The sequence below is a fragment of the Myxococcus sp. AB056 genome, assembly GCF_006547365.1.
GTDB lineage: Bacteria > Myxococcota > Myxococcia > Myxococcales > Myxococcaceae > Myxococcus > Myxococcus virescens.
In genome coordinates this window covers 1-56636 of sequence record NZ_VHLB01000014.1, presented here as the reverse complement: position 1 = coordinate 56636, position 56636 = coordinate 1, and the positions used below count along the sequence as shown (strand labels likewise).

Annotated in this window: 49 protein-coding genes (1 of these 49 running past the window's edge); 24 read left to right on the top strand and 25 right to left on the bottom strand. The window is 69.2% G+C overall.

Features of this window, described 5'->3' with window-relative positions:
• The 7 genes from FMP39_RS09195 to pcnB all read left to right on the top strand — a co-directional run.
• Positions 1 to 36: the 3' end of an outer membrane beta-barrel domain-containing protein gene (locus FMP39_RS09195; protein WP_090489337.1), read on the top strand. 792 nt of this gene lie to the left of the window's left edge; the window shows 36 of its 828 coding nt (coding positions 793-828); its start codon lies off the left edge, out of view; the stop codon is at positions 34 to 36.
• Entirely contained in the window at positions 33 to 803 is a 771-nt protein-coding gene (locus FMP39_RS09190) for an outer membrane beta-barrel domain-containing protein (protein WP_141589580.1), read from the top strand. The genes FMP39_RS09195 and FMP39_RS09190 overlap by 4 nt, the downstream gene beginning before the upstream one ends.
• Positions 803 to 2824: an adventurous gliding motility protein GltC gene (gene gltC / locus FMP39_RS09185; RefSeq protein ID WP_194858315.1), complete on the top strand. Its 2022-nt coding sequence runs from the start codon at positions 803 to 805 to the stop codon at positions 2822 to 2824. Before FMP39_RS09190 ends, gltC begins: the two co-directional genes overlap by 1 nt.
• A gap of 93 nt (positions 2825 to 2917) precedes the next feature.
• Positions 2918 to 4204 (top strand): MFS transporter, encoded by a 1287-nt coding sequence (locus tag FMP39_RS09180; protein WP_141589578.1) that lies wholly within the window; start codon positions 2918 to 2920, stop codon positions 4202 to 4204.
• A gap of 10 nt (positions 4205 to 4214) precedes the next feature.
• Positions 4215 to 5252: a phosphate acyltransferase PlsX gene (gene plsX, locus FMP39_RS09175; protein WP_090489927.1), complete on the top strand. Its 1038-nt coding sequence runs from the start codon at positions 4215 to 4217 to the stop codon at positions 5250 to 5252.
• Entirely contained in the window at positions 5249 to 6289 is a 1041-nt protein-coding gene (locus FMP39_RS09170) for a phosphatase domain-containing protein (protein ID WP_011552614.1), read from the top strand. The genes plsX and FMP39_RS09170 overlap by 4 nt, the downstream gene beginning before the upstream one ends.
• Before the next feature lie 404 nt (positions 6290 to 6693).
• Positions 6694 to 8391, top strand: a complete 1698-nt coding sequence (gene pcnB, locus FMP39_RS09165) for a polynucleotide adenylyltransferase PcnB (protein ID WP_141589577.1) — start codon at positions 6694 to 6696, stop codon at positions 8389 to 8391.
• Positions 8392 to 8524: 133 nt separating this feature from the next.
• Here the strand turns inward: pcnB and dinB are convergent, their stop codons facing one another.
• Positions 8525 to 9733 carry a DNA polymerase IV gene (gene dinB / locus FMP39_RS09160; protein WP_141589576.1) on the bottom strand — a complete coding sequence of 403 codons (1209 nt, stop codon included), beginning with the start codon at positions 9731 to 9733 and terminating at the stop codon, positions 8525 to 8527.
• A gap of 48 nt (positions 9734 to 9781) precedes the next feature.
• Here dinB and FMP39_RS09155 point away from each other — a divergent pair, with 48 nt between their 5' ends.
• Positions 9782 to 10195 (top strand): secondary thiamine-phosphate synthase enzyme YjbQ, encoded by a 414-nt coding sequence (locus FMP39_RS09155; protein WP_011552617.1) that lies wholly within the window; start codon positions 9782 to 9784, stop codon positions 10193 to 10195.
• A 10-nt stretch (positions 10196 to 10205) separates the two neighbouring features.
• Here FMP39_RS09155 and FMP39_RS09150 read toward each other — a convergent pair whose 3' ends face one another.
• Together FMP39_RS09150 and FMP39_RS09145 are read right to left on the bottom strand one after the other, a co-directional pair.
• A complete protein-coding gene (locus FMP39_RS09150; protein WP_141589575.1) occupies positions 10206 to 11156 on the bottom strand; it encodes an RluA family pseudouridine synthase in 951 nt (316 codons plus the stop codon).
• Positions 11153 to 12295 carry a serine/threonine-protein kinase gene (locus tag FMP39_RS09145; RefSeq protein ID WP_141589574.1) on the bottom strand — a complete coding sequence of 381 codons (1143 nt, stop codon included), beginning with the start codon at positions 12293 to 12295 and terminating at the stop codon, positions 11153 to 11155. The genes FMP39_RS09150 and FMP39_RS09145 overlap by 4 nt, the downstream gene beginning before the upstream one ends.
• A 128-nt stretch (positions 12296 to 12423) precedes the next feature.
• Between FMP39_RS09145 and FMP39_RS09140 the strand changes: the two genes are divergently transcribed.
• Positions 12424 to 14556 (top strand): serine/threonine-protein kinase, encoded by a 2133-nt coding sequence (locus FMP39_RS09140; protein WP_141589573.1) that lies wholly within the window; start codon positions 12424 to 12426, stop codon positions 14554 to 14556.
• Between the two features lie 51 nt (positions 14557 to 14607).
• Here the strand turns inward: FMP39_RS09140 and FMP39_RS09135 are convergent, their stop codons facing one another.
• The 3 genes from FMP39_RS09135 to FMP39_RS09125 all read right to left on the bottom strand — a co-directional run bounded on the left by FMP39_RS09135 (position 14608) and on the right by FMP39_RS09125 (position 18689).
• Positions 14608 to 16743 carry a MopE-related protein gene (locus FMP39_RS09135; protein WP_141589572.1) on the bottom strand — a complete coding sequence of 712 codons (2136 nt, stop codon included), beginning with the start codon at positions 16741 to 16743 and terminating at the stop codon, positions 14608 to 14610.
• Complete coding sequence (locus FMP39_RS09130; protein ID WP_228557827.1) at positions 16740 to 17597, bottom strand: tetratricopeptide repeat protein; 858 nt, start codon at positions 17595 to 17597, stop codon at positions 16740 to 16742. The genes FMP39_RS09135 and FMP39_RS09130 overlap by 4 nt, the downstream gene beginning before the upstream one ends.
• Before the next feature lie 114 nt (positions 17598 to 17711).
• The gene (locus FMP39_RS09125; protein WP_141589570.1) at positions 17712 to 18689 is read right to left on the bottom strand and encodes a YafY family protein; all 978 of its coding nucleotides are present in this window, start codon (positions 18687 to 18689) and stop codon (positions 17712 to 17714) included.
• A 125-nt stretch (positions 18690 to 18814) separates the two neighbouring features.
• Here FMP39_RS09125 and FMP39_RS09120 point away from each other — a divergent pair, with 125 nt between their 5' ends.
• The 11 genes from FMP39_RS09120 to moaD all read left to right on the top strand — a co-directional run bounded on the left by FMP39_RS09120 (position 18815) and on the right by moaD (position 29894).
• Positions 18815 to 19768 carry an SDR family oxidoreductase gene (locus FMP39_RS09120; protein ID WP_194858308.1) on the top strand — a complete coding sequence of 318 codons (954 nt, stop codon included), beginning with the start codon at positions 18815 to 18817 and terminating at the stop codon, positions 19766 to 19768.
• A gap of 165 nt (positions 19769 to 19933) precedes the next feature.
• The gene (locus tag FMP39_RS09115; protein WP_011552625.1) at positions 19934 to 20725 is read left to right on the top strand and encodes an isoprenyl transferase; all 792 of its coding nucleotides are present in this window, start codon (positions 19934 to 19936) and stop codon (positions 20723 to 20725) included.
• On the top strand, positions 20722 to 21552 hold the full coding sequence (locus FMP39_RS09110; RefSeq protein ID WP_011552626.1) for a phosphatidate cytidylyltransferase: 831 nt from the start codon (positions 20722 to 20724) through the stop codon (positions 21550 to 21552). The genes FMP39_RS09115 and FMP39_RS09110 overlap by 4 nt, the downstream gene beginning before the upstream one ends.
• Before the next feature lie 84 nt (positions 21553 to 21636).
• A complete protein-coding gene (gene rseP, locus FMP39_RS09105) occupies positions 21637 to 23268 on the top strand; it encodes an RIP metalloprotease RseP (protein WP_167371071.1) in 1632 nt (543 codons plus the stop codon).
• 7 nt (positions 23269 to 23275) lie between these two features.
• On the top strand, positions 23276 to 23779 hold the full coding sequence (locus FMP39_RS09100) for a septal ring lytic transglycosylase RlpA family protein (RefSeq protein WP_141589567.1): 504 nt from the start codon (positions 23276 to 23278) through the stop codon (positions 23777 to 23779).
• 11 nt (positions 23780 to 23790) lie between these two features.
• Positions 23791 to 24528, top strand: a complete 738-nt coding sequence (gene tsaB / locus FMP39_RS09095) for a tRNA (adenosine(37)-N6)-threonylcarbamoyltransferase complex dimerization subunit type 1 TsaB (RefSeq protein WP_026113974.1) — start codon at positions 23791 to 23793, stop codon at positions 24526 to 24528.
• Positions 24529 to 24580: 52 nt separating this feature from the next.
• Positions 24581 to 25615 carry an aspartate-semialdehyde dehydrogenase gene (locus tag FMP39_RS09090; protein ID WP_141589566.1) on the top strand — a complete coding sequence of 345 codons (1035 nt, stop codon included), beginning with the start codon at positions 24581 to 24583 and terminating at the stop codon, positions 25613 to 25615.
• A gap of 125 nt (positions 25616 to 25740) precedes the next feature.
• Positions 25741 to 26640: an MXAN_2561 family MXYO-CTERM-anchored protein gene (locus FMP39_RS09085; protein WP_228557826.1), complete on the top strand. Its 900-nt coding sequence runs from the start codon at positions 25741 to 25743 to the stop codon at positions 26638 to 26640.
• Positions 26637 to 27365, top strand: a complete 729-nt coding sequence (locus FMP39_RS09080; RefSeq protein ID WP_141589564.1) for an MXAN_2562 family outer membrane beta-barrel protein — start codon at positions 26637 to 26639, stop codon at positions 27363 to 27365. Before FMP39_RS09085 ends, FMP39_RS09080 begins: the two co-directional genes overlap by 4 nt.
• Positions 27366 to 27372: 7 nt before the next feature.
• A complete protein-coding gene (locus FMP39_RS09075; RefSeq protein WP_141589563.1) occupies positions 27373 to 29205 on the top strand; it encodes a PKD domain-containing protein in 1833 nt (610 codons plus the stop codon).
• Positions 29206 to 29213: 8 nt separating this feature from the next.
• Positions 29214 to 29894 carry a molybdopterin converting factor subunit 1 gene (moaD, locus tag FMP39_RS38550; protein ID WP_141589627.1) on the top strand — a complete coding sequence of 227 codons (681 nt, stop codon included), beginning with the start codon at positions 29214 to 29216 and terminating at the stop codon, positions 29892 to 29894.
• 9 nt (positions 29895 to 29903) lie between these two features.
• Here the strand turns inward: moaD and FMP39_RS09065 are convergent, their stop codons facing one another.
• From FMP39_RS09065 to FMP39_RS09050, 4 genes are all read right to left on the bottom strand, one after another.
• Positions 29904 to 30707, bottom strand: a complete 804-nt coding sequence (locus FMP39_RS09065) for a hypothetical protein (protein WP_141589562.1) — start codon at positions 30705 to 30707, stop codon at positions 29904 to 29906.
• Between the two features lie 48 nt (positions 30708 to 30755).
• Positions 30756 to 32018, bottom strand: a complete 1263-nt coding sequence (gene cml, locus FMP39_RS09060) for a CmlA/FloR family chloramphenicol efflux MFS transporter (RefSeq protein ID WP_141589561.1) — start codon at positions 32016 to 32018, stop codon at positions 30756 to 30758.
• Positions 32019 to 32359: 341 nt separating this feature from the next.
• Positions 32360 to 33670, bottom strand: a complete 1311-nt coding sequence (locus FMP39_RS09055) for an RIP metalloprotease (RefSeq protein ID WP_228557825.1) — start codon at positions 33668 to 33670, stop codon at positions 32360 to 32362.
• Between the two features lie 15 nt (positions 33671 to 33685).
• Positions 33686 to 34108 carry an NUDIX hydrolase gene (locus tag FMP39_RS09050; RefSeq protein ID WP_140861898.1) on the bottom strand — a complete coding sequence of 141 codons (423 nt, stop codon included), beginning with the start codon at positions 34106 to 34108 and terminating at the stop codon, positions 33686 to 33688.
• Positions 34109 to 34169: 61 nt separating this feature from the next.
• On the opposite strand from FMP39_RS09050, the gene FMP39_RS09045 reads away from it, so the two are divergent.
• The 3 genes from FMP39_RS09045 to FMP39_RS09035 all read left to right on the top strand — a co-directional run bounded on the left by FMP39_RS09045 (position 34170) and on the right by FMP39_RS09035 (position 38326).
• A complete protein-coding gene (locus tag FMP39_RS09045; protein WP_141589626.1) occupies positions 34170 to 34664 on the top strand; it encodes a hypothetical protein in 495 nt (164 codons plus the stop codon).
• 55 nt (positions 34665 to 34719) lie between these two features.
• Positions 34720 to 36675, top strand: a complete 1956-nt coding sequence (gene acs / locus FMP39_RS09040) for an acetate--CoA ligase (RefSeq protein ID WP_194858306.1) — start codon at positions 34720 to 34722, stop codon at positions 36673 to 36675.
• A 295-nt stretch (positions 36676 to 36970) separates the two neighbouring features.
• Positions 36971 to 38326, top strand: a complete 1356-nt coding sequence (locus FMP39_RS09035) for an aminotransferase class I/II-fold pyridoxal phosphate-dependent enzyme (RefSeq protein WP_141589560.1) — start codon at positions 36971 to 36973, stop codon at positions 38324 to 38326.
• A 25-nt stretch (positions 38327 to 38351) separates the two neighbouring features.
• On the opposite strand, the gene FMP39_RS09030 is transcribed toward FMP39_RS09035, so the two are convergent.
• From FMP39_RS09030 to FMP39_RS08965, 14 genes are all read right to left on the bottom strand, one after another.
• Positions 38352 to 38981 carry a histidine phosphatase family protein gene (locus FMP39_RS09030; RefSeq protein WP_141589559.1) on the bottom strand — a complete coding sequence of 210 codons (630 nt, stop codon included), beginning with the start codon at positions 38979 to 38981 and terminating at the stop codon, positions 38352 to 38354.
• A gap of 41 nt (positions 38982 to 39022) precedes the next feature.
• Positions 39023 to 39658 (bottom strand): hypothetical protein, encoded by a 636-nt coding sequence (locus FMP39_RS09025; RefSeq protein WP_141589558.1) that lies wholly within the window; start codon positions 39656 to 39658, stop codon positions 39023 to 39025.
• Entirely contained in the window at positions 39655 to 40536 is an 882-nt protein-coding gene (locus FMP39_RS09020) for a ribonuclease HII (RefSeq protein WP_141589557.1), read from the bottom strand. The genes FMP39_RS09025 and FMP39_RS09020 overlap by 4 nt, the downstream gene beginning before the upstream one ends.
• A gap of 275 nt (positions 40537 to 40811) precedes the next feature.
• Complete coding sequence (locus FMP39_RS09015) at positions 40812 to 41195, bottom strand: carboxypeptidase-like regulatory domain-containing protein (protein WP_228557824.1); 384 nt, start codon at positions 41193 to 41195, stop codon at positions 40812 to 40814.
• Between the two features lie 44 nt (positions 41196 to 41239).
• Positions 41240 to 42706 carry a tetratricopeptide repeat protein gene (locus FMP39_RS09010; RefSeq protein ID WP_141589555.1) on the bottom strand — a complete coding sequence of 489 codons (1467 nt, stop codon included), beginning with the start codon at positions 42704 to 42706 and terminating at the stop codon, positions 41240 to 41242.
• An 11-nt stretch (positions 42707 to 42717) separates the two neighbouring features.
• Positions 42718 to 44493 carry a M61 family metallopeptidase gene (locus FMP39_RS09005; protein ID WP_141589554.1) on the bottom strand — a complete coding sequence of 592 codons (1776 nt, stop codon included), beginning with the start codon at positions 44491 to 44493 and terminating at the stop codon, positions 42718 to 42720.
• A 30-nt stretch (positions 44494 to 44523) separates the two neighbouring features.
• On the bottom strand, positions 44524 to 45942 hold the full coding sequence (locus FMP39_RS09000) for an RsmB/NOP family class I SAM-dependent RNA methyltransferase (protein ID WP_141589553.1): 1419 nt from the start codon (positions 45940 to 45942) through the stop codon (positions 44524 to 44526).
• Between the two features lie 133 nt (positions 45943 to 46075).
• Positions 46076 to 47707 (bottom strand): metallophosphoesterase, encoded by a 1632-nt coding sequence (locus FMP39_RS08995; protein WP_141589552.1) that lies wholly within the window; start codon positions 47705 to 47707, stop codon positions 46076 to 46078.
• A 129-nt stretch (positions 47708 to 47836) separates the two neighbouring features.
• Positions 47837 to 48622: a hypothetical protein gene (locus tag FMP39_RS08990; protein ID WP_141589551.1), complete on the bottom strand. Its 786-nt coding sequence runs from the start codon at positions 48620 to 48622 to the stop codon at positions 47837 to 47839.
• Positions 48619 to 49326 carry a DUF4956 domain-containing protein gene (locus FMP39_RS08985; RefSeq protein ID WP_140789996.1) on the bottom strand — a complete coding sequence of 236 codons (708 nt, stop codon included), beginning with the start codon at positions 49324 to 49326 and terminating at the stop codon, positions 48619 to 48621. Before FMP39_RS08985 ends, FMP39_RS08990 begins: the two co-directional genes overlap by 4 nt.
• A 9-nt stretch (positions 49327 to 49335) precedes the next feature.
• Positions 49336 to 51036 carry a dTMP kinase gene (gene tmk, locus FMP39_RS08980; RefSeq protein WP_141589550.1) on the bottom strand — a complete coding sequence of 567 codons (1701 nt, stop codon included), beginning with the start codon at positions 51034 to 51036 and terminating at the stop codon, positions 49336 to 49338.
• 6 nt (positions 51037 to 51042) lie between these two features.
• Positions 51043 to 51756, bottom strand: a complete 714-nt coding sequence (locus tag FMP39_RS08975; RefSeq protein WP_141589549.1) for a VTC domain-containing protein — start codon at positions 51754 to 51756, stop codon at positions 51043 to 51045.
• Between the two features lie 17 nt (positions 51757 to 51773).
• On the bottom strand, positions 51774 to 53132 hold the full coding sequence (locus FMP39_RS08970) for a hypothetical protein (RefSeq protein WP_141589548.1): 1359 nt from the start codon (positions 53130 to 53132) through the stop codon (positions 51774 to 51776).
• Positions 53133 to 53308: 176 nt separating this feature from the next.
• Complete coding sequence (locus FMP39_RS08965; RefSeq protein ID WP_141589547.1) at positions 53309 to 53770, bottom strand: hypothetical protein; 462 nt, start codon at positions 53768 to 53770, stop codon at positions 53309 to 53311.
• A 254-nt stretch (positions 53771 to 54024) separates the two neighbouring features.
• Here FMP39_RS08965 and FMP39_RS08960 point away from each other — a divergent pair, with 254 nt between their 5' ends.
• Positions 54025 to 56319 carry a serine/threonine-protein kinase gene (locus tag FMP39_RS08960; protein ID WP_141589546.1) on the top strand — a complete coding sequence of 765 codons (2295 nt, stop codon included), beginning with the start codon at positions 54025 to 54027 and terminating at the stop codon, positions 56317 to 56319.
• Positions 56320 to 56334: 15 nt separating this feature from the next.
• Here the strand turns inward: FMP39_RS08960 and FMP39_RS08955 are convergent.
• Positions 56335 to 56636 (bottom strand): rhodanese-like domain-containing protein (locus tag FMP39_RS08955; RefSeq protein WP_228557823.1); only part of this gene is annotated, 302 nt, incomplete at its 5' end.

Genomic DNA, 56636 nt, shown 5'->3' with positions numbered 1-56636 from the left:
CTGCCGTTCAAGTCGACGGGGAGGGACTCGGAATGAAGCGCTTCTTCCGTGTGCTCCTCGCCCTCTGTCTGACGGCGCCCGTGCTGGGCTTCGCCCAGACCACCGAAGAGGCGGAAGCCGGCGACGTGTCGGAGGTCGACAAGGACCGGCTCGGGCCCTTGCGCGAGCGCGTCCGGCCGGTCTCCGGCCACGTCTTCCTCAAGAAGGGCCGCTTCGAGTTCAGCCCGTCCGCGACGCTGTCGCTGCGCGACGCGTTCTACAGCAAGTACATCTTCGGCGGCACGCTGACGTACCACCCCATGGAGACGTTGGGCGTCAGCCTGCGCGTGGGCTACGCCATCAACACGGTGGCCGGCGCGGCGCAGAAGTGCACGTTCGGGGACGGAGGCGAGGGCTCCACGCGCGGCTGCGTGCCGCCCACGCTCGACGAGCTGGACGGGAACGCGCCGGGGCAGATCAAGCTGCTGGGTGGCGCGGACGTCCAGTGGGCGCCCATCTACGGCAAGGTGTCGCTGCTGGCGGAGACCTTCGTCCACTTCGACCTGTACGGCATCGCGGGCGCCTCGGTGGTTCAGTACCGCGGCCCCGGTGACTCGCCGGGCGCGGAGGCGCAGAACTACCTCACGCCGGGTGCCAACCTGGGCGTCGGCGCGCGCTTCTTCCTCAACCGGTGGATCACGCTGCGCACGGAGCTGCGTGACCTCATCTACGTGGAGAAGGGCACCGAGGTCTCCGGCAACTACCTGCGCAACCAGCTCCTGTTCGAGCTGGGTGTCTCCTTCTTCTTCGGGTCCGAGTCATGATGCGCTCCTTCCGGCTCATCCGTGTCGCCGTCCTCGGGCTGTCGCTCGCGTGGACGGCTCCCTCCTACGCGCAGAACTTCGAGGGCCTGGACCTCGCCGGCCAGTCCAAGAAGAAGAAGCGCACCACTTCCAAGAAGAAGCCCACTCGCAAGAGCCGCGCCGACAAGGCGAAGCCCGTGCCGGTGCAGGAGGAGGGCGCTGACGACGATGCCGCCGCTGCTTCCTCCAGCGAGGCGCCCGCGAGCGTGTCTCCCGCGGAGTCGGCACCCGCGGCGGCCCCTTCCACGCCCGCGCCCACCCCGGCTTCGCCTCCCGCGAACACCGGGAGCATGGGCATGGGCCTGGACCTGACGCAGGAGGCGCCCAAGCCGGCCGCGCCCACCATGTCCTTCGACGCGGTGGACGTCTCCGGCAAGACGGCGGACCGCCAGCGCCTGGACGTGGCCGTCAGCCTCTTCAAGAACGACGAGTACGAGAAGGCCTCCATGGCGGCGCACGAGCTGCTGGAGGACCCGAAGCTGGCGGGCCTGCACACCGAGGCGCGCTACGTGCTGGCCAAGTCGCTCTACCGCATGGGCATGTACCACTCGTCCCTGGGCGAGTTCTCCAAGATCCTCTCCCTGGGCCCGTCCACCAAGTTCTTCAAGACGAGCCTGGAGTGGCTCTTCTTCATCAGCCGCAAGACGAAGAACGAGACGGTCATCCTCGACGAGATTGCCCGTCACGCGAACCAGGAGTTCCCTGAGAAGTACCGTAACGAGTTCCGCTACCTGCTGGCGCGCTACCACTTCGTGCGTGGCCGCGCGCTGGACCAGGTGGGGCAGCCCGAGGAGGCCGACAAGAGCTTCTCGGAGGTGAAGCGGCTGGCGCTGACCATTCCGCGCACCGACCCGTTCTTCCCTCGCGCCAAGTACCTGGAGGGCCTGTCCTCCTTCCGCAACGGCAGCCGTCAGAAGGACGCGGCGGCCAAGCGCGCCAACGGGGAGATGCTGGCCGCCATCGAGGCGATGAAGGAAGTCGTCCGCCTCACGCGCCCGGTGCCGGGCAAGACGGTGGACCAGGCGAAGCTGGACAAGTCGCTGCGTGAGCTGGCCTTCATGCAGCTGGCCCGCACGCACTACGGCATGCAGCAGAACCGCTTCGCGCTCTTCTACCTGGGCAAGGTGGAGCGCGGGAACACCCAGTGGCTGGAGGCCCTCTTCGAGTCCAGCTGGGCCAACTACCGCGTGGGCCAGTACGAGCAGGCGCTGGGCAGCCTCATCACCCTGTCGTCGCCCTTCTTCCGCGAGGAGTACTTCCCGGAGGCGCTCATCCTGAAGGCGGTCATCTATTACGAGAACTGCCGCTACCGGGAGTCCAACATCATCCTCCAGGACTTCGAGCGCACCTACCTGCCCGTGCACGACCAGTTGGAGGCGCTGGTGAAGAAGAACATGGAGGCCAGCGAGTACTACTCGGTGCTGTCCGACGTGCAGAAGAAGAACAAGGACGGCCTGGAGAAGAACGAGACGGACATCATCCTGGAGCGCATCCTCCGGCTGGCCCTGACGGACCAGGACCTGCGCAAGACGAACGACTCCATCCTCGAACTGGAGGCGGAGATGGACGCCTTCGCGAGCCGGGCGGACACCTTCAAGTACTCCGAGCTGAGCAAGGCCCTGCTGGAGGGGCTCAAGGTGCAGCGCACGGCGCTCATCTCCAAGGCCGGCATCATGGCCAAGGGCAAGCTGGAGACGGAGTTGGTGGCGCTCAAGCAACTGCTGGCCAACGGCCTGCGCATCAAGTTCGAGACGACCACCAAGGAGAAGGAGTTCCTGGAGGAGCAGCTCAAGGCGGGCGGCCGCACGGCCATCGTCAAGAAGTACAAGTACTCCGTCGCCGTGCAGGACGACCAGCTCTACTGGCCGTACGAGGGCGAGTACTGGCGTGACGAGCTGGGCACCTACCAGTACACGATGACCAAGGGCTGCATCGAGCGCGACACCGCGAACCGGAACGTCCAGTCCGCCGAGGCGATGTAAAGCCCTTCGGACCCGGGACTTCTCCCCCATTCGAGCCGCCGGGGCGCTATCTTCGCGCTCCGGCGGTTTTCTTTTTCAGCAAAGGGGCAACTGGTGGTGCGGCGGGCGGCGTCACTCCGTGTCGTCTTCGGAATCGTGGCGCTGGACCTCATCGGGTTCGGCATCCTGATTCCCCAGTTGGGGGTGTACGGCGTGCGGTTCGGTGCCTCGCCCTTCACGGTGGGGCTGCTCATCTCCGTCTTCTCGCTGATGCAGCTGGTGTCGGCCCCGATACTGGGCCGGCTCAGCGACCGGTACGGCCGCCGGCCGGTGCTGCTGGTGAGCCAGGTGGGCTCGCTGCTGGCGTACCTACTGTTCGCCTTCGCGCAGTCGCTGCCGCTGCTCTTCCTGGCGCGTGTCATCGACGGCATCTCCGGTGGCAACATCTCCACCGCACAGGCCGTGGTGGCGGACATCACCACGCCGAAGGACAGGGCGCGGGGTATGGGAGTCATTGGCGCGGCCTTCGGGCTGGGCTTCGTGCTGGGACCGGCGCTGGGCGGCTTCCTGGGCGCCTGGGGTGGCAACCTCGCCATCGGTCTGTTCGCGGCGGGGCTGGTGGCCATCAACCTGACGGGCACGTACTTCTACCTGCCGGAGACGCGGGTGGAGGGGCGCCCGGGGGGAGGGCACGCGCGCACGCTGAAGGGCGCCACGCTGGCCATGAGCCTGCCTGTGGTGGGGCGCTGCCTGGTGCTGATGCTGGTGTTCACCACCGCCTTCGCGCAGATGGAAGGCACCTTCTCCGTCTACCTGCTGACGCGCTTCCTGTCGTCCGGGCCCGTGCCACTCCAGGAAGGTGGGCTGTTCCTCCGGGCGGCGGTGACGGACCTGGACGTGCTGCGCGAGGCCAGCCTGCGCTCCGGTTGGCTCTTCGCGGCGATTGGGGTGATTTCCGCGGCGGTGCAGGGCGGGCTGGTGCGCCGGCTGACGGGTGGGCCCGGGAGCGCGCCGGGGCGCGAGGCGCTGCTGGCCACGGTGGGCTTCGGACTGACGGCGGCGGGGCTGGCCCTGTTGCCCGTAGCGCCGGATTATGCGTGGCTGTTCCCGGTGATGGGGTTGTTGGCGGTGGGGTCGGCGCTCGTGACACCGTGTCTGTCCGCCCTGGTATCTCTGCATGCCCCGCCGGAGCGGCTGGGGGCGGTGCTGGGGGCGTACCAGGCCTTCGGCTCGCTGGGGCGGATTCTGGGGCCGGCGCTGGGGGGCTGGCTCTTCACCCGGCTGGGGCCCGCGGCCCCGTACGGGACGGCGGCGGGCATGGTGGCGATGGCGGGGCTCCTGGGATTGTCCCTGGTGGCTCAGACGAGAATGGCAGGCGCGGGGGCCGAGCAAAGGTCCTAAGATGGAGGACATGGTGGGGACGCAGCCGCAGCCAGTGACGATTGCCTTCGATGTCATGGGAACGGACCACGGCCCGGCCGAGGTGGTCCGGGGAGCGGCGATGCTGTCGCTCGAGTCCCCCCACATCCACACGCTCCTGGTGGGGGACCGCACCCTCATCGACGACGCGCTGGCGGAGACGAAGCACAACGGCGAGCGCATCTCCGTGCAGCACGCGGCGGACTTCATCGGCATGGACGAGAAGCCAGGCGAGGCGCTGGCGCGCAAGCCGAACGCGTCCGTGGCGGTGGCCGCGCGGCTGGTGGCGGAGGGCGAGGCGCAGGCGCTGGTGTCCGCGGGCAATACGGGCGCGGGCGTGCTGGCGTGTGCCCGGCACTTCCAGCTCATCCCCGGCGTGCGGCGCGCGGCGCTGGCCACGGTGTACCCGACGCGCTCGGTGCGCGGCGCGAAGGGGGACCCGTTCTCCCTCATCCTGGACGTGGGCGCCACGGTGGAGGCCACCGCGGATGACCTGGTGACGTTCGCGGTGATGGGCTCCGCCTACGCGCGCATCATCTCCCAGAACGAGCGCCCCAAGGTGGCGCTCCTGTCCAACGGCATCGAGCCGCAGAAGGGCCCGCCCCGCGTGGTGGAGGCCCATGCCCGCCTGTCGGAGATGAAGGACATCCACTTCATCGGCAACGTGGAGGGCATCGACATCCCGAAGGGCACCGCGGACGTCATCGTCACCGACGGCTTCGTGGGCAACGTCTGCCTGAAGATGCTGGAGGGCGTCCACGACACGGTGGTGGAGCTGGCCCAGTACGCCTACAAGGAGAGCCTGCGGTGGCGCGCGGGGCTCGCGATGTTGTCCAGCGGCATCCAGCGCATCAAGGACATCACCGACTGGAACCAGTACGGCGGGGCCCCCATCCTGGGGTTCGATAAAATCTTCATCAAGGCACACGGGCGTTCGAAGTCGCGGGCCATCGCCAACGCGGGGAAGGTCGCGGCGAAGGTGGTGTCGAACAACCTGGGCGCCGCCATCCGGGAAGGCCTGAAGAAGTGAGCTTGCCGGACCGCATCGACCCGCGTCCGCCCCGGCGCATCTACCGCTGGGACTTGGACAAGACGTACCTCCAGACGGAGTTCGACTCGCTCCGTGACCTGGTGCGGACGGCGTTCCAGAAGGCCCACCAGAAGGTGGCCGTGCCGGGCGCCAGCGCGCTCATCCGCGAGCTGTCGGAGAACGGGGACTCGCGGCTGTGCATCGTCTCCGGCAGCCCGAAGCAGATGCGGGCCGTGCTGGAGGAGAAGCTCAAGCTGGACGGCGTGCGGTGGGACGAGTTCGTCCTCAAGGACAACGTGGGCAACCTGCTGCGCGGCCGCTTCCGGGCCCTGCGCGGGCAGGTGGGCTACAAGCTGCCCGCGATTCTTGAGAGCCGGGTGCACGCGCCGGTGGAGGCGGAGGAAGTCCTCTTCGGTGACGACGCGGAGGCGGACGCGTTCATCTATTCGCTCTTCGCGGACCTGGTGGCGGGCCGCGTGGACGAGCGCGTGCTGTCGCAGGTGCTGGAGGCGGGCGGGGTGTACCCGGACGACGCGCTGCGGGTGCGCGAGGCGTGGAAGAAGATTCCCGTGGGCGACCCGGTGCGCCGCATCTTCATCCACCTGGACAGGCTGACGCCCCCCGCGCACTTCACGCCCTACGGACCGCGCGTGGTGCCCATCTTCAACTACTTCCAGGCCGCGCTGGTGCTGCTGGCGGACGGCCACCTGACGGCGCCGCAGGTGCTGAAAATCGCAGTGGAGATGGTGCAGACGGCGGGCCACAACATCATCACCCTGTCCAACTCGTTCCAGGACCTGCTGCGGCGCGGGCTGCCGCTCCAGCAGGCGGCGGTGGCGCTGTCCCAGGCGCTGGAGGGGCCCAACAAGCTGCTCGCGGCGATGCGGCCCATGCCGGACATCCTGGCCGCCTTCAGCAAGCGCCTGGCCGCGCTGGGCACGCCGCCGCCCCCCCCGCCGGTGCAGGCGGTGGACTACGTCTCCCTCATCCACCACGCGCTGCCCCGGAACCACAAGGGGCGCACCAAGCCGCAGTAGGGGCAGGCCGCTCGGCTGCCCCCCGGGTGGGCCTGCATTCCCCTCGCGGGCCGGCCCCAGAACGTTTCCGGCGGACGCCGTGTTGATACAGGACACAGGCCCGCGGCCCCCACGCTTCGCGCGTGCCCTGTCCCCTGGTTGGGAGCAGGAAAGCGGGCGGGGGAGCCCGCTGCCCGGTGACATCCGACAACAATGTCGTCCATCGCTACTCCCTACCCGGAGGATGCGGTATAGACGGCAGGCCTACAAGCGCCCCGATGGGGTGTCCCTGGCTGATGACACGAGATTTGACTGAGACGCCGCCTGCCGGCGGTCTGCTGCCACCTGCGCCCGAGAATGACGCGCGCGAGGTTGCCTCTCCCGAGGCGGCAGGGACTTCCGAGCGCGGCGAACAAGAGGTTCCCATGAACTCCCAACTGGAGCTGTCGGCGCACCCTGAAGAGGACAGCGCCTCCAAGCCCGTGGCCGCCGACGAGCAGGCCTCCACTGAAATCCCCTCGATACAAGTCGCCACCCCCGCCGAGCCGCCTCCGGCCCCCGTCTACGCGGATGCCGAGGACGAGGACGACGAGGAAGATGACGACGAGGTAGACCCGGCTGAGTCGGGCCTGGACGACGCCGTCCTGGGCGCCGAGGCCGCGTTGGCCGCCGCAGAGGCCGAGGACGCCGCCGAGGCCCGGGGCGAGGACGTCGAGGAAGTCCCCATCGTCCTGGAGCCCGAACCGGAGCCGACGCCCGATGAGCGCGCGCTGCACGCGCCCCATGTCCGGCCCAGCGGCGAGCCGGCGGAAATCGACCCCGACGAGCTGGACCCGGACGCCCTCAAGGTGGTGCTCCGCCTGCATCAGCACGGCCATCAGGCGTACATGGTGGGCGGCTGCGTGCGTGACCTGCTGCTGGGGCGCAAGCCGAAGGACTTCGACATCGCCACCAGCGCGACGCCGAACGAGGTGCGCGGCATCTTCCGCAACTGCCGCCTGATTGGCCGGCGCTTCCGGCTGGCGCACGTTTACTTCAAAGGCGGGAAGATCATCGAGGTCTCCACCTTCCGTGCGAATCCGACGGAGCTGGAGCACGCGGCCAACGGCGGTGAGGATGAGGGGGACGGTGAGGACCTGCTCATCACCCACGACAACGTCTTCGGCACCGCGCAGCAGGACGCGCGCCGCCGTGACTTCACCATCAACGGCCTGTTCTACGACGTGGCCGAAGGGCGGGTCATCGATTACGTCCGGGGCCGCCGTGACCTGGATGAGCGCTTCATCCGCACCATTGGCGACCCGGAAGTGCGCATGCGCGAGGACCCGGTGCGCATCCTGCGCGCGGTGCGCTTCGCGGCGAAGCTGGGCCTGGACATCGAGTCGCGGACGTACGCGGCCATGGAAGGCGCGGTGGAGGACCTGCCCCGCTGCGCGCCCGCGCGCCTGCTGGAGGAGACGTTCCGCCTCATCCGCGGCGGTGTGTCCGCGCCGGCGCTGAAGCTGCTGGACGCGCTGGACGCGCTCAAAATCCTCCTGCCGCCCGTCAACGCGTACCTCAAGCAGCACGGCAAGGAAGGCGAGAAGACGTTCTACGCCTTCGCGGAGTCGCTGGACCGGCGCGTGTCCTCGGGCGAGGCGCTGGACGACGCCATCCTCCTGGCGATGTTGCTGATTCCCATCAGCCGCTCGACGGGGCCCGAGGAGTCGCAGGAGGGCCGCCCGTCCGTGTCGCAGGTGGTGGAAGACCTGCTCGCGGGCTTCGTCCAGTCCGCGCGTCTTCCGCGCCGCATCGCCGAGCGCTGCCGCATGTTGCTGCTGGCCCAGCGCACCCTGTCCGGTGAGCGCCGTCGCCGCAGCGCCGCCTTCAAGCGGCACCCCCTCTTCAGCGAGGCCCTCACCGTGTTCGAGATGACGGTGGAGGCCACGGGCGAGAATCGCGAGCAGCTGGAGGCCTGGAAGGCCGGCGAGGTGCCGCAGCCGCGTGCCGCCGCAGCGGACGGCGAGGAGTCCGACGCGGGAGGCCAGCGCAAGCGCCGTCGCCGTCGCCGCCGCCGCCGTCCCTCGGCGAACGGCTCGTCCGGTGAGAGCGCCGGTTCATCCTCCGAGTCGGGCGACGCCTGACTCGAGGTCGCGTCCGTGATGTGAGGGCACCGGCTCGGCTTCCGGGCCGGGTGCTGCCTGAGTCGAAGTCCCTACCGTGAGGTGTGTGGGGCTGCTCCGCGAACAGGCGTGAGGCCCCACCCGTACCGGGCCCTCAGTCCTTGGGCCCGCCCTTGTCCACCGGGCGCTCGGAGCGGTGTTCGGCGCTGTCGGTGGCCTCACTGCCGGCGATGTCCGCGGTGGTGATGGCCTTGCTGCCAAACCGCTCGGCAATCTTGTCCAGCGCCGCGTTCAGCTTCGCGGTGCGTGGCGCGGCGGCGGGGAAGAGGCCCAACTGGGGCGGCTCCTCGTCCAACTGCACGCTGACGCCGGTGAGCCGCAGCGGCTTGCCCTGGTGCGACTTGTCCAGCAGCTCCAGCGCCGCGCGGTAGAGCGTCTGCCCGTCATCCGTGGCCTCGCGCAGCGTGGTTCGCCGGGTGATGAGCGTGAAGTCCGCGAACTTCAATTTGAGCTGCACCACGCGGCCCTTCAGCGCCGCCCGCCGCAGCCGCCGGGCCACGCGCAGGGCCTGGGCGTGGACGTGCGGCTTGAGCGCGTCCACCCCCACGAGGTCTTCGTCGAAGGTGTCCTCCGCGCCCACGCTCTTGGCGGCCCGGTCCGGCACCACCTCGCGCGTGTCGATGCCCTGGGACAGCTCCCACAGGTGCCGTCCGCTGGAGCCCAGCCTGTCTTCCAGCCAGTCCAAATCCCGGGCCGCCACGTCGCCAATCGTCTTCAGCCCGGCGAGCCGGAGCGCCTCCTCCGTCTTCGGCCCCACGCCCCACAGGCGCGACACCGGCAGGCCCGCGAGGAAGGCCACCGTCTCCTCGGCGCGCACCTCCCGCTGCCCATTCGGCTTGGCGAGGTCGGAGGCAATCTTCGCCACGAACTTCGCCGTGGCCACGCCCGCGGAGGCGGGGAGGTTCAACTCGTCGGCAATCTCCTTGCGGATGCGCCGGGCGATGTCCGCGGGCGTGCCGAAGAGGCCCACCGACGCCGTCACGTCCAGGAAGGCCTCGTCGAGCGACAGCGGCTCGATGAGCGGCGTGTAGCGTTCGAAGATGGCGAACACCTGCTCGCTGGCCTCGGCATAGGCGGCGAAGCGGGGCTTCACGACGAGCGCATGGGGCGCGGCCTTCGTCGCACGGGCCATGGGCATGGCGCTGCGCACGCCGAAGGGGCGCACCTCGTAGGAGGCGGCGACCACGACACCGCGCTGGGCATGCCCGCCCACGATGAGCGGCTTGCCCCGCAGGGCCGGGTTGTCCCGCTGCTCCACGGATGCATAGAAGGCATCCATGTCCACGTGGATGATGGCTCGCATGGTGTGAGTCACTTTAACGGGGCACTCTGACGCCTGGCGGATACGGATATGAAGAGCCTGACGGAGTACCTGTGGTTCGAGACACCGCGGCGGCGGGAGCTGGTCCGTCTCACCGACACCGTGACGGCCCTGGTGCGCAAGAGTGGCATCCAGGAGGGAATGGTCCTCGTCTCCGCCATGCACATCACCGCGGGCGTCTTCGTCAATGACGACGAGCCCGGTCTCCATGAAGACATCTGGGAGTGGCTCCAGCACCTGGCGCCCGCCGGTCCCGACTACCGCCACCACCGCACGGGCGAGGACAACGGCGACGCCCACCTCAAGTCACTGCTGGTCCACCACCAGGTCATCATCCCCGTCACGGGCGGGAAGCTGGACCTGGGGCCCTGGCAGCAGGTGTTCTACGCCGAGTTCGACGGCCAGCGCCGAAAGCGCGTCATCGTCAAGGTGATGGGCGAATAGTGGAAAGCCCTCAGTCCCGCTGCTCACCGCGGGGCAAGGGCAGGCCGCGCCGCTCCAGCTCCGCGCGCAGCTCCGGGGGCAGGGGGCTGTGGACCGTCACGTTCCGCCGCGTCCGCGGGTGCGTCAGGCCCAGCGAGCGAGCGTGCAGGAAGAAGCGGCCCAGCTCCGGGGCCTCGCGCCCGCCGTAGAGGCTGTCGCCGACGATGGGGGCGCCAATGCCCGCGAGGTGCGCGCGCACCTGGTGCAGCACGCCGGTGAGAATCTTCACCTCCACCACGCTGAACTCACCCGCGCGCGACAGCACGGTGAACTTCGACACCGCGTCCCGGGCGTCCTCGGCCCCGTAGGGCGCGGGCTCCACGCGGTCCGGATGCCGGGGGTGGTGACGCAGGGGCAGGTCGATGTCGCCCTCGTCCGTCAGTGGTCCTGTCACCAGCGCCAGGTAGCGCTTGTCCACGGCGCGGCTGCCAAAGGCCTCGCGCACGGCGTTCCACGCGTCCCGCGTCCGCGCGGCCACGACGACGCCAGAGGTCTCCACGTCCAGCCGGTGGCACAGGCCGCCCTCTCGCGCGTCCAGCGAGGCCTGGGCGCATTCGGGATAGCGGGCCACCAGCGCGTTGGCCACCGTGCCCGTCTCTCCGGACTGCAGGGGGTGGGAGGGCCGGCCCGCGGGCTTGTCCACGAACACGAGCGAGTCGTCCTCGTGCAGCACGGTGAGCGGGAAGTCCGCGTCGGGCACGGCCTCACGGGACTCTTCTTCCACCTCGACGGCGATGTGCTGCCCGGCGGTGAGCGTGAGGCCCTTCTTCGCGGGGCGGCCATTCACCTTCACCGCGCCCGCCTCGAAGAGGCGCTTGAGGCGCGCGCGAGACAGACCCAGCGCTTCACCAATGAAGAGGTCCACCCGCTGGCCCGCCTTGTCGGCGTCCACGGTGAGGGTGTGCAGCTTGGAGGGATTCACTCGGACAGGGCCTCGTAGACTTCCTCGGCCGTCTGGAACCGGTCGTCCGGCTCCTTGCGGATGAGGCGGTGGGCGACGCGCGCGAGCTGCGGGTCCCCGTGAAGGTTCAGCGCCAGCACGGGGGGCGGCTCCGTCTCCAGCACCTGGCGCCAGAGCTCGTGCGGCGTCTTCGCGTCGAAGGGGGGCCGCCCGCTGAGCAGCTCATAGAGGATGACCCCCAGGCTGTACAGGTCGGAGCGTCCATCCAGGGGCTCGCCCAGAATCTGCTCCGGCGCCATGTACCGGTAGGTGCCCACCAGCTTGCCGGCCTCGGTGATGGCCGCGTCGTCCGCCAGGAACTTGGCGAGCCCGAAGTCCATCAGCCGCACCTGCCGGTCGTCGTCCACCATGATGTTGGACGGCTTGAGGTCGCGGTGAACCAGGCCGTGGCCGTGGATGTAGGCCAGGGCCTCGCAAATCTGGAGCATGGCGTCCTTGAGACGTCCCATGCGTTCGGGCCGGTTGAGGTCCTCTTCGCGGACCACGCGCCCCGGCTCCTCCTCGGGCTCCGCGGGGCGCGGCATGGGGGGCGGCAGGTCGAAGCCCTCCAGCGAATCATCCGAGCCGATGCCCACGTGCGGGCTGCCACTGGAGGCGAAGCTCTCCAGGTCCTCGCTGGGGGCCTCCTCCGCGAAGGCCTCCAGGCCGAAGGTGCCGTCAAACGGGCTGTCCTCCGAGTCATCCATCGAATCGGAGAAGCTCCGGCTCAAGGGGCCGAAGTCGTCGTCCGCGGTCCGGAGGACGGACAAGGGGCTGCGCGGCGTGTGGCTGCCCGGAGGGGCTTGCCGGTCGCCGCTGCTCAGGTCGAGGTAGTGGCGGAGGGTGAGGCCCTCGATGAGCTCCATGGCCAGGTACGGCACGCCCTGGTGCACGCCGGACTCGAACACCTTCACGACGTTGGGGTGAGACAGGTCTACGAGTGTGTCGAACTCGCGGGCGAGTCTGCGCGCGGCACGAGCATCCCGCGCGGGGCCGGCTGAAAGCAGCTTCAGCGCGACCTCGTCGGTGGTGCGGCGGTCCAGGGCCCGATAAACGGTTCCTGCCCCGCCACTGCCAAGCGTCTCCAGAACGCGGTAGGGACCGATGACCTTCGGGGGCATGGGGTGCCGAAATCCTACGGACCACGTCACGTCAGGGTCAACGTTGGCATCGCCTGATTGCTCGGCGCACGGCAGAACTGGCGGCAAGTGGTTTTACTTTTCCGACAAACCTGGGAGAACCCGAGTCAATGCAAATCGGGAAGTACCAGCTGGTGCGAAAGCTTGCGTCAGGCGGCATGGCGGAGGTCTTCCTGGCGAAGGCCGCGGGGCCACGCGGCTTCGAGAAGACGCTTGTGCTCAAGCGCATCCTTCCGCACCTGGCGGAGGACGCGGCCTTCGTCGAGATGTTCCTGGGCGAGGCGCGGCTGGCGGCGCAGCTCGAGCACCCGAACATCGTGCAGATTTTCGACTTCGGTGAGGCCGAGGGCAGCTTCTTCCTGGCCATGGAGTTCATCGACGGCCCGAACCTGCGCAAGCTGGTGAAGCGGGCCGCGGAGGAAGCGCTGCCTCCCGCCTTCTGCGCGAAGGTGGTGGCGGCCGCGGCGGAGGGGCTGGCGTACGCGCACGAGTTCCGTGACGTGGAGACGGGCGAGCCGCTGGGCTTGATTCACCGTGACGTGAGTCCGGACAACATCCTGGTGTCGCGGCAGGGCGCGGTGAAGGTGGTGGACTTCGGCATCGCGAAGGTGGCGGGGCAGGGGCACCGGACGCTGACGGGCGTGGTGAAGGGCAAGGTGGCGTACATGCCTCCCGAGCAGCTCCAGGCGAAGGCCATGGACCGGCGGGTGGATGTCTACGCGCTCGGGGTGGTGCTGTACGAACTGCTCACGGGGAAGCGGCCGTTCGATGCGACGACGGACGTGAGCGTGATGCAGGCGATTCTGTTCGAGCCGTTCATTCCGGTGTCGGCGCGGCGGCCGGATGTGCCCGTGGTGTTGCAGCAGGTGCTCGACAAGGCGCTGGCGAAGGACCGGGAGCGGCGGTACGCGGACTGCCGGGCGTTGCAGGACGACCTGGAGCGGTTCGTGTTGTCGACGGGCGAGCCGGTGGGCGCGTATCAGATTGCCCAGCGCATCGCGCAGTGGGTGCCGGAGGTGGCCGCGGCTCCGGCGATGACGCCGTCGCAGGGAGGCAGCAAGGGAGCGGTGGCGTCGCAGGCGAAGTCGGATGCCCGGAGCGTGTCCATGGTGTCGCCGCCGGTGGATTCGACCTCGCCGACGACGCCGATGCCCCGGTCGCTTGTGGCACCCGAGGAGGTGCCAGCGGATTCGACGTCGCCGACGACGCCCATGCCGGTTGCCATCGGTGGCGTGGTTCGGGCGTTGGAGCCGCGCTCCTCCCCGCAGCAGGACACACTTCAGTCGTACCCGGTGGTCGTGAAGACGCCCGCGCTCCGGGCGGATGCGTCACCGCGTGGAACGTCCCGGCCAAGGGCGCAGGCCCGGGCCTCGGGGGTGAAGGTACAGGCGCCGCATGCGCGTGACGAAGACGCGGTGGCGATGGCGGCTGCGTCGCCGCCGCCGCCGGGAGGGGCTTCATCGGCGCCTGATGCTCCCGAGGATGCGGACGACGCTGTGCATACGCGGAGCACGGAGTACGCCGCGACGGTGCCATCAGGGCGGCCAGGAGGGCGGATTGCCGTCATCGTCGGGGCTGTGGTCGCGCTGTTGGTGGGCGGCGCTGTCACCGTGATGCGCGGCGATGATTCAGAGGTCTCGCCGGTTCGTGTGAATCCACCGCCGCTCACGCAGTTGCCGAGCGAGCCTGTTGCTCCGAGCCAAAGCGGCAGGAATGTGCCGCAGGCGAAACCAGCCGTGGACGTGAAGGCGAGCGCTCAGGATTCGAGTGACAGGGCACTGGCGAAACCGCAGGTCTCGGCGGATGTCCCCGTGGTGCCGCAGGAGCCGCGCGTCGCACGGGATGCCACCACGCCCGAAGCAGGGCCTCCCACTGTGAAGGATGCTCCGCCTGAGAACGGCGGAGCGGCTTCGAAGGAGGGGAGCGCTGTCGTGGCGGAGCGTGAGCCCGCGAAGGCGTCTGGGGAGCCAGTGCCGAAACCATCGCGGGCTCGTGAAAGGGCGCCGACTCAGAAGGTGGCGGCTGTTGCAAAGGGGCGCCTGGAGTTCCGCATCCGTCCGTATGCCGTGGTGTCGTTGGACGGGAAGGTCCTGGGGCAGACGCCGTTCGCCGCGGTTGAGGTGCCCGAGGGGCGACACACCATCCGGCTCGTCAACAAGGAACTGGGCAAGGACGTGACCCGGACCGTTGATGTGAAGGCGGGCCAGCCCAATGTGTTCAAGCTCAATCTCGAAGCGGAGTGAGCCGCGCCCGCACCGAGGCCACCTGATGTGTGGCCTCGGTGGTGAGGCTTGCTATTGAGGCCAGTGGAGAATCTGTCCGTTGCTTCCCGCGACCCAGAGGTCTGCGGGGCTGGTGCCTGCGATGTCGTTGAATCGGAGGTTCGTGTTCTCGAAGATGATCTGCCACTGCGTGCCGTCGTACCGGTAGATGCGCCCGTTGTAGGAGGTGACGTAGATGGATTTGGCGCCGAATGCGACGACGGAGGTCAGTAGCTCGCTGTGCGTGTTGGGGAAGGGCATCCTGCTCCACGTGCTGCCGTCCCAGCGGAGGACAGAGTTCTGACCGCCCAGGGCGTCGCCCACTGCAAAGGCGAGCTTGTCGTTCACCACCCAGACTCCACGAAGTCGGCCCAGGCCTGAGATTGTGGTCTCCACCTGCTCCGACTGCCACTGACTGGTGTTGGTGTTGAAACGGTAGATTCGAGGTCTGCTGGACCCGCCATCGAAGCCGCCGACCGCGAACAGCAAGGACCGGGAACGCCCGTGGAGGTCGAAGAGCGGCCCGACAGTGGTGGTTCCGAATTTCAGCTCATTCGGCCCGGATTCTCCGGTCCACGTGAACGTCAGTCCCTGGCCCACTGTGCCGGAGTTCTCGGTGACTCCATGAAGCTCCAGAGTTCCTTCGTGTCGGAAGCCGACGAGCCCTCGGACCCATCGGACCATGTCATGCGTCTGGGTGCAGGCATTTTGTGACCTGTCCAAAAAGGAAAGAGAGCCTCCTGATGAGCCGATATAGATACGTCCTTGGTTTGCCATGTCGGCCCAAACAGCGCTCCACCCCCTGTTGGAGTCGCCGCAGTTGGTCGCGTTGGTCTGGAACGTGGATGAGGACGGCGTGAGTATCGCGGTCCCGCCCTGGTTCCCTGAGACAGTCACGTCGCCTGGAAATTCCGTGAAGATGGCGCGCCATTCCTGGTCAGCCACGCCAACGGTCCGTGCTACCCAGCTTGCACCTCTGTCCGGGCAGACATCAGGGCCTTCGACATTCCCGTCGCAGTTGTTGTCCAGTCCGTCACACAGTTCCGGCGCGCCTGGGTAGGTGAACGGGTTGCCGTCGTTGCAGTCACCACCAGCCTCGACGTAGCCCGCGCCAGGCGAGGCGCAGGACGACACGGCCGTGCCAACACCAAAGCCATCCCCGTCGCCATCCAGGTACCAGTTGTTGGGGATCGTCGTGGGCTGGCAGGTGGAGGCGATGCCGGAGGTGTCGCAGACGTAGACGCCGGCGCACTGGGCGGCAGCGGTGCACGCCGTGCCGAGGTCGGTGAACGTCTCGTCAATCTGGTCGTTGCAGTTGTCGTCGACGCCGTTGCAGAGCTCCGGCGAGCTAGGCCGGATGCTGGCGTTGTTGTCGTTGCAGTCGTCCGCGGGGCCCGTGACATAGCCCTGCGGCACGCCGGTGCAGAAGGCGACGGGCGTTGCGAGCCTGTCTCCGTCTCCGTCCTGGTCCACGTCAGGGTAGGCATACACGGCCAACGGCATGTTGCAGATGACGGCACCATTTTCGCCGCACGCCCGAGCGCCTTCGCACCCCTCTGCCTCAGAGCAGTCCTGGCCCAGGCGTAACTCCACCGTGTCCGACTGTCCGTTGCAGTTGTCGTCGACGTCGTTGCAAAGCTCGGTTGCAGCCGGGTGGATGCTCGCGTTGTTGTCGTTGCAGTCCGTTCCGCCGGTGAGCACGGAGACGTAGCCGTCGCCGTCCGCGTCCGTTGCTTGGAGCGACAGCGTCACTGGCTCGGTCTTCCCCGTTTTGGGGCTCACGCGTATCGAACGCGTCATCACGGGTGTCGCTTCGCAGCTCTTCTCAAATGCACGTGCCTCCACTTGGACGGAGTCGCCCCAACTGCTCGGCGCAAATACACTGACGAGGAGGGACCCTCCTGAGCGGCCGCCCTTGCCGGCAAGCTCGACGGTGGACGCTTTCCCACTGGCTTCGTCCCGGGCACTGACGAGCACGCAGCCAGGAAGGAACCCCGAGTAGTCGATCGACACTTTGAGGGCTCTGCACGTCGGCTTGTCACCCAGGAATGCGTCGACGGAGTCGCCCATGAGGTCGTTGATGTCACATGGGTGGAGTTCGTCGAGGCTGGGCACGGTGCAGGCCATGCCGGACAGGAGAACAAGGCACGCCAGAAAAATGCGGTTCATCGCGCCTCCCGCTGCGCCGTGGCTTCGTTATCCAGGAAGTAGGTGATGACCGCTCCCGCCGCCGCTGTCGCCGCGACACCGAACAAGATGTTGGCGCCGAGCGCCTTGCCGCGCGCCGCGTCCAGATGTCCCATCTGTTCATTGACACTGAAGGTGTCTCGCGCGCTCTGGATGTCGCTCCGGGAGCGCAGTCCGAGGTAGCTCCCGATGCCACCCGCGAGCACCCCTGCACCAAGCAAGGCCACGGGGAGGGGACGGATGCGGAGGCCCGTTGACTCATGTGCCACGAGTTCGGGCTCGGCGCTGGTGAGGAGTGAAGGGGTTGGCGCAGCAGGTGATGGTGTAGCGACGGCCGACGCAGCTCCCTCGGGTTCGAGGACGGGGCGGTCCTGCGAAGGGGCCGGCGGCGGTGGCTCGACGGGGGCCGAAGCCACGCGTTCGCTCTGGAGCTTCTTGCGTACGTCGTCGAAGTCCCGAGCCACCTTGGGAGAGACCCTGACGGGGAGCTGGGAGTCTGGTTGAAGTGACAGGGCTTCGCGGAAGGCTCTCAGGGACTGTGAGCGTCTCCCGAGATCGGCGAGGACAATGGCCTCGTACATCGCGGCCTCTGCCCGTTCGTCGTCCGTCGTGGCCAGTGCCTTGGCCTGGGTGAGCGTCTTCAGCGCCTGCTCGTACTCAAGTTCCTCATAGAGCTGCGCTGCCGCCTTCAGCCGTGCGCGAAACGAGGAGTCGCGCGAACTGGCTTGCGCGGCCTTGGCCGTCACGGTTTGCCCGAAAGCCAGTCCAGGTAGCAGCAGCGTGAAGCTCAGCACCCATACCTGGAGCGGTGCTTTCTTGAGAATGGAGCTTTCCATGAATGGCAAAGCTACCACGCTCGTTCTTTTGTCTAAGAAAGGGTGTGCGAATTGCTGTGCCCGCGTAGTCCCCGCGAGGCTTGCCCAACAGCGCAAGCTTCGCCTGGCCGTGCGTCAAGGCGTGGCACTTCGATGCATGTCGAGGATGCCCGTCGCCAGTTTCAGGAGCTTTGTTCGCAGTGCTTCCGGGGCGAGCACTTCGAAGCCCGAGCCGACGTCGCAGAGCTGGCTGAAGGCAATCGCTTCGCGCTCGAAGTCCACGACCACTGTCTTGCGTCCATCCGCTGCGAGCGGCGCGGCATCCAGCCGTGCACCCTCCGCTCGCGGCCGAATCTTTCGCAGCGCCTCCAGCGCCTCCGACGTCAATCGCAGCGTGACTTCGTACTGCGCGCGCTTCTCCGCGAAGCGTGAGCACCACGCCTTCCAGAACGCGGGCAGGTCGAAGCGCGCCGGCCGGATGAAGGTCTCCGGGCGTATCCGTGCACCGTCCACACGCGAGCCTCGATACACACGCGGTTCATCCTCGCCCGTGCTCGCGACGAGGTACCAACGGTCCGCCTTGATGACGAGCGCGTACGGGTCCACCACCTTGCGGCTCGGCTTGCCTTCGAAGTCCCGGTACGTCAGCGACACGCGGCGGTCCTGCCAGACAGCGTCGCGCAGCGTCGCCAGATGAGGCACGGCCTCGCGTTCTGGAAACCACGAGGACGCATCCACGTGAAGCCGCTGGCGTGCGTACTCCAGCGCGGGTTGCTGGAGTGCGGGCAGGGAGGCCGCCATCTTCACCAGGCCCGAACGCAGCGCCGACGTCAGGCCCAGGTCATCCAGGGCCCCCGGTGCCGCCACGGCCGCCAGTGCATGCAGCTCCGCCCGGGTGAAGCCCGTGAGTTGGGTGCGCCAGCCTTCCATCAACGCCACGCCGCCCGAGGCGCCTCGGGTGGCGTACACGGGCACGCCCGCGCCGGAGAGCGCGTCGAGGTCCCGGTGGATGGTCCGTTCGGAGACCTCGAGCTCCCTTGCCAGCTCGCCCGCCGTCATCTTCGGGCGTGTCTGGAGGAGCAGCGTCAAACTGACGAGTCGGTCGGCGCGCATGGGCAGGTTCCAAAGCGAAGTCTAGGCGGGGAATCATGACAGGGGCTGTCAGGATTCCCTGCCTAGGGTGCGAACACGAACCACTGCGGTCCACGGTCGTCCGTGGGCTTGGAGGAGTGCCCGCCATGAAGCCACTCGGAGGACGCGTCGCCCTGGTCGCTGGAGCCACACGAGGCGCGGGGCGCGGCATCGCCACCATGTTGGGAGAAGCCGGCGCCACCGTGTACTGCACCGGGCGCAGCGTGCGCGGACGGCCCGCGACGGGCTCGCGGCCGGAGACCATCGAGGAGACCGCCGAAATCGTCGACGCCAAGGGCGGCCGGGGCATCGCCGTCCGCGTGGACCATTCCGTCGAATCGGAGGTCGAAGCCCTGTGCGCGCGCATTCAGCGGGAGCAAGGACGGCTCGACATCCTGGTGAACGACATCTGGGGCGGCGACGGACTCACCGAGTTCGGCCCGGCGTTCTGGAAACAGTCCGCCGCGAAGGGGCAGCAGATGTTCGAACGGGCCGTCTTCACGCATCTGCTCACCAGCCGCCACGCCGTGCCGCTCATGCTGGACGGTGAGCGGGGGCTCATCGTCGAAATCACGGATGGGGACTCGTTCGGCTACCGCGGCAACCTCTGGTACGACCTGGTGAAGATGTCCGTCATCCGGCTCGCCTTCGGGATGTCCCGGGAGCTGCGCCGCACGAAGGTCACCGCGCTGGCGCTGACGCCCGGCTTCCTCCGCTCCGAGGAGATGCTGGAGAACTTCGGCGTCACGGAAGCGAACTGGCGCGATGGCGCGGCGAAGGACCCGCACTTCATCGCCTCGGAGAGTCCCTGCTTCGTGGGCCGGGCGGTGGCGGCGCTCGCGGCGGATCCGAACGTGGGCGCCAAGGCCGGCGGTGTCTTCAGCTCCTGGGCCCTGGCACGCGAATACGGCTTCACGGACGCCGACGGCTCCCAGCCGCATTGGGGCGACTACTTCGCGCGCGCCTTCGGCAGGCCGTACCAGGTCGCGGACGAGGACGCCTACATGTCCTGGCGCGACGGCCCCATGGAGATTGCCAGCCCGGATTGGCCCCGGGGCTGAGAGGCCTCCGAGTGAATGGTTGCCTACTTACGCCTACATGGCGCCTGCGCTCTGACGGGGGACGGCCACCCACCGCCACCGGGCGACCAGTCAGGGGCCGACCGTGACGGTTGGGGCACGCGCCCGTGGACGGCGCGCGGCGGCATCGCTAGGGTGCGCGGCTTCATGGAACGCCCTTCAGTGATTTCCACCCTGGAACAAGCCGTCAAGGCCCGGCCGATGCCGCGCCACGTGGGCATCATCATGGACGGCAACGGGCGATGGGCGGAGTCCCGAGGGCTGCCCCGGCTGGAGGGGCACCGGGAGGCGACGTCGAGTGTGCGCGAAGTGACGCGCACCGCGCGCCGCCTGGGCATCCAGGCGCTGACGCTCTACGCGTTCTCGTCGCAGAACTGGGCGCGTCCGGCGGAAGAGGTCGCCGGATTGATGGACCTGCTCCGGGAGTATCTGGAGCGAGAGCGCTCCGAAATCCTGGACAACGGCATTCGCCTCAACGCCATTGGAGACGTGGACCGGCTGCCGCGCTACGTGCGTGATCCGCTGGACCGGCTCCGGGCCGACTCCGCGCACAACACCGGCATGGTGCTGTCGCTGGCGTTGTCCTACGGCGGGCGTGAGGAGATCCTCCACGCGGCGCGGCGGCTGGCCGAGGCCGTGGAGCGTGGGGAGCTGGCGGCGGGACGGTTGGAGGAGAGCGACTTCGAGCAGTTCCTCTGGACGCAGGGACTGCCCCCGTTGGACCTGATGGTGAGGACCAGTGGGGAGCTGCGCGTGTCCAACTTCCTGCTCTGGCAGATGGCGTACGCGGAGATGTGCTTCACCGACGCCTTGTGGCCGGACTTCCGTACTGACGAGTTCCTCCGCTGCGTGTCGCAGTACCAGCAGCGTGAGCGCCGCTTCGGCCTCACGTCCGCACAGGTGCAGCGGGAGGACGCTCCTCAGCAGGCCAAGGCGTGAACGACAAGAACCGAAACCTCGTCATCCGCGTCGTCTCCGCGGTGACACTGCTGCCGCTGGTCCTCCTGCTGCTGTTCCTCGGTGGTTACTGGAGCGCGGCCCTGCTGGGCGCCGCCGCCGCCGCGTGCGTGGGTGAGTACTACCTCATCGTCCAGAAGCGCCTGACGGTGGCCTCCTGGGTCGGCATGGCCTTCGCCGCGGTGCTGCCCTTCCTGCCCATGCGGGACGCGGCGCGCACGGGCGAGACGGCCTTCTGGCTCACCATCGTCTTCGCGTTCTTCGCGTGGATCTACCACCTCTTCAAGGGGCCGCTGGCGGAGGCGCCCACCCGCACGGCGCACCTGGTCAACGGCTTCCTCTACGGCGCGGTGGGCCTCACGGCCGTGTCCGCGCTGCGCCTGTTGCCCGACCACGGCTTGGCCTGGGTCATCTGCGCGCTGGTCATCACCTGGGCCAATGACACCGCCGCCTACTTCTTCGGGCGGTTCCTGGGGAAGCACAAGCTCTACCCGGAGGTGAGCCCCAACAAGACGTGGGAGGGCTTCTTCGGGGGCATGTTGGGCTCGGTGGGCGGTATGTTCATTGCCCGGCAGTTCTTCTTCCCCGTGTTCACGGTGTGGGACTGCGTGCTGCTGGGCATCGCCGGCGGCATCCTGGGGCCGGTGGGCGACCTGTGTGAGTCCATGCTGAAGCGGGCCTACGGGGTGAAGGACTCGGGCGTCCTCATCCCCGGGCACGGTGGTGTGTTGGATCGCATCGACGCGCTCCTGTTCAACGCGCCCCTGGTGTTCGTCTACGTGCAGTTCGTTCGGGGCCTGCTGCCCTAGGGACCGCCTCTTTCGGCTGCCCGCCTGCTCGGCGGGCCCGGTTGCGCGTTGTCCGCCTGGGCGCCCACGATTACTGTTGCGCCCATGCTCCAAAACATCGGGTTCTTCGTCATTCTGCTCGGCGTGCTCGTCACGGTGCACGAGCTTGGCCACTTCCTGGTGGCGAAGGCCTGTGGTGTGAAGGTCCTGAAGTTCTCCATCGGCTTCGGACCCAAGTTGATCGGCTTCACCAAGGGCGAGACGGAGTACCAGATTGCCCTGCTGCCGCTGGGCGGCTACGTGAAGATGGCGGGCGACATGCCCCACGAGGAGCTCAGCCCGGAGGAGGCCAGCCGGGGCTTCCTGGCGCAGCCCCCGTGGAAGCGCGGCCTCATCGTCCTGGCGGGGCCGGCCTTCAACCTCATCTTCCCCATCCTCGTCTATTTCTTCGTCTTCCTGGGCCCGCACCAGGCCACCTCCACCTACGTGGGAACGGTGAGCGAGGGCATGCCCGCGCAGGCCGCCGGCATCCGCCCTGGAGACCGCATCCTGTCCGTGGATGGCGAGCCGGTGCGCACGTTCAACGACATGCGGGAGGCGTTCGTCGGCCGCTTCGAGCGGCCCGTCCCCATCGTCCTGGAGCGCAACGGCCAGAAGCTGACGCTGGATGTGACGCCCACGAAGAACGTGGAGACGTCCCCCATCGACACGGTGGAGCGCGGCTCCATTGGCGTGGAGGCCGTGTCGAAGCCGCCCATCGTCGGCGTGCCGCCGGGCTCGGTGGCGGAGAAGGCCGGACTGCGGACCTTCGACCGCATCCTGGCCGTCAACGGCGTGAGCGTGGAGACGGAAGCGCGCTTCCAGCAGGAGCTGGACAAGCACGCGGAGGGCGCGCCCCTGGAGCTCACCCTCCGGCGCATGGACTCCGTGGCGGCGGGCGTCGTGACGGGGCGGGTGCCCTCCGTCCTGAAGCTCACCGTGCCGAAGCAGCCGGGCGTGGGTCTGGCGACGGTGGGCGCGGAGACGTCCGACCTGTACCTGGCCACCGTGGCGCCGGGGAGCGCGGCCGAGAAGGGCGGCCTGCGGCCCGGAGACCGCATCATCGCCCTGGATGGCGAGAAGCCGGAGTCCTTCGTCAAGTTCTCCTCGAAGCTGAACGCCCTGAAGGAACGTTCCTTCCAGCTGACGTGGCGGGGCGCGGACGGCGAGCGCACGGAGACGCTGGCGCAGGCGCCGCTGAAGACGGAGGACGAGATGGGCACGGCGAGCTCGCCCATCGTCCTGGGCGTGCGCAACTGGGTGCTCTCCGCGGCGGACATGCCGGTGCTGGATGAGGTGACGGTGCATCTGGGGCCGGGCGCCGCGCTGAAGCAGGCCGCGCTCATCGTCCCGAAGATCGTCGGGCAGATGGTGCGGGTCCTCGGCGGGCTGCTGGTGGGCTCGGTGCCGATGAACACCGTGGGCGGCCCCATCATGATGTACCAACTGGCGTCGAAGAGCGCCGAGCAGGGCCTGGACAGCTTCCTCCACCTGATGGCGCTCATCTCCATCAACCTGGGGGTGATGAACCTGTTGCCCATTCCCGTGCTGGACGGCTTCCACCTGCTTTCCGCCGCCTGGGAGGGAATTCGCCGCCGCCCCATCCCTGTTCGCGTCCGCGAAGTGGCCAACATGGTGGGGCTCGCGCTGCTCGTCCTGCTGATGTTGTTGGCCGTGACCAACGACATCACCCGCTAGAGGACGCATGCGAGGAATCGCCGTTGCCGGACTGCTCTGCTTGGGTTTCACCTCCGCGTGCGCCTCGCGCGCGGCCAGGCCCGACCCGGTGGAGGAACCCGTCCGCCCGTCGAAGTCGCCGAAGTCCCGCAGTGGTACGCCCGGCGTGACGCGGCGCGAGCAGATGCCGCGCTCGTACCTGGGCGAAGGGTTGGCCTCGTTCTATGGCCCCGGCCTGCACGGGCGGCCCACCGCGAGCGGGGAGCGCTTCGACCAGGAGGCGATGACGGCCGCGCACCGCAAGCTGCGCTTCGGCTCGTGCCTGCGCGTGGTGAACATGGAGAACGGGCGCGCGGTGAAGGTGCGCGTGAATGACCGGGGGCCCTTCATCGACGGGCGCATCGTGGACCTGTCCAAGGGCGCCGCCCGGAAGCTGGACATGCTGGACAAGGGCGTGGTGCGCGTCCGGCTGTACCGCTGCGAGGACCGGGTGTCGGAGATTCCGCAGGCAATGTGGGCCGCGCCGGTGTAGTGAGCCGTCCCATGTTTCTCTCGCTGGACACCTCGACGTTGACGTTGTCGCTGGCCCTGGTGGAGCGAGCGCCGGATGGCGCGCTGCGCACGCTGGAGCACGTGGTGGTGGGGCCGCCGCGGAAGCAGAGCGAGCTGCTGCCCGGCATCGTCGGGGAGCTGCTCGAACGTCATGGCGCCACGCTGCCCGCCCTGGAGGGGCTGGTGGTGGGCCTGGGGCCGGGCTCCTTCACGGGGCTGCGCATCGGCCTGGCGACGGTGAAGTCGCTGGCCTACGCGACGAAGCTGAAGGTGGCCGGGGCCTCGTCGCTGGCGGCGGTGGCGCTGGAGGGCCCCGAGGGTGTGCCGCTGTACTGCCTGGCGGTGGCGCGCAAGGACGACCTGTACCTGGGGGCCTACGTCCGTCAGGGCGGGACGGTGGAGCCGTTGGAGCCGGAGACGGCCATGTCACCCGCGGAGGTGGCCGCGCGCATGGCCGCCGAGCCCCGGGCCGTGGCGCTGGGGCCCGCGCTGGTGGACTACCGCGCCGCCCTGGAGTCGCAGGGCGTGGCGCCACACCGGCTGCTGGCGGCGCCGACCTTCCCGTCAGCGGTGGCGCTGGCGCAGCTGGCGCGCTTTCCGGAAGCGCAGTCGCTGGAGGCGCTCTTCGCCATGGAGCCGCACTACGTGCGGGCCTCGGAGCCGGAGCGCAACCCGAAGTTCCCGCCGCTGCCCGGGCCGGCGCCCACCGCACGGTTGAAGGAAGACTGAGCCGCCTCGTGGTGCTCGCGCTCCCGGCCTCCGGTGGCGTAAAGGACGCGCCATGAGAGACGACTTGACGATTGGCGTGGTGGGCGCGACGGGCGTGGTGGGCCGCGAGGTGCTCGCCGCGCTGTACGCGCAGGACGTGCCCGCTGAACAGGTGCGCGTCTTCGGCTCCGAGCGCTCCAAGGGCATGGAGGTGGAGTACGGCGAGGACTCGCTCGAGGTGGAGCGCGCGACGCCGGACGCCTTCCGGGGCGTGAAGCTGGTGCTGCTGGCCACGCCCGCCGAGGCCTCTCGCACGCTGGCTCCGGCCGCGCAGGCCGCGGGCGCGTGGGTGGTGGACGTCAGCAGTGCCTTCCGAGGTGACGGCAACGTCCCCATGGTGCTGCCGGGCTTCAACACGGACGTGCTGGGCGCGGGCTTCACCTTCAAGGGCCGCATCGTGTGTCTGCCGGGGGCGGTGACGACCGCCGCGGTGCACGTGGTGGAGCCGCTGCGGAAGGCCTTCGGCGTGACGCGCGCGCAGGTGACGGCGCTGATGGCGGCGTCCAGCGCGGGTGTGCGCGGCGTGGCGGAGCTGGAGAAGCAGACGGCGGACCTGCTGTCGGGCCGCGAGCCGGAGCCGCACGCCTTTCCCCACCGCGTGGGGTTCAACCTGGTGCCGCAGGTCGGCGGCTTCATGGTGAATTCACCCTGGACGGAGGAGGAGGGCGGCTGGACGCTGGAGGCGGCTCGGCTCTTCTCGTCCAAGGGGGATGTGCCCGTCATCGCCGGGACGGCGGTGCAGGTGCCTACCTTCTACGGCCATGGCCTCACCCTCAACGTGCAGCTCAAGAAGGCGGGCCCGGTGGAGCAGGTGCGCGCGGCCCTCAAGACGTCCGGGGCCTTGAAGGTGCTGGATGTGCCCGGTGAGCGTGTGTACCCCATGCCCATGCTCGTCACGTCCGACCCGGCGGTCCATGTGGGCCGGGTGCGCGCATTCCCCCAGGCGCCGGAGTGGGTGACGCTCTTCGCCTCGGTGGACAACGCCAGCCGGGGTGCAGCCCTCAACCTGGTGGAAGCCGGACTCCGCCTGGCCGAGCGCCCCGCCTGACAATTTGGCAAAGCCTCCGTGGCCGTCCTGCCTGTTTGGCGCGGCGGGACGGCCCTCCCGGAGTGATGCCCAGCGGACGGGAATGCGTTTCATGTGGCCTCCCGCTTGCTAGCCTGGGCGTACCCATGCGCCTCACTCTCGTTGGCCTCTTGCTCTTCGCGTCGACTGCCCTGGGGCAGACCGTGACGTTTTCAGCCACGGGCGACATCATCCAGAACGATCAGATTGTCGTCTCCCAGGAGAACTGCGGCTTGGACCGCACGGTCAACTGGACGCGTGTCGCCGGCAATTGCGACGTGCTCCACCTCTGGCTCTCGAACGAATCGAGTTGCACGGGCGCGCCAGGGGCGGGCGACCTGTCTCTCGACGAGATCCCGGTAAATGATACTCGGCTGACGGGGACGGTGACCTTCAACGCGTCCGAGGCGCTGGTGGCGGACGGCGCCAAGTGCGAGTCACAGACGTCAACCAAGACGTTCCGGCTCTGCGCCACGACCAAGCGGCTGGGGGGATTGGGCACTTGCGACGACTCGTTCGTTTCGATTGGGACGCCCTCCATCAGCTTCATCTATGACCCGGAGCCCCCTGCGGTGCCGGAGACTCCGAGCGTCACGGGGCTGGACGCCGCGCTGAGTGTCTCTGTCAAGGTGCCGAGCGACGCGGTGTTCATGGAGGTGCAGGTCCTTCAGTCCGTTCCGGGCGAGGATGGTGGTGTGGGCGCGGGTGAAGTGATTTCGACGAAGCGGCAGGTTTCGTCGAACGCGGTCTTCCGCATGGATCAAGGGCTCGAGAACGGCGTCGAGTATGCCGTCCAGGCGATTGCCATCGACAGGGCGGGTAACCAAAGCGAACCTTCGCCCGCGGCGACAGGGACGCCCATTGCGAGCAACGGCTTCTACCAAGGGTACCTCGGAGCTGGCGGCGCGGAGACGGGCGGCTGCGCCGCGGCGGGTGGTGGCATCACGGGATGCGCGATGCTGGCGTCCCTCGGAGTCTGGCTGTCGTCGAGGAGGAAGCGGTCATGAGTCGGGCATCGGCCCTGGGAGTCGTGGCGCTGCTCGCCACGCTGCCCGCCTGGGGGCAGGACACGGTAGTGGTGGAGGAGGAAGTCTCGCTGCGCTCGCCACGTTCGGGCGGCATTCAATTCCGCTTGGGTGGCTACAAGCCCCTCATCGACGAAGAGCCCGGCCTCACGGGTACGCCGTACCAGGACTACTTTGGCGGCGAGTCGCTGCTGACGTTCGAGGTAGAGCTCCAGAGATACTTCTACCAGGGCGTGGGTACGGCGGGCGTGGGCTTCTCCGCGGGCTACGGCGAGAAGTACGGAACGGCGAAGCTGGCCTCCGGTGCGGACGCCGCGGAGCGTACTGCGCTGCGTCTGATTCCCCTGAGCCTCAACGCCTTCTACAAGTTCGACTACGCCGCCTTCGAGTGGGGCATCCCGCTGGTGCCTTACGGCAAGCTGGGGCTCATCTACACGCCGTGGTGGATCCTCAAGGGCACGGGCACTGAGGCCGTGGGGGGCAACCGGGGTTCGGGCGGCAAGTGGGGCTGGGGCGCGACGGGTGGCGTCGCCTTCATGCTGGACGTCCTGGAGCCGCGCTTCGCGCGCGACTTCGACTCCGACCTGGGCGTCAACCACAGCTACATCTTCGCCGAGTACACCTATGCGGATGTGGACAACTTCGGCGGGCCGGGGCTGAACCTGTCGAACCGGCGCTGGATGTTCGGACTGGCGCTGGACTACTAAGCGGCTCATGCCGCTCATTCCGCGCCGCCCTGGGTCTTTTGTCGCGCTCCTCCTGATGACGGTCGCCGTGGGCCCCTGGGCCTCCGGCTGCCGTCGCGCGGTGCGGCCGGACCTGGGGCAGGACCGGACGGTGGAAGCGGGCGTGCCGGTCGACCTCGGCTCGCAGCGCGAGGACGCCACCGCCGTCACCTGGGACTTTGGTGACGGCAGCGACGCCCAGACGGCGCCGTGGGTGTCCCACGCTTTCTCCCGGGCAGGCGCCTATACCGTGCGCGCCCTGCACGAAGGCGAGGAGGTCGGCCGCGTCCAGTTGACGGTGGTGCCTCGGCCCGTGCTGCGCGCGGTGCCCTCCAGCGCGCGCACCGTCATGTGGCTGCCTGAGCTGCGCGGCCACGTGGAGCAGTTGATGGACTTCTACGCGCGGCTCGTGGGGCCGGAGAACGCGCGGCGGGCCGTGGAGTCATCCCCGCTGCTGCCGCTGCTCTTCGCGGACCTGGAGAACGGCACCGGCTCGGTGGTGGACCCCGACGAGGGCTTCGGCTTCTTCCTGCTCCCGGAGTTCGACGGCGTCGTGACGCTGCTGGGCATCACGGAGCCAGAGGCGGCCCTGAAGGCCGTTGCCGGTGAGCTGGAGCGGGCGGGGCACGGCGTGATGCCGCAGCCAGACGGCTCCGCCACGGTGGAGCCCGCGTCGGGCGGGCCGCCGATGTTGCTCTTCGAGGACCGAGGCTACCTCTATCTCGCCGTACCGGAGGGGCTGGAGGAGCCCGACGAGGGCGAGTCTCAGCAGGCGCAGGTGCTGGCCATTCCCGACGCGGAAGTGGCCCGCCAGGCGGTGCGAAGCCTCACGGGGCCGGGCATCTCCGAGGATGCGCTCCTGACCGAGCTGCGAGGGAAGGTGGCGAGCGGCAGCATGTACCTCTTCTCCGGGACACAGCCCGGAGTGGCGCCTGATGAAGAAGGCACCCATCCGATTCGCGGCTTCGCCGCGTCGCTGGCGGTGAAGCCGGAGCGAGTGGACCTGGATGGCTTCCTGTCCTCCTCGGCGCCATTGTTCCAGGGCGCCCGCGCGCCCGCGTCGGCGTTGCTGAAGGACGCGGAGCTGGGTCCCATCGCCGCGGCGCAGATTTCCGTGCCGCCCGAGGAGCTGGCTCGGCTGGTGTTCGGTGCGCCGGGCTCCGAGCGCCGCGAGCGCATGGTGGCGTCCTGGCGTCGTGAAGGACTGGATGTGGAGGCGTTGCTCAAGGCGCTGCGCGGCGACGTGGTGCTGCGCGCGTACTTCGACATCCCGGCCTTCTTCCGCAACTTCATCCGGAACAAGCGGCCCGACATCAAGGGCTCCATCGTGTTCGAAGCGGGGCTGACGGAGTCGGAGCCCGTGCGGGCGCTCGTGCAGAAGCAACTGGAGGACTCCGTGCTGCGCTACACGACGCAGCAGGAGGCGAATGGCACGCTCTTCCGGACGCGGGTTCGGGAGCATCCGGTGGAGCTGCGCATCACGTCTGAGCGCGCCAGCCTGCTGGCGGGGGAGCTGCTGCAGGGCCGTCCTCGCGGAGACGTGGGCGCCGAGCTGCGGGAGCGCTTCGGTGGTGAGGCCTTCAGCTCGGGCCACGTGTCGGTGATGGTGGACCTGGGCCGGCTGCGCGCGGACCTGCGCGCGGCGGAGAAGATACCTGGAGTGCCCAATATGCTGCTCGGGGCGACGAAGGCGCTTTCGGGGGCGCTGCTGGATCGGATTACGCCGCTGGACTCGGGCTTCCTCGACTTCAGCCCGGTGGAGGGCGGGGGCCGGCTCAAGGGACGCCTGTCCTTGCGCGCGGAGCAGGAGGCTTCGCGTTGAGCGGCGACATGGCGGACGCCGGGAACGTGCGCATCACAGTCCTCTATTTCGCCGCGGCTCGCGAGCGCACCGGGCAGGTGCGTGAGTCCCTGGACTTGCCCGAGGGCTCGCATGTTCGGGACGTGTTGCGGCTGCTGAGCGCGAAGTACGCGGCGCTGGTGCCACTCCTGCCGCATCTTCGTGTGGCCGTGGACCAGGAGTTCGTCGGTCCGGATGCCCCGGTGCGGGATGGGGCGGAGCTGGCGCTGATTCCCCCCGTGGCGGGAGGCGCACCTGGGAAGTTCCTGGTGGTGGACCGGCCCCTGCGGCTGGAAGAGGTGGTGGAGGCTGTCAGCGGGGAGTCCTACGGCGGGCTGGTGACGTTCAGCGGCTCCGTGCGCAACCAGACGAAGGGCCGCCGCGTGTTGCGCTTGGAGTACGAGGCCTACGCGCCCATGGCGGAGAAGAAGCTGGCGGAGATTGGGGCGGAGGCCGCGGAGCGGTTTCCCGGCGTGCGCGTGTCCATCATCCATCGCGTGGGAACGTTGGTACCCGGCGAGCTGGCCGTCGTCATCGCCGCGGCGTCGCCGCACCGGAAGGAGGCGTTCGGTGGCTGCGAGTACGCCATCGAGCGGCTCAAGCAGGACGTCCCCATCTGGAAGAAGGAGTTCTTCGAGGATGGGGAGGTCTGGGTCGGCCTGGGGCCCTGAAGCCCCGTCTCAGCGGACGCGCAGGAAGGCGGGGACCGTGACGTCGTCACCGCCGTCGGGCTGCATGCCGAGCTCTTCATCCGTGAGCGGACGCAGTGGCGTGTCCAGGCCCATGGCCTTGCGGCGCGCGGCTTCCTTGTCAGCAGCTATCTTCATGGCGCGGACCTTGGATTCCTCGATGCGCTGGGGCGTGGGGCCCGCGATGAGGAAGCCCACGGGCAGGCTGAGGAAGAGGATGCTCACGATGATGAGCCAGCCGAAGTCCTTCCACTGGAGCCGGTTGACCTGTTCCTTGACGACGGAGCCTTGGATGCGCAGCGAGAGCTGGCCTTCCGAGAGGCGAAGCGTCATGCCCTCCGCGAGCTCCACTGTCGTGCGTCCGTCGTGCTGGCGCAGGTCCGTCTGCGGCACGGCGGCATAGGAGGTGCCTTGGATGGCGCGCTCGGCACGGGCAGCGGGCGGCAGGTGGATGCGCCAGCCCTGAGCGGTGCGCTCGGCGAGCAGGAACGGCTCTTCGGGCAGGGTGAAGCCGTAGAGCGGTAGCGGTGCCGTCTCGTCCGGGGCGGCGTGGATGTTCGAATGCTCCGGCCCATAGCTCCACGCCTCGGACAGATTGTTGCCCCAGTACAGCTCACAGAAGAGTCCACCGCCTGCCTTGGTGTTCATCGCGGGGGGAAGCATAGGGCCTTGCATGGCTCGCGGCTCCTTCATCGTCCAGGAGACGTCTTCCGAAAGACGGCCGACGCCCGGTTGGTCCCTGGACAGCCGGGAGGCGGGCAGGGTTCCGTCCCAGGCGGGAAAGGTGGAAACCACCGCCGCGCCGCGGGAGCAGGCCCCCGCGGCGCGGTTGTGGGACGTCTGCTAGGGGGCCTCGGGGCTTTCCGCCATCGCGGGCTTCGTCAGGACGCGTTGTCGGCGCTGGAGGCGCTGAAGCGCCGTCAACGTCACCCCTGCCATCAGGGACGCGTATCCCACCAGGGGCCACGCCGTGTCGCCGTCCAGCAGGACGACCATCAGCGTTCCGAGGACGCCGACGATGAGGCTCTGGATGCAGAAGTAGAGCGCGACCGCCGTTCCCGCCACATCGCCAAAGGCCTGGAGTGCGCCATTCGCGGTGACGGAGACGGAGAACACGATGCCGGCCGAGATGAGCCACATCGGCGCGACGAACGTCCAGAACGACGGCGTTGCCAGGAGCTGTCCGGCCGTCAGGAGCCCAGCCCCGAGCAGCAACATGCCCATGCCCCGCGTGAGGCTACCCGCCAGCCCCCAACTCCCCACGAAGCGCTTCGCGAAGCGGGTCGTCAGAATCATCGCGAGCGCGGCGGTGGCGAAAGCCAGGCTGAACCCGAGCTCGGAGAAGCCGGCCTGACCGATGAGCACCCGGGGCGCCGTGGAGAAGAACACGAAGAAGGAGCCCATGGCCGCGCTGAAGCCCAGGGTGTACGTCCAGAACGTGGCGCTGCGCAGGATGTGCCGGAACGCGGGACGCGACGGGAGGCCCTGCGCCGGGCGCGTCTCGTGCCACCGTGGCAAGGCTTGCAGCAGCGCCGCCGTGGCCAGGACTCCGAGCGTGATGAAGATGGCGCGCCATCCCCAGCGCTGCATGAGCAGCGCCCCCGCGATGGGCCCGAGCGCGGGGACGAAGGCCAACATGGCGCTGAACAGGCTGTAGAGGGTCGCGCTCTCGGGGCGCTCCGCATAGACATCGCGGACCGTCGCGAACGTGGCGACGAGGGCCGCGGATGCCCCCATGGCTTGGACGAGCCGAAGGCCGACGAACATCGCGGCATCCGAGGTTCCCGCGAGCAGGAAGGAGGTGACCGCGAACAGGAGGGCGCCTGTCAGGAGCACTCGGCGCCGGCCGATGCGGTCGGAGACCGGGCCAAACACCATCTGGCCGAGCCCAAGCACCGCCATGTACAGGCTCAAGGTGAGCTGGACGATGGCGGGTGAGGTGTTGAGGATTCCGGGCATCGCCGGAACGACTGGCAGGTAGATGTCCATGGCCAGTGAGGCCAGGAGGTCGAAGGGCGCCATCAGCAACAGCGCTGCTGGCACAGCGTGATTCCACGACGGGGATTTGAAGTCAGGCACGATTGCATCCGCACAAATGAGGAACATCTGGCGGCGCTCTGCCTCTCCACGGGTACCGGGATGAGCTGGGGCAGATGGCCGCGGCAACGATGGACGTGTCGCCGCGGCTCACTCATCTGCGGATACGGTGCTTCCCATTCGCTGGCTCCCATGCGGCGCGTCTGCGCTCGAAGGTCGGGGCTGGGTGTCGCAATCACGGCGGTGCTGAACAACCGTCCGCCGTGACCGGACGGGACGTAGCCGCCGAGTCTTCCTGACACGAGGTGCAGCGCATGGCATGGCCGGAGGGGGGGACTGGCGCCGCGTGTGGCAGCTCCCGGTCCGTGGGTTCCGGCAGGCGCGGCACCAGGGGCAACACCGGATGCTGTCTACGTCCCCGCGTCAGCTCCTGCCGCGGCTGAACGCGTCGTGGCAGGACTGGTGCTCTTTCCAGTGCTCGCAGCGGTTGTCCCAGCAGGCCCGGCCCCCGTCGTGCCAGCATCGGCCGCCCCGGCAGGAGTGGCGCCAGCCGTGTCGCCTCCCTTCACCGGCGCGCCAGGCGTCTGAACAGGAGAGGGGGCTGTGCCCTTCGAGGAATCTGACGCCGCAGGCGACGGCTGTTCTGTCCCCGCCGTCCCCGCATCCTGAGCCGGCGATTCCTCCACGCCGAACCGCGCCGGCAACGCGCGCCGAATCTCTGCGGTCGCCATCAAGACCACGGCCGCGGCGATTCCCAGGAACCCCACCGTCTGCGCCAGGGTCTCCACGCGAGGGGGAATCCGCCGGCCGCTCGCCGCCTCGACCAGGAGCAGCACCACGCGGCCTCCATCCAGCCCAGGCACGGGCAGCAGCGTCAACAGCGCCAGCACCACCGACGCGGCCACCAAGGTCCGCAGCAGGGCATCCGTCCCCGACGACATCGCATCCGCGGACTCCTGCCGCACCAGCGCTCCGGGGCTCGCCGCGTCCGCGCTCTCCAGGCCGTGCTGCATCATCCGCTTCAGCAGCGCCACGCCTTCCTCGGCCACCTTGACGGTGTGCGTGAACGAATGGCTCAGCGCCTCACCCGCGCCGTGCGCCTTGTAGACGTACTGCTGGCTCACCCCGATGCGGCCCGTGCCCCGCTCATCCGGCCGGGGGCGCACCACCACCGAGCGCGCATCGCCGCCGCGCTCCACGCCCAACTCCAGCGGGACACCCGGCGCCGCGCCCACCTTCTCCACGAACTCCGACCAGCTCTTCAGCGGCTGTCCCGCGACATTGACGATGCGGTCCCCCGGCAGCAGCTGTGCGCGCGCCGCCTCCGAGCCCGGCTGCACCGTCCCCACCGTCAGCGGCACCACCACGTGCGTGCCCGACGTGTACAGCGCGAACAGGACACCCAGCGCGAGCGCATAGTTGGCCAGCGGCCCCGCCAGGATGATGAGGATGCGCAGCAGGGGCCCGCGCGCGGCGAAGCCCGCGGCCTCGTCGGCGTCCGCACGGTGCGGGTTCATCCCCTGCAGGTGCGCCGTGGCGCCCAGCGGCACCGCCGCCACCACGTACTGCGTCCCCCATAGGCGGAAGGACACCAGCGGTGGACCGAAACCGAACACGAAGCGGGGCACCCGCACACCGAGCAACCGCGCGGCGACAAGGTGCCCCAGCTCATGGATGGTCAGCAGGCCTCCCAGGGCGAGCAGGACGAGCGCGTAATGCATCCTCCCGCGCCGCTCCTAGAGCTTCCGCCGCTGTCCGGTCCGCTTGTACGTGACGTAGTCGGACAGGATGGTGTCGTGGTCGAAGCACAAGTCTTTCGGCAGGTCATCCACGCGGAAGGCGCGGGCCTCGGCCGCGTCGTCGGCGCCCTGCGGTTCGCCCTCGGCCGAGCCGATGTAGACGGTGGAGATGTTGTGCTGCCGCGGATCTCGCCGCGGGTCCGAGTACGTGAAGAACTGCTCCGACAGCTTCACGTGAAGTCCCGTCTCTTCCAGCACCTCGCGCACGGCGGCGACGTCGAGCGGCTCGCCCTCATCCACGAAGCCACCGGGCAGCGCCCAGCCGACGGGCGGATTCGCACGCCGGATGAGGACGATGCGTTCACCGGGCAGCTCGATGATGCAGTCCACGGTGGGCTTGGGGTTGCGGTATTCGGGCATGACCCCCAGTCTACCTGCTGCCGTCACGCTCGCACTTCCTAGATGCGTGCCGTGGAGTATTGTGCGCGCCGTGTCGACTCCGAGACGCCATCGCCTCGTCCTCTCCGGCCTCCTACTGGCGTGCCTGGCGGGCTGTCTGCCCCACGTCCAGGAGCCGGGGGATTACGTCTTCGAGCCCGTCGAGGTCCTCCGCGACGACTGCGGCCTGCTGGAGACCAACCGCAGCCAGCTCTACGGCACCCTGCAAATCAGCGGGCGCGTCGTCCGCCTGGACTTCGGTTTCCTGGACAGCCACCTCGTGGGCTATTTCCTGGAGGATGGAGACCACTTCTCCATCGACGGGAGCGTGGTCAAGGCCGCCGCCGAGGTGAACGGCCAGGAGTGCCTGTTGGACCAGATCAACATCCACATCGACGGTACGACGCAGTGCGAAACGCAGTTCAAGGGGGTGCTGCGCGTCCGTTACGACACGCGCCGCCCCGACGAATGCGTGTGCGAGATGTGGCTGCGCTACGAGGCCGTCAAGGAATCGAAGCGCTGCGACACGGAGGGTTGAGCCGCGCGCTCCGCGTTCCTAGAACAGGGTGGCATTGTCCACGCTGGAGGAACGCATGGCGGCTTCGAAGCATGAGATTCACTCGGTCCTGACGGAAGCACGCGTCTTTCCGCCGCCAGAGGCGTTCGCCGGGCGCGCGCACATCCGGAGCATGGAGCAGTACCAGCAGCTCTGGGACGAAGCCGCGAAGGACCCTGACAAGTATTGGGGCGACCGCGCCCGCGAGGAGCTGTACTGGAAGGCGCCCTTCCAGACGGTGCTCGACTGGAAGCCGCCGCACGCGCGGTGGTTCGTCGAGGGCAAGACGAACCTGGCCTACAACTGCCTGGACCGGCACCTGGCCACCCGCAAGGACAAGCCCGCCATCCTCTTCGAGGGGGAGCCCGGCGACCGCCGCAGCCTCACGTACGGTGAGCTGTCCACCGAGGTGAACAAGCTGGCCAACGCGCTCAAGTCGCTGGGCGTTCGGAAGGGGGACCGGGTGGGAATCTACCTGCCCATGGTGCCCGAGGCCGCGGTGGCCATGCTGGCGTGCGCTCGCATTGGCGCGGTGCACTCGGTGGTGTTCGGCGGCTTCTCCGCGGAGGCGCTCCATGAGCGCATGAACGACGCGGGCGCGAAGGTGCTGCTCACCGCGGACGGCGGCTGGCGCAAGGGCGCGGTGGTGCCGCTCCTGAAGAACGTGGAGGCGGCGCTGCCGCACATGCCCACCATGGAGAAGGTGGTGGTGCTCCGTCGCACGGGCAGCACGCTGGCGCTGTCCGGGCCCAAGCTGGTGGCGTGGGACACGCTGGTGAGCGGGCAGTCCGCGGAATGTGAACCGGAGTGGGTGGAGAGCGAGCACCCGCTGTTCATCCTCTACACGTCGGGCTCCACTGGAAAGCCCAAGGGCGTGCTGCACACCACGGGCGGCTACGCGGTGAATACGTCGCTCACCACGCGCTGGGTGTTCGACCTGCGCGAGGACGACGTCTACTGGTGTACCGCAGACGTGGGCTGGGTGACGGGCCACTCCTATGTCGTCTACGGCCCGCTGATGAACGGCGTCACCACCATCCTCTACGAAGGCGCGCCCACCCAGCCGGGGCCGGACCGCTTCTGGGACATCATCGAGCGGTACAAGGCCACCATCCTCTACACCGCGCCCACCGCCATCCGCGCCTTCATGCGGCTGGGCGAGGAGCCCGTGCGCAAGCACGACTTGTCCTCGTTGCGTCTGCTGGGCAGCGTGGGCGAGCCCATCAACCCCGAGGCGTGGATGTGGTACCGCGACGTCATCGGCGGGGGCCGCTGCCCCGTGGTGGACACGTGGTGGCAGACGGAGACGGGCTGCATCATGGTGTCGCCGCTCCCGGGCGCCACGCCGACGAAGCCCGGTTCGGCCACGCTGCCGCTGCCCGGCATCCACGCGGAGATTCTGGACCGAGAGGGCAACACGGTGCCGCGAGGGCAGGGCGGACTGCTCTTCGTCACGCGCCCCTGGCCCTCCATGTTGCGCACGGTGTACGGCGACCCGGACCGTTACGTGCGCACGTACTTCAACGAGCTGCCCGGCACGTACTTCACCGGCGACGGCGCCCGCACGGATGCGGATGGGTACATCTGGCTGATGGGCCGCGTGGATGACGTGGTCAACGTCGCCGGCCACCGTCTGGGCACCGCGGAGGTGGAGAGCGCGCTGGTGGCGCATGAAACCGTCGCGGAGGCCGCCGTGGTGGGCCGTCCGGACGACTTGAAGGGCACCGCGCTGGTGGCCTTCGTCACCCTGAAGCAGGGCAACACGCCGTCCGACGCGCTGAAGAAGACGCTGGCCGCCCACGTGGGCCGCGAGATTGGCGCCATCGCCCGCCCGGATGAAATCCGCTTCGCAGAGGCGCTGCCGAAGACGCGCTCGGGGAAGATCATGCGCCGGCTGCTGCGCGACGTCGCCGCGGGCAAGCAGGCCTCCGGGGACACCACCACCCTGGAGGACCTCAACGTCCTGGCCGCATTGAGGCAGAACGACGACTGACGGACACTTGCTCGCACTTCAGGGCAGGGGGCGTCAAAATCCACCTCTGCCCTGGGGCGAAAAACCAGGATTCATCGTTTCCGACCCGGACAATACGTGCCTATCTGGGTATTTCGCGCCTGTTTCAGCCTACGCAGCACATCCGGTTGAATCGGAACAAACGAATACAGCGGAGCCGTCAGGGTAGGCCGGTTGACACTGGAAAGATGCAGAGGCATTAAATGCGCCGCTCGCCCCCCTCCCCGAGCGCCGCGCCTCTCGTTGACAGCGCGACCTTTCCCCCTGGACGTGCTTCATGGATTTCCGAGCTCAACTCGACTCGCCGCTCTTCACCCACTTCATCTCCCATTACGCGCAGCCGACGGGACCTGACCTGCTGGGGCGGACGGAGCCCTTCTTCGAGTGGCAAGAGTCGCGGCGGCAGGCGGGCCTGTGGCCGTACTCGCGAAGCCTGGAGGCGGCACCGAAGGCGGCGTGTGGTGTCCGCAGCGAGACGGGGGCGGCGCGCCAGGGGCTGAACTTCGGTTCGCAGGATTACCTGTCGCTGTCCACGCACCCGGCGGTGGTGGAGGCGGCCCAGCGGGCCATCCAGGACTACGGGTTGCACAGCGCGGGCTCGGCGATGCTGGGGGGCAATACGACGCCGTCGCTGATGCTGGAGAAGGCGCTCGCGGAGCACCTGCAGACGCCGCACGTGGCGCTGTTCTCCACCGGCTGGGGCGCGGGCTTCGGCGTCATCGTCGGGCTGGTGCGCCCCGATGACCACGTGGTGCTCGACGCGCTGTCGCACGCGTGCCTCCAGCAGGGCGCCGCCGCCGCAACGACGAACGTGAGCCGCGTGCCGCACCTCAACAACCGCGCCATGCGGCGCAAGCTTCAGGAGATTCGCGCCCGCGACACGCAGAACGCGGTGCTCGTCGTCACCGAGGGCCTGTTCTCCATGGACTCGGACGTGCCGCGGATCGAAGAGCTCCAGTCCATCTGCCGTGAGTACGGCGCGACGCTGCTGGTGGACGTGGCCCATGACCTGGGCGCGATGGGGCCCCGAGGGACGGGCAGCCTGGGCGTGCAGGGCCTGCTGGGGAAGGTGGACCTGGTGGTGGGCGCCTTCTCCAAGACGTTCGCGAGCAATGGCGGCTTCGTGGCCACGCGCTCGCCGGCGGTGCGCCAGTTCATCCGCATCATGGGCGGGCCCCACATCTTCTCCAACGCGCTGCTGCCCATGCAGGCGGCGGTGGTGCTGGAGTCGCTGCGCATCGTCCGCTCGGAAGAGGGCGACGCGCTGCGCGCGAAGGCGATGGAGAACATCCTGGCGCTGCGCGGAGCCTTCGAGGCGCGGGGCGTGACGTGCCTGGGCGAGCCGTCCAACGTCGTCCCCGTGCAGGTGGGCGACGCGAAGGTGGCGCGGCTGGCCTCGAAGAAGGTGTTCGACCGCGACATCTTCGCCAACCTGGTGGAGTACCCGGCCGTTCGCTTGCGCGAGACGCGCTTCCGCATGCAGGTGATGGCGTCCCACACGCTGGAGCAGGTCCAGCGGGCCGCCGACGGGGTGTGCGACGCCATCGAGGAGGCCCGCGCCGAGCTGGAGGTCCGTCCGGCCGCGACGCGCGCGTCCCGCCGCGACGAGCAGCGCCCACAGGTGGAGCTGTAGCCACCACGCGCGTCCGCGTGCGCGCTCAGGTGTCGTCGAGGCTGGCGGCACGCAGATGGGTGACGTCACCCCACGTCACCAGCCGCCACGCACCTTCGTGGTAGTCGAATTGGTTCCACCCGGCGTTGAGCACGGAGAAGGTGCGCGGCGCCGCGTGCGGAATCCCCAGGCTGTGACGGAACAGGAGGCTGAGCACGCCTCCGTGGGTCACCACCACCAGCCGTTCGCCCCGGTGGCGCGCGCCCAGTTCTTCCAGACACTCCACCGCGTGGCGCAGCCGTTGGGACGTGCTCTCCCCGCCGGGGACGATGTAGTCCGGCGCGCCACCGGCGTACGCGGCGAAGACGTCCGGGTGCTTCTGGCGTGCCTCGTCCCGGGTGAGGCCTTCCAGGATGCCCAGGCCCCGCTCGCGCAGGCGGGTGTCGGACTGGACGGTGTGACCCGTGCGGATGGCGATGCGCCGCGCCGTCTCCTGCGCCCGCCCCAGGTCGCTGCAATAGAGCGCCGAGAAGCGGACGGGCTCCAGGCGTGCGGCCAGGGCCTCTGCCTGGCGCAGGCCCACCTGGCTCAGGGTGCTGTCCTGATGTCCCTGGAGGCGCCCCAGGGAGTTCCACTCCGTCTCTCCGTGACGGAGCAGGATGAACTCGGTCGTCATGGACTCAAGCGTCGCTTTGGCGTGTCGCCTGAGTCCAGCACTCAGCGCGTCCGCTCCAGGTGGGTGATGCCTTCTTCCAACAGCGCGGCCACGCCCCGTTTCACGACGTGCACCACCTTGTGGCTGTAGGCCGGCCCACCGTGCGTGTAGTGGCCGCTGACCTTGTGGTGCAGCTCCGTGGCGCCCCACACCAGCACCAGGTCCGCCCAGTCCAGGTCGCTGCGGGCGCGGTCCGCCGTGCGACGTTCCGTGCCGTCCACCATCCGCAAGTCAATCTGGTGGCCCAGCTTCGCCTCCAGCTCTTCGCGCACGGCCGGCGAGCCACCCACCACCACCACGCGGCGCACGCCGTAGCGCTGACAGGCCTCCACGAAGGCCACCTCCGCGCGGCGGTTGGCCGAGCCGCCACAGCGCTCGCAGTGCAGCCGTGGCTCGATACGCATCGGCTCACGCCCGCTGGCCTGCGCGACCTTGAGGCACGCGCCGTCCGCGCACACGGAGAAGAAGCGCCCCGTCAGCAGCTCCGCCGCCTTGAGCAGCTTGGGCTCGCTCATGCGCTGGCGGCCGGGGCGGGTGAGGCCCACTTCCTCCAGCACCGCGCGGGTGCGAGCGCGGGCCTCGGGCAGGGTGATGCCTCGCGCGGCCATCCACTCGTCGATGTCCCGGTCCGCGCTCATGACTTCACCCCTGTTCGGGAAGGGGGCTCGGGGAACAGCTCCGCCTGGAGGGCGGAAGGCGGTGCGCTGGTCGGCAGGCCCAGTGCCTCGCGCACCGGCGCGAAGCTGCGTCGGTGGATGGGCAGCACGCCCTTTTCGCGCAGCACTTGCAGGTGCTGCGGCGTGGGGTAGCCCTTGTGCGCGGCGAGCCCATAGCCCGGGTACTGGTCATCCAACTCCGCCATCCAACGGTCGCGCGTCGTCTTCGCCAGGATGGAGGCCGCCGCGATGCTGAGCGACAGTGCGTCCCCCTTGATGATGCCCTTCTGCGGCACCGAGCACTCCGGCACCGTGCGAGCATCCACCAGCAGGTGGTCCGGCTTCACCGACAGCGCCTCCACCGCGCGGCGCATGGCCAGCAGGCCCGCGTGGTAGATGTTGATGCGGTCGATCTCCTCCACCTCCGCGCGGCCCACGGCCCAGGCCACCGCGTCGCGCTTGATGGCCTCGGCCAGTGACTCGCGCTTCTCGGCGTCGAGAATCTTCTTCGAGTCATCCAGCCCCTTGAGCCGGAAGCCCTTGGGCAGCACGGCCGCGGCGGCCACGACGGGCCCGGCCAGCGGTGCCATGCCCGCCTCGTCCACACCCGCGATGTGCGTGTGTCCCTGCTCCCAGAGCTCCGTCTCGAAACGGAGCAGCTTGCGCATGCGCTGGCCCTCCGCGCGGTTCTTCTCCTGGCGCGAACGGATGCGCCGGGCGAGCGCATGCGCGCCCGCGCGCGGGTCGGCGTCCAACGCCTCCAGCAAGCCGGTGGGGACAGGGGTGGCCTGGGTGACGAAGCGCGCGGTCAGCTCGGACAGCGCGCACTGAAGCAACTGTTCCACGGTGTCTGCGGACATGATGAGGGCCCGGACCTACCTGGAACGTGGGCTGACAGGACCCCTTGCGCAGGGGACGCGCTCGCAGCGGCAACACATCCCCGCGGCCCCGTGCTCGGAGGAAGCCGACTGGAGGGCCCCCCTGGACGCAGGGTAGGCCAGACGCGGGGAAGGCTGACGAGCGTCACGCATGTCACCAGCCGTACTCCATGGGGTGGGTGGAGCACAACCTCCCTTGCGTTCATTCAGATGAATCCATGAAACAGCGGTTGTCTCAGCGTCGCGCAGCGCGGGTCCTACGGATTGAGCTGGAGTTGGAGGGTGGCCGGCTCTGGCTGGCAGTTGCAGGCGTCACACACCCATTCCACCTGCTGGGGCGCGGACACCTTGGCGCCCGCGGTGGCCACGACTCGCACCGCGCTGGGCGCGAGCGATTCGTTGATGGCGGTGCTGACGCCCTGGTCGTCTGTCACGCCGGTGATGCTCACGTTGGAGGTCACGTTGGTGCCGGTGACTGTCGCCCCGCGCACGCGCGCGCCCTCCGCCGACAGCACCTCCACCTTCAGCGACACCTGCTCCGCCTGGCAGTCGTCCACCGCGCGCTCCATGCGAGGCGCCTGGTCACATGCCGCGAAGAGACCGAAACCGATGAGCCACGAAAACCAGCGTGCGCGAACCATGCCGTGAAGGGTGATGCTGGCGTGCGAGCGCGGCAACGTCTGTATCAGTCGGAAGTCGGAGACACGCGTTCACTCGCGAAGCGTGCCGCTGCCGTGTCTGGGTAACGGTGGAGCACGTAGCGGTAGACTTCTTCCGCGCGCGGCGCGTCGTGCATCCGTTCACCCAACACACGCGCCAGAAGTACCAACGCACGGGGGGCGGTGGGCTCATCGGGCGCCGTATCTGCCGCGGATTCCAACGCCGCTACCGCCAGTGGGAAATTTCCTTCCACGGCCGCGGCCTGTCCGACGAACAGGTGATGCTCCGGGGGCACACGCAGCCGCGGTTGCTGCTGCACGGTGGCATACAGCGACATCGCGAGTGGAACATCGCGGGCGTTCACCGCGGCCGCCAGCGCCTCCAGGGTGTCATCGTTGGAACTTCCCGTCTCGGTGGCCGTGGCCGCCGCTCCGGTGAAGGGAATGGGACCGGCTTCGCGCAGGGGCGGGGCCCTGCGGCTCGGCTGTGCGTCGCCCAGCACGGGGTCCAGGTAGTCTTGCTCGAGGCCATACCCCAGCGCATCGCCCCGCGTGTACAGCAGCAGCCCCACCACGTGCGCGGCGGTGAATGGGATGACCAGCGTGACGGCTTCGGCCAGCACGCGTGAGATGACGAAGAGGTCCAGCATGCGCAGCAGCAACGCCACCCCGTGCGTCATGAGGTGGAGGACGCCCAGGCCCACCAGCGTTCCCGCGACCAACGTGTAGTCCCGGCCCAGGCGGCGGACGATGCGAAGGGTTCCGGGCACGTCGAACAGGGTCAGCAGTGGCTGGCGCGCGGCGGTGATGAGGAGCGCCGCGGGCAGCCAGAGGACGCCGAGCAGCAGCAGGCCAATCAGCACCGGATCCACCGTCAGCAGCCCGGGGGTGTCCAGGCCCCGAATCCACGCGCCGAGCGCCGAGCGCCCCTCCTGGAGGAGCGGGCGCAGCACGGTGACGTAGAGGAACGCGGGCATCCAGACGATGGCGAAGGTCACCACGCCGCGGAGGCCAGGGAGGACCGCGTCATGGAAGTAGTCGCGGTAGTCGGGCGAGCGCAGCGCCGTCTCGCCGCGCGCCGAGTCCCGCGCGAGCGTGAAGAAGGTGCCCCAGAAGACGCCTCCGTAGATGGTCAGCGGGATGAGGGCCGAGAAGGAGATGGCCAGCTCCACCAGCCACCGGAGCGCGGCCAGGAAGATGCTGACCGCCACCATGACCTGCGCGCCGGACGGGGTGAAGACGTAGCGCCACGCGCCCTTGAGCCGCTGCGCCACGGACACCCGGCTGCGGGAGGTGAGCAGGGTCTGCGCCACGTCGCCGCAGCGCTCGCACGCCACCAGCTCCACCGTCTGGGCCCGCCGGCCCACCACGCAGTCGGGGCAGAGCGTTTCGTTGCACCTCTCGCAACGCCACCCGGCCACGGTGGTCCGATGCCGCTGGCAGCGGGGCAGGGGCGCATCCGGTGGAATGATGTTGGGCGATGAGGGGCTCATGGCCCCCAAGCCTACGATTGCCCAGGGGCCTCTTCCCAGGGGCTTCCGAGCCACGCCTGATAGGCGGCCTTCTGGGCGTCGGTGGGGCGCTCCACGCGGGACAGCCACGCAGCCTCCGCGGGCTTCGTCCCCAGCACCACCGGGATTTCCAGCAGCCGGTCGCGGCGGAACACCGTGAGCCGCACCGTCTCGCCGGGCCTCCGCTCCTCGCAGCGGGACAGCAGGGCGGCGCCGTCCACCTTCCAGCCATTCAGCGCGACCAGGTCGTCCTCCACGTAGAGCCCCGCGTCCTGGGCGGGCGAGCCATCCATCACCACCGCCACGGTGCCACTGCCCCGCGTGGTGACGCCCAGCCAGCCCTTGGGCTTGCCTTCCCCCGCCCGGCTTCGCGGCGGCGTGCCTCCCTTGTCGCTGGCGGCCTCGCGCGGACGGAAGTTCAGCTCCAGGCCTACGTGGGAGAAGACGGAGTAGTCCAGCGGCTGCGTGGTGCGCAGCGCCCGGTCGAAGAAGGGCGTCAGGTCCACGCCGGCCACCTCGCTGGCCACGGCTTCGACGCCGTCCTCGGGAACGCCGGAGCCGTCGCCGTAGCGCTGCCACAAGACGCGCACGACGTCATCCAGGCCACGGGCGTCACCGGTGGCGCGGCGGATCTCCAGGTCGAGCAGCGCGGAGACGACCTCGCCCTTGAGGTAGTAGGAGATGGCGCTGTTGGGCGAGTTCTCGTCCGGGCGGTAGTGCTTCACCCAGCTCACCAGCGACGCCTCCGCCAGCGTCTGTACGCGCCGCCCCGGCGTGGCATGCAGCGCGGTGAGCGTTTCGCCCAGGCGCGTGAGGTAGCGCTGCGCGGACATCAGCCCGGCGCGCCGCACGAAGAGGTTGTCGTAGTACGCCGTGGAGCCCTCGAAGGCCCACAGCAGCGAGGTGTAGTTCTCCTTCGCGTAGTCGAAGGGCACCAGCGCGCGCGGCTTCACCCGCTTGATGAACCACAGGTGGAAGTACTCATGCGCCACCAGGGTGAGCAGGTCCTCCCAGCCGCGGTTGGTGGAAAGTCCGACGCGGGGGAACAACAGCGCGGTGCTGGCCTTGTGCTCCAGGCCGCCTCGGCCCCGGTCCGTCAGGTACAGCAGGATGAGGTAGCGCGGCATGGGCAGGCCGCCGAACACGCGGGCCTGGCATTCGCAGATGCGCTTCAGGTCCGCGCACAGTCGCTCCGGGTCCTGCACCGTGTCGCCCCACACCACGACTTCGTGCGGCACGCCCTCCACACTGAAGGTGAGTGGCGTGTGGGGGCCGACCTCGAAGGGGCTGTCCACCAGCTCGTCGTAGTCCTGGGCGATGAAGATGTTCGCGCGCTGGCCCAGCGCGCAGAAGGTCCGCCAGCCCGGGGGCGCGTCCACCGTGACGTGGTGCTCCAGCCCGCGCGTGTCCTCCGTGTAGAGGAACGTGGCGGCGCCGTTGAAGTAGGCGTGTGAGCCGTCCAGGTGGTTGGTGCGCACCGTCAGCTCGTTGGCGTAGACGCGGTAGCGCAGCGTGACGGCCACGCCCTTCGCGTCCACCCGCCAGGTGCGCTTGTCCGCGCGCCGCACCGGAAGGAGCGTTCCGTCCGGTGCATGGGCCGTCATGTCCTGCACCTGCCGCGCGAACTCCCGCACCATGTAGCTGCCGGGCGTCCACACCGGCATCACGGCGTCCAGCACGCTGGCGCCTCCTGGAAAGGAGGCTTCCACCTCCAGCAGGTGCGTATGCGGCCGGGGCATGGAGACGCGGTAGCGGACGGCACGGTGCATGAGCAGTGTCTCTCTCCCCCCGGCCGCAGGTTACTTCGCGCGGACGAGGACGGCGCCGAAGAATCCGTCTGTACCGTGGGTGTGAGGCGCCAGCCGGAGGTAGGGGCCGGGGCCGACCTTCTCGGCCAGCTCCGCCCCCAGCAGCTCCGCCACCGGCTTCACCGTGAACTCGGGGTGCTTCGCGAGGAAGTCCTCCACCACGTTCTCGTTCTCCTCCCGCAGCACGCTGCACGTGCCGTAGATGAGCCGGCCGCCGGGCTTCACCAGCGTGGCGAAGCGCGCCAGCAGGGCCTTCTGCCGGCCCACGTGCATCTCCAAATCCTCCGGCGTGAGGCGGTAGCGCGCGTCAGGCTTGCGGCGGAAGGTGCCGGTGCCACTGCACGGCGCGTCCACCAGCACCCGGTCCGCCTTGCCCTTGAGGGGCGTCAGCGCGGCGTCGGCCTCCGGGCCCTCGTGGGGGATGAGCTGGGCGCGCACGTTGTGCACACCCGCGCGGCGCGCGCGCTTCTTCAGGTCCTCCATGCGGCGCTCATCGATGTCCAGGGCGTGCAAGTCACCCCGGTTCTTCATCTGCGCGGCGAGCTGCAGCGTCTTTCCGCCGGCACCCGCGCACGCATCCACCACGCGCGTGGGCGGCGCGTCCACCAGCATGCCGAGCAACTGGCTGCCCTCGTCCTGGAGCTCCAGCATGCCTTCGCGGAAGCTCTCCAGGGAGAAGGCGTTGATTCGCGTCTCCAACACCAGGCCCATGGGCGACAGCGGCGTGGGCGTGACGTCCACCGTCTCCGCTTTCAGCCGCTGCGCCAGCGCGTCGCGGTCCCCCTTGAGGAGGTTGGCGCGGGCGACCAGCGGGGCGCGCTCGTTCATCGCCTCCGCGGCGCGAGCGGCATCCCGGCCGAACGTTTGGAGGAAGCGGTCGGCGAGGAAGTCCGGAAGCGACGCGGCGATGGGGAAGCGCTCGCGGGCGGGCAGGGCCTCCAGGGCGGCGGCGGCTTCGGGAAGGGCACCCAGGGCCTGCGCATCCGGGGGCGCCAGCGCGGACTGGCGGGCCACCAGGCCGTGGGGCTCGCCGTAGAGGACGCGCGAGGCGGCCAGGCGGAGCACGTCCTGGCGCGAGGTCTCCAGGCTGTCGAAGCGCGGGTGGGCGCGGGACAGCAGGAAGTCCACCGTCCGCTGGCGGCGCAGCAGGCCGTAGACGCGCTCGGCCACGGCGCGGCGCTCGTTGGAGTAGAGGTTGGCCTTGCGGCGCAGGGTGAAGTCCAGCGCGCGGTCGGCCATGCGGCCCTCGTGCCGGACCGAGCCGTACGCCTCCAGGCAGGCCTGGAGGACCAGGTCTTCTCGCAGGGGCCGCTCGGGCCGCTCGGAGGGGGAGGGCTTCTTCCCGGACGGAGCGCCGGACTTCTTCGGGGCCGACCGCGAGTGCGGGCGGGACTTGCGTTGGGTGGCCATGACGGAATGCGGCTTTGCATTCCTCGGGCCGGGTTGACAAGCGCGGAAAGCAAATCCGCCCCGGCGGACGCCCGCCCCGCCGCCGTGTGACGTCAGGAGGAGGAGGGAGCGGGGGACCTTGTTCAGGGAGGCCCTACTTGCGGCGCCGGTGGAGCAGACCCGCGGCCAGCAGGGCCAGGGCCGCCGGGAGGAGGGTGGCGGTGGGGCCCGCGGCGCAGCCACCGCTCGAGCTGCTCATGCCGTCATCCGGGGTGCCGGGAGAATCCGGAAGCCCCGGGCGGGGGTCCGGTGAGCCCGGGTCCGTGCCGGAGTCCGGCGTCTGGGGCTCCTCGCCGGGAGTCTCCGCCACCTGGACCAGGGCGGTGGCCGTCTGCTTCACCGTGCCCTGGGTGGCGGTGGCCGTCACCGTGTACTGCCCGGGAATCGCGAAGACATACTCGGCGACCTCGCCCTCGGCCGTGCCGCCGTCGCCGAAATCCCAGGTCACCGTGGCGGCCTCGAGAGACGGCGTGGCCCGGAAGAAGGCGCGGTGGGGGGCCACGCCCCGCCCGCCCTCCACGGCGAGCGTCAGCTCACCCTCGGGAAGCTGCTCCTGCGGAGGCAGCTCCTTCTGGAGCGTGAAGCGGTCCACGGTGTCTCCGTTCACCCCGAGCAACTGCGCGGTGAGCGTGCCGTCGACCACCGTCACGTCGAGGAAGCCATAGGCCTGGTTGTCGCGGATGACGCTCCAGTCCGGCTTGCTGCCGGGGAGCTTTCTCAGCGTTGCGCCGCCGCCGCCCACCACGAGGTAGGGGATGCCCTTTTCGCCAGCCCCGGCGATGGCGTCACCCTTCATGGGCTTGCTGCGCTCGTAGTTGTGGTCGTGCCCGGTGAGCACCAGGTCCACGCCGTACTTCTCCATGATGGGGCCGAAGTGGCGGCGCATGGAGAGCTGCGAGCCGTGCTCGCCACTGGACCAGGGCGGGTGGTGGAAGAAGACAATCTTCCACGGCTGCGTCGACCCCGCGAGGTCCCGCTCCAGCCACGCCTTCTGCGCATCCCGCGTGCAACGGTCCGCCGACGCCAGTCCCACGGCGCAGTTGGAGTCGAGCGCCACGAAGTGCACGTGGCCCCAGTCGAACGAGTAGTAGCGCTCCGTGCCCTCGGGGTTGTTGGTGGGCAGGTAGAGGTTGTCCAGGTAGGGCTGCCCCTGGTTCGTCACGTACTCATGGTTGCCGAGCGCCGCGAAGAACGGCACCTGGGCCAGCAGGGCCTCCATGGGCACGAAGAGGTTGTTCTGGATTTCCGCCTCGGTGCCATCGGCGTAGGCGTTGTCCCCCAGCGCGACGAACAGCTCCGCCTGCCGCTTGACCATGGCCGCGGCGACCTTCTTCTGGTTCGAGCCGCCCGTGCCAAAGTCGCCCACCGCCACGAAGTGCACGCTGCGGGTCCCCGGCACCGGCGCGGTGCGGAATCGATTGAGAGGCGTGCGCAGGCCACAGGCCGACACCTCGTACGTGTACTCGGTGCCCGGCTTCAGCCCGGTCAGCACCACCGCGTGCAACTTCCCTCCGTCCTGGGAGACAGCCGACTGGTTGGCCGCTCCTTCGCCGTAGCGCACCTCCGCCTGGCAGTTGGCTGCGAGCCGGAAGGCAATCGTCGCCGTGTCCGGCCCCACCTTCTGCAGATAAGGGTCTCGATACAGCGTCCCTGCACTCGCGGTGCTGGCCAGCAGCATCAGCGCGGCCGCCCAGGGGGCAAGGTGAAAGGGGGTCTTCCGGTGCATGCGGCCTCCTCCCGAACAAGCTCGGGATAGAGGCGCAACCGTTCAACCGCTGACCTTCATCCTGCCCCCTCTCGGCGTAGGAGACGGTGGGGCAGGGCCCCGTGTATCCGCCTCCTCCCCGGTCAGGCGTCAGGGCTTGATGTCGTAGGCCGCCAGGTCCTCGGTGCGTTCGCCTTCCTCACGCACCTTTCCGATGCCCGGGACGAGCCAGTAGAGGCGCGTCTTGTCCTGCTTCACCTCTCCATTGTCGTTGACCTTGTCGCGCTGAATCTTGACCGCGTTGGTGAAGGTTCCAGCCCGCGTCGTCACCGTCACGCCGGATTCGAGCACCTTCCAGATGTACGTCGGGTCCTTCTGGTCCTTCGAGCCGTCGCCCAGGGTGATGTGCTCGAGCACGTCGCTCTTGTACGTCCAGGGCAGGGCGTCCGGGACGCTCGCCACGGACTTCACCGTGGCCGGTGACCAGGTGGTGGAGCGGACCTGCTGGCCATTGCGGTAGTCGTCCTCGCGCAGACGCACGACGAGCCCGTTGGTGAGCTCCACCTGCCACGAATACTCCTCATAGAGGGTGCCGTTGCGCACGCGGTCCTGGCGGCTGTGCACCTGGATGGCGTTGATGCCCGGCTGGCCGGGGACTTCGCCGGGGCCCACCACTGTCACTTGCTTCTGGAAGTTGCCCTCGACGGGGTCCTGGATGTCGTAGGTCCACGTGCTGCCCGAGGTCAGCGGCCACAGCGACTGCGACCCGGTGGGCTCCTCTCCGTTGCCCTGACCATCGGGTCCTCCCGGCGGCACCGGCTCTCCCGGCAGTCCGCCGCCGGGTGTCGGGTCCTGCGAATCTCCCGCGGGCAGGCTGTTGCCGCCACACGCTACCAACCACCCCGCCGCGAACACGGCCACCCAGCTGCGCCTCATACCCGCTCCTCCCGTGTGCTCCTCGGATTCACCGCCGTCCACCGCAAGCCTCGCAGGGCCGCCCCCTCCGTGCGGCCCAGCGCCGCGGCGAGGGAGCCCGGCTCCGGCTCCTCTACTTCCAGCTCCAGCCGCCGCCCGTCGAAGTCGAGCGCGCAGCTCTTCACCATGACGTTCCGCTCACCCAGGACCCGGCGCAGCGTGGCCTCCGCGCCCACCAGGTCATCCGACTGCGCCGACAGCACCAGCCGCTGCTTCGCCGTGGCGGGCGCCTCCTCGCGGTTGAAGCAATCCAGCACGAAGAGCAGGGCCATCACGAACACCGTCCCGACGGACGCCAGCCCCAGGCTGCCGTGGCCGCACGCCATGCCCAGGCCAATCATCAGGAAGAGGATGGCCGCGTCACGCGGGTCCTTGAGTCCCGAGCGGAACCGAACGAATCCACCCAGGCCCACCAGCCCGAAGGCCTTCGCCAGGCTGTCGCCGATGACGGCAGTGATGACCGCCGCCGCCGCGCACAGCAGCACCTGCGCCTGAATCATGTCCGCCTTGGGCAGCGCCCGCTTCATGAGCAGGCGCCAGGGCCGCAGCGACAGCAGGGTGCCAATGAGCGCCGCGGCCAGCATCCGCGGCAGAATCGCGGTGACGGACAGCGCGCTGAGCTCCGCTTTCGCGCCCTCGAACAGGGCTGAGAATGATGCGTCCATGGCGGTGACCTAGGCTTCCATTCGGGTAGAGGTGTCCACGCGGACCGTGCGCGCGGGCTGCTGCGCGAGCGCCCGTGCGGTCGCGGCCACTGCGTAGGCGTTGCGCAGCACCGGCAGCCGGTCTGGCTGTTCCGCCAGCACTCGCTCGATGAGCGCCTGCGCGTGCGGTCCCATGGGCAGTCCCTTCAAGGAGGACAGCGCGGTGGTGGGCCACCGTCCCAGATGGTCCACACGCAGCTTCCAGGCCCGCGTGGCATCCATGCCGTCCACCGAATCCAGCGCCTCCTTCGTCTGCGGCGCGCCGCGCTCGCGCAGCGCCCAGGCTTCCTCGGTGTCCAGGCCCGTTAGCGAGCGGAGCACCAGCTTCAGCGCCTTGCCCGCCAGGGCCTCTCGCAGACCTCGGGCCACCGGTGTGTCCAGGCCCTGGGTGCTGCGCAGCACCGCCAGCCGGTCATGCGGCAACAGGACTTCGCGCAGCGCATCCGCCCGCGCCCCCGGGACGCCTGTGAGGCTGCTCGCCACCTCCGTGAACAGCTTGCGCTGCATGCCCGCCTCGCGCACCAACCAGGACTCTTCGCAGTCCTGGCCGGCGAGCCCCGCGAGCACTTCGGCCAGCCGCCCATCCCGCATGGCGCGCTCGCGCAGGGCCCACGCCGGGGTCGAGCCATCGTTCTTGAGGCTCGCCAGCACCTCCGTGGGGGCCTGCGCGTACAGCCGCTGCCGCAACATGGCCGCGCGCGAGTCCATGCGGCCCGTGAGGCTGAAGGCCACCTCCGCGGGGGCGAGGTCCGCCAGCACCTCGCGCAGCTCCATGGCCGGTACGTCCGCCAGGCCCGCCATGCCGCGCGCGGTGAGGCCCGGGAAGCGCTCCGCGAAGGCCAGGCGCTGCTGGTGCGCGGCCAGGCCCGGGATTCCGCTCAACATCCACACCGCGAGCGCCGGTTCGCGCTGCTCCACGGTGTCCAGCGTCTGGAAGAAGCGCTCCTCCAGGTTCTCGAGCGTGGTGGGGCTGGCATGCCGCGGCCGGGCCGGCGCCGGGATGATGCGCTGCACCTGCTGCTCGCGACCCTCCAGCCGGGCGACGACGGCGTCCACCAGCCGCTGTTCCAGCACGCGCAGCGGGACGTCGTTGTTCTCCAGGATGATCCACCGCTGCGGATCCTTCCGCGCCATCTCCAGGAAGGACTCGCGCACGCGCACCGCGAGGCCCGCGCCCACCAGTCCCTTCCGGCTGTCCCCATCATTGACGCGCTTGCTCTGGAGCTTGCCCAGGCGCTTGCGCAGCCGGGCGAGGTCCGGATCCACGTCCACCAGGATGACCAGGTCCGGCCACAAGCCCTGCGAGGCCAGCTCGCACGCGGGGCGCAGTTCGTCCATGGGCAGCCCGCGGCCTCCACCGCTGAGCGCCAGCTGTGAGTACAGGTAGCGGTCAGTGATGCACACCTCGCCCCGGGACAGCGCGGGCGCCACCACTTCATCCAGTTGTTGGGCGTCCCGCGCCAGGTTGAGGAAGAACTCCGTGCGTGGAGACATCTCCAGCAGCCGGGAGTCTCGCGTCAGCTCCCGGATGCGCCGCGCCGCGGGCGCCTGCAGCTCGCCGCCCTCCCGCGCATGCGCCACCCGGTAGCCCAGCCGCTTCAGCTTCGCGGCCAGCAGGTTGGAGAGCGTTGTCTTGCCGCTTCCGTCAATTCCCTCGAAGTCGATGAACACTGTGCCCTATCCCCCTGCGACGCCATCCGCGGCGAAAGCGTGGACCTTCGCCATTCCCTCTGCGAACTTGCTGTAGGCCGGCGCTCCGCCCGGATTGAGCGACGCCAGCCACTCGGGCAGCTCGTGCCCGAGATGCTTCACCTCCACCACGACTCGCGGCTCCACCCACTGCGCGGGCTCCAGCCGCTCCACCGACAACGCAAGCTGGGACAGCGCCTGCTCCGGCGCAATCCGGTGGTAGCGAATGTCTCGATCCACCGTCACCCGCCACGCCTGCGACGACTGGTACACGTGGCGCGTGTACGTCACCGCCAGCACCGGGCTGAGACTGCCTCCGGCGATGAGCGGCAGCAGGCTGGCCCCGCCGTGCAGTGCACGGCCCAGGTCCGAGCGCGGCACCCAGACGCGGCGCTTCTGCGTGAGGCCGTGGCGCTCCCGTTTCACCTCCAGCACCACCCGTGCCTCGCCGTCCGCGCCCCGGTCCGGTGAGTACTCCTTCGTCCGAACCTTGAGACAGTCTTCCGGTGTGAGCAGGGCCCGCGCCGCCAGCGGGCCACCGGGCCGGTCGAAGTACACGGACACGATGCGCGTGGGCGGCGGCAGGTGCCCCTCCAGCTCCAGCGACAGGCGCGAGCCCAGGGCCGCGGCCGTCTTCTCCTCCAGCACCAGCTTGAATTCCCGCCGGAGCTTGGTGACTTCACCTTCCGCGAACGACAGCATCGTTTGGGTCTCCGTGCTCAGAAGCGTGCGCCGAGTTCGATGGAATGCTGCAGGCCAGGGAATTCATCGCCGGGGCGCAGCGCGCGCTCCGTCTGGAATTGGGCCCGGAAGCGGGTGCCGAGCAGCACGTTGAAGCCGCCCACCAGTGAATGTCCGTCCCCCCGCACCGTGTCGCCGCGAAGCTGCAAGGCCTCCACGCCCGCGACGGGCTGGATGGCCCATTCGTTGCCCACGTGGATGAGGTACTGGGCCAGCAGCATCTGCGCCGTGAAGGGCCCCAGGGGCAGTCGCCCGGAAATGGCCTCGCCCGTAAAGACGAAGCCCGCCAGCTTCAGCTCCGCGTCCGCGGCCACCGCGTGCTTGCGCGCCAGGTCCATTGCTTCGGAGACGTAGGTGCTGACGCCCACGGTGAGCGGCTTGAAGTTGAAGGGCCGCAGGCTCACGCGCGCGGCGGCGTCCTCCTTCAACCGCACGCCCGCCTCGTCGATGGCCCCCTGGAAGAAGCCCGCGGAGATTTTGAGCCCCCAGACCTGCTTCAGCCGGACTTCGCCCATCAGCCCCATGCGGCGGCCACCCATCTGATGGGTCTCCGTGATGTACTCCTCCACCAGTCCGCGGGTCTGGATGGGCAAGTCCCACGACGACTCCAGCGAGCGCTGGAGGAAGGGCGTCTTGAACTGGCCGCCGTAGAGGCGGAAGCGCTTGCGGTCATCCGCCAGACGCACGAAGGCGTCCTTGAGTATCTGCGAGTCCGCCAGGTCCGCCGTCACTTCGGCTTCCAGGTTCGGCAGTGACGTGCTCACGCCCACGCGTGCGTCCGCGATGGAGAGACGGCGCTGGTACTGGTTGCGCTCGTCGGCGCGGGCCCGTGCGGATACGCGTCCGATGACGCGGATGGTCTGCGCCTCACCCTTGGGTTTGTCGTCAATCGCGTCCGGATTCTCGCCCAGCGAATCATCCTGGGGCTGACCGGGCCGCTGCTTCTTCTTGCGCTTGTTCGCGTCCTGCTCTGCCGTCGCCCCGTCATCCGCTCCGGGGAGAGGACTCACGGAAGGCGGCTGCGCGCCGGGCGCGGGCCGCGACGGAGGCGGCAGGGCCTGGGCCATGGCGCCCTCGAGCGGCGCCTGCGCGTCGTCGTCCTCCGGCAGCAAGGGCTCAGGAGGCTCAACGCCGTCCACCACGCCACCCGACAGAGGGTCATCCTCCACGGGCGCGGCAACTGCCTCCGTCCGTGGGCCGGGTGTCTTGGCGACAGCCCACGCCGGCATGCCCATCAAGATTGCGACGAGCAGGTTCCGCCTCGTCCGCTCATTCACCCGCCACCCGCCCATGTCCACGCCTCCCCGACCGCCACCGGAGCGCGTCCACTGCAACACGGGTGCCCGTTCGATGAGCGGACGCGGAGGGTTGGGGGAGGTTCGGTTCCCGACGAAAAGCGGGCCCGACGGCGCAGAAAAGCAGTGACCTGGTCGTCACGTTGCCGTGACAGGGAACCGAAGTTCCCAATGTCGCGGCAGGCGACCCTGTACGAATGCCCGTCGGTTGGAAGGAGTTACTGCCCGGACGGAGGATCGGCCGGTGGGGCGGGGACGCTGCCCGCTTCCGGCGTGGACGGCGCCGCGGGTGGGGGCGGAGTCTCCGTTGCCCCAGGGGTGGATCCGGACGACTTCACGCGCCGCAGGACGTTGCGCAGGCCCAGGGCCAGCGCCGTGCCGGCACCCACCAGAATCAACACCCAGCCCATGCCGCGGGGCAGGGGCGAGCTGGCCACGGAGAAGCGCGCGGTGATCACCTTCAGGTGGGTTCCTCGGTATCGCACCTCCAGGTCCCAGGGGCCGGGCTCGTCCGGAGTGAACTGGGTGTGCCAGTTGACCCCGTCCCGCGTCAGCGTCTTCGTCTGCTGGGAAGGCGACCCGGTGGGGTGGAAGGTGACGGTGAGGGGGCCGTCGAATTCGGGACCCTCGAAGTTGCCTACATGCAACGACACGGAGATGGGCTCTCCCTCTGTTGGCATGGCGGGGTGGATGGTCCCCTGAAGGCGCTCCTCCGCGTCGGACCAGCGGAGCTCCAGAACGTCCCCACGGCGTTCGACACGAATCTGATCGTTCGCGGGAGCCGCAACCGTGGTAGTTGCAATGAGGAGGCTGGCGATCAGTGCCCATCCGGATTTGAATCCGGGGTGCCTTTGCCTCCGAAGTGCCTGTCCTCTAAGATGCGCTGCCCTGCTGCATTCCACCTGAGCCTGCTCCCCGCCGGCAATGTCCCGGGATGAACCCTCAATCATTCGGGAAATATCAGCTTCTTAAGAAGCTCGCCACGGGCGGCATGGCCGAGGTCTGGCTGGCGCGCCAGACGGGCATCGAGGGGTTCCACAAGAACCTCGTGGTGAAGCGCATCCTCCCGCATCTCGCGGAGGACCGTGAGTTCGTGGAGATGTTCCGGAACGAGGCGCTGATTGCCGCGCGCTTCAATCATCCGAACATCGCCCAGGTCTACGAGTTCGGCGAGGCCAACGGCACCTATTACATCGCCATGGAGTTCATCCACGGCGAGGACCTGGGCCGGGTGATGCGCAAGGCCGCCAGCACGGGGCAGTGGGTGGCGCGGCCGTTGGCCATTCGCATCGTCGCCGCCGCTTGCGAGGGCCTGCACTACGCCCACAGCCGCACGGATGACGCCGGCCGGCCCCTGCGCGTGGTGCACCGTGACATCTCGCCGCAGAACATCCTGATCAGCTTCGACGGCTCGGTGAAGCTGGTGGACTTCGGCATCGCCAAGGCCGCGGATCAGGCGTCGCTCACGAAGTCGGGCGCCATCAAGGGCAAGTTCGCGTACATGGCGCCGGAGCAGGCCGCTGGCAAGCCGCTGGACGGGCGCGCGGACATCTTCGCCATCGGCCTGGTGCTCTACGAGCTGCTCACGGGCGTGCGTCCGTTGAAGCGCGACTCGGAGCTGGCCACGCTGCAGGCCGCCATGGAGTGCGCCATCGCCGCGCCCTCTCAGGTGGCGGACGTTCCGGAGGAGATGGACCCGGTGGTGATGCGGGCCATCGCGAAGAACTCGGACGACCGCTACCGGGACGCGCGCCAGTTCCAGATGGCGCTGGAAGAGATTCTCGTCGGGCAGCGCTGGGTGGCCGGTTCGGTGCAGATCTCCGAGCTGATGGAGACGCTCTTCGCCGACCGTCTGGCCGAGGAGAAGGCCCAGGGCCAGGTGGTTCCCGTGGGCGAGGACTCCGCGAACTCCGGCACGCCCATGCCGCCCACGCCGCCGCCGCATGAGCGTGGCCGCAGCCGCACCTCCGCCGCCGCGGACATGAACTGGGAGGCGCCTCCGGGCGAGGCCTCGGTTCGCGAGCGCCAGCGCGGCTCGTCTTCCCGCACGTCCATGGGGCCCCGGCGCACCTCGGCCGCGGTGCCTGCGGCGGAGCCCGATGAACAGGGGGAGTGGGATGCGCCGTCCGGAATCGAGGAGGCCCCGCCGCCGCGTCGGAGCAGGACGTCCGCGGAGCTGCGCCGTCCGTCCAACCCCAACTCCACGCAGATTGCGCGGACGAGCTCCCGTTCGGACCTGAGCCGGACCGGCATGGGCGAGCCGCCCCCGCCTCGCCGCTCCGCCACGCGCGCCGCCCCCATCGTGGAGGACCCGGGGCCGCCTCCGTCCCGCTCGCGCGCGAGCATGGCGGCGGTCGATGAGCGCACCCGGATGGAGGACGAGGAGCTGGACGACGAGCGGACCATGCTTCCGCCGCCGGAGCCCGCGCCGCCTCCTCGCCGCCGGACCGGGATGCATTCCGGCATTCACCCCTCCGAGGCCCCGCCGCGCCGCCGGACGTCGAGCCGCGCGGAGATGCCGTCGCCCCCACCGCGTTCGCGGACGTCGAGCGTGGCCCTGTCGCGTTCGCGCGCCGAGGACGCCGAGGTGGACCGGGCGCTGGAGAAGTCCGCGCGGAGCGCTCGCGCGGGCGTGGCCAAGCGCAACATCGCCACCGTCGGGTTCATCGTGGGGCTGGTGGCCGTGGGGGTGGTGTTCCACAAGCCCATCCTCTCGGTGCTCAACAGCCGCGCCTCCGACGGGCAGTCGGTGACGCTGTCGGTCAACACCAACGAGAAGGTGAAGGTCTCGGTGCGCCACACCGAACGCTGCGGCAGTCCGCAGCCGGTGACGGAGCTGGGGGAGACCCCCCTCGTCAATGCGACGGGCGTCCATCTCCAGGACACGCTCATCCTGGTGAATGAGCAGCAGGGCATCTACAAGGAGGAGGTCGACACGCTCGCCTTCGGTGAGCCCGGTCAGGCCAAGTCCTTCACCTACGAGTTCCGCCGGGGCCAGCTCCAGTTGACGCTGAAGCCGGACGGTCTGCGCGGCATCTCCGTGAAGCGCAATGGCCAGGACCAGGGCACCTACCTGGGCAACAAGGGCATGAAGCTCGACCTCATGGAGGGCCGCCACAAGCTGGAGCTGCAGGGCGGGCCCCTGAAGGAGCCCTTCATGTTCGAGGTCGAGATCAAGCCCGGCCTCATCAACAAGCAGACCGAAGACTTGTCCGCCTTCGTGGGCTAGCGGCGTGCCGCCTCGTCAGTAGCGGGGCAGGCTGGGGTCCACCTGCAGGGAGTACAGGTCGATGCCGCCTCGCAGCGACACCGCGTCGATGCCCAGCGACATCAGGTAGGCCGCGCCGTCCAGGCTGCGCACACCATGGTGGCAGTAGACGACCACGGGCCGGCCGCGCAGGGCTTCCAGTTCATCCGCGCGCTCTTCCAACTCAGGCAGGGGAATCAGCAGCGAGTCCGGCAGGGCCACCCACGCATTCTCCGTGGGAAAACGCACGTCGAGCAGCGCGGGGCGGGACTCCGCGGGGCCGGCGAGCAGCTCGGCGA

What these genes read in the sequence shown, in the direction of transcription:
- FMP39_RS09190 (WP_141589580.1), top strand. Translation starts at nt 33, where the DNA reads ATGAAGCGCTTCTTCCGTGTGCTCCTCGCCCTCTGTCTGACGGCGCCC.
- gltC (WP_194858315.1), top strand. Translation starts at nt 803, where the DNA reads ATGCGCTCCTTCCGGCTCATCCGTGTCGCCGTCCTCGGGCTGTCGCTC.
- plsX (WP_090489927.1), top strand. Translation starts at nt 4,215, where the DNA reads ATGGTGGGGACGCAGCCGCAGCCAGTGACGATTGCCTTCGATGTCATG.
- pcnB (WP_141589577.1), top strand. Translation starts at nt 6,694, where the DNA reads ATGAACTCCCAACTGGAGCTGTCGGCGCACCCTGAAGAGGACAGCGCC.
- dinB (WP_141589576.1), bottom strand. Translation starts at nt 9,733, where the DNA reads ATGCGAGCCATCATCCACGTGGACATGGATGCCTTCTATGCATCCGTG.
- FMP39_RS09155 (WP_011552617.1), top strand. Translation starts at nt 9,782, where the DNA reads ATGAAGAGCCTGACGGAGTACCTGTGGTTCGAGACACCGCGGCGGCGG.
- FMP39_RS09145 (WP_141589574.1), bottom strand. Translation starts at nt 12,295, where the DNA reads ATGCCCCCGAAGGTCATCGGTCCCTACCGCGTTCTGGAGACGCTTGGC.
- FMP39_RS09140 (WP_141589573.1), top strand. Translation starts at nt 12,424, where the DNA reads ATGCAAATCGGGAAGTACCAGCTGGTGCGAAAGCTTGCGTCAGGCGGC.
- FMP39_RS09135 (WP_141589572.1), bottom strand. Translation starts at nt 16,743, where the DNA reads ATGAACCGCATTTTTCTGGCGTGCCTTGTTCTCCTGTCCGGCATGGCC.
- FMP39_RS09130 (WP_228557827.1), bottom strand. Translation starts at nt 17,597, where the DNA reads ATGGAAAGCTCCATTCTCAAGAAAGCACCGCTCCAGGTATGGGTGCTG.
- FMP39_RS09125 (WP_141589570.1), bottom strand. Translation starts at nt 18,689, where the DNA reads ATGCGCGCCGACCGACTCGTCAGTTTGACGCTGCTCCTCCAGACACGC.
- FMP39_RS09120 (WP_194858308.1), top strand. Translation starts at nt 18,815, where the DNA reads ATGAAGCCACTCGGAGGACGCGTCGCCCTGGTCGCTGGAGCCACACGA.
- FMP39_RS09115 (WP_011552625.1), top strand. Translation starts at nt 19,934, where the DNA reads ATGGAACGCCCTTCAGTGATTTCCACCCTGGAACAAGCCGTCAAGGCC.
- rseP (WP_167371071.1), top strand. Translation starts at nt 21,637, where the DNA reads ATGCTCCAAAACATCGGGTTCTTCGTCATTCTGCTCGGCGTGCTCGTC.
- FMP39_RS09100 (WP_141589567.1), top strand. Translation starts at nt 23,276, where the DNA reads ATGCGAGGAATCGCCGTTGCCGGACTGCTCTGCTTGGGTTTCACCTCC.
- tsaB (WP_026113974.1), top strand. Translation starts at nt 23,791, where the DNA reads ATGTTTCTCTCGCTGGACACCTCGACGTTGACGTTGTCGCTGGCCCTG.
- FMP39_RS09090 (WP_141589566.1), top strand. Translation starts at nt 24,581, where the DNA reads ATGAGAGACGACTTGACGATTGGCGTGGTGGGCGCGACGGGCGTGGTG.
- FMP39_RS09085 (WP_228557826.1), top strand. Translation starts at nt 25,741, where the DNA reads ATGCGCCTCACTCTCGTTGGCCTCTTGCTCTTCGCGTCGACTGCCCTG.
- FMP39_RS09080 (WP_141589564.1), top strand. Translation starts at nt 26,637, where the DNA reads ATGAGTCGGGCATCGGCCCTGGGAGTCGTGGCGCTGCTCGCCACGCTG.
- FMP39_RS09075 (WP_141589563.1), top strand. Translation starts at nt 27,373, where the DNA reads ATGCCGCTCATTCCGCGCCGCCCTGGGTCTTTTGTCGCGCTCCTCCTG.
- moaD (WP_141589627.1), top strand. Translation starts at nt 29,214, where the DNA reads ATGGCGGACGCCGGGAACGTGCGCATCACAGTCCTCTATTTCGCCGCG.
- cml (WP_141589561.1), bottom strand. Translation starts at nt 32,018, where the DNA reads ATGTTCCTCATTTGTGCGGATGCAATCGTGCCTGACTTCAAATCCCCG.
- FMP39_RS09055 (WP_228557825.1), bottom strand. Translation starts at nt 33,670, where the DNA reads ATGCATTACGCGCTCGTCCTGCTCGCCCTGGGAGGCCTGCTGACCATC.
- FMP39_RS09050 (WP_140861898.1), bottom strand. Translation starts at nt 34,108, where the DNA reads ATGCCCGAATACCGCAACCCCAAGCCCACCGTGGACTGCATCATCGAG.
- acs (WP_194858306.1), top strand. Translation starts at nt 34,720, where the DNA reads ATGGCGGCTTCGAAGCATGAGATTCACTCGGTCCTGACGGAAGCACGC.
- FMP39_RS09035 (WP_141589560.1), top strand. Translation starts at nt 36,971, where the DNA reads ATGGATTTCCGAGCTCAACTCGACTCGCCGCTCTTCACCCACTTCATC.
- FMP39_RS09030 (WP_141589559.1), bottom strand. Translation starts at nt 38,981, where the DNA reads ATGACGACCGAGTTCATCCTGCTCCGTCACGGAGAGACGGAGTGGAAC.
- FMP39_RS09025 (WP_141589558.1), bottom strand. Translation starts at nt 39,658, where the DNA reads ATGAGCGCGGACCGGGACATCGACGAGTGGATGGCCGCGCGAGGCATC.
- FMP39_RS09020 (WP_141589557.1), bottom strand. Translation starts at nt 40,536, where the DNA reads ATGTCCGCAGACACCGTGGAACAGTTGCTTCAGTGCGCGCTGTCCGAG.
- FMP39_RS09015 (WP_228557824.1), bottom strand. Translation starts at nt 41,195, where the DNA reads ATGGTTCGCGCACGCTGGTTTTCGTGGCTCATCGGTTTCGGTCTCTTC.
- FMP39_RS09010 (WP_141589555.1), bottom strand. Translation starts at nt 42,706, where the DNA reads ATGAGCCCCTCATCGCCCAACATCATTCCACCGGATGCGCCCCTGCCC.
- FMP39_RS09005 (WP_141589554.1), bottom strand. Translation starts at nt 44,493, where the DNA reads ATGCACCGTGCCGTCCGCTACCGCGTCTCCATGCCCCGGCCGCATACG.
- FMP39_RS09000 (WP_141589553.1), bottom strand. Translation starts at nt 45,942, where the DNA reads ATGGCCACCCAACGCAAGTCCCGCCCGCACTCGCGGTCGGCCCCGAAG.
- FMP39_RS08995 (WP_141589552.1), bottom strand. Translation starts at nt 47,707, where the DNA reads ATGCACCGGAAGACCCCCTTTCACCTTGCCCCCTGGGCGGCCGCGCTG.
- FMP39_RS08990 (WP_141589551.1), bottom strand. Translation starts at nt 48,622, where the DNA reads ATGAGGCGCAGCTGGGTGGCCGTGTTCGCGGCGGGGTGGTTGGTAGCG.
- FMP39_RS08985 (WP_140789996.1), bottom strand. Translation starts at nt 49,326, where the DNA reads ATGGACGCATCATTCTCAGCCCTGTTCGAGGGCGCGAAAGCGGAGCTC.
- FMP39_RS08975 (WP_141589549.1), bottom strand. Translation starts at nt 51,756, where the DNA reads ATGCTGTCGTTCGCGGAAGGTGAAGTCACCAAGCTCCGGCGGGAATTC.
- FMP39_RS08965 (WP_141589547.1), bottom strand. Translation starts at nt 53,770, where the DNA reads ATGCCAACAGAGGGAGAGCCCATCTCCGTGTCGTTGCATGTAGGCAAC.
- FMP39_RS08960 (WP_141589546.1), top strand. Translation starts at nt 54,025, where the DNA reads ATGAACCCTCAATCATTCGGGAAATATCAGCTTCTTAAGAAGCTCGCC.